54 protein-coding genes and 1 pseudogene (1 of these 55 cut by a window edge) are annotated in these 56260 nt (G+C 73.5%); 16 read left to right on the top strand and 39 right to left on the bottom strand.

Annotated features, from left to right (window positions below; genetic code table 11):
• Positions 1-154: the end of a PLP-dependent aminotransferase family protein gene (locus AB0C78_RS01095; RefSeq protein ID WP_360740354.1), read on the top strand. Its footprint begins 1259 nt before the window's first position; 154 of the gene's 1413 nt are visible here — the last part of the coding sequence; its start codon lies off the left edge, out of view; the stop codon is at positions 152-154.
• A gap of 127 nt (positions 155-281) precedes the next feature.
• Positions 282-665 (top strand): BlaI/MecI/CopY family transcriptional regulator, encoded by a 384-nt coding sequence (locus AB0C78_RS01090; RefSeq protein WP_151542997.1) that lies wholly within the window; start codon positions 282-284, stop codon positions 663-665.
• Here the strand turns inward: AB0C78_RS01090 and AB0C78_RS01085 are convergent.
• The 5 genes from AB0C78_RS01085 to AB0C78_RS01065 form a co-directional block, all read right to left on the bottom strand.
• The gene (locus AB0C78_RS01085; protein WP_360740351.1) at positions 662-1597 is read right to left on the bottom strand and encodes a M56 family metallopeptidase; all 936 of its coding nucleotides are present in this window, start codon (positions 1595-1597) and stop codon (positions 662-664) included. The two genes, AB0C78_RS01090 and AB0C78_RS01085, sit on opposite strands and share 4 nt — an antisense overlap.
• Before the next feature lie 6 nt (positions 1598-1603).
• A complete protein-coding gene (locus tag AB0C78_RS01080; protein ID WP_151543910.1) occupies positions 1604-1960 on the bottom strand; it encodes a BlaI/MecI/CopY family transcriptional regulator in 357 nt (118 codons plus the stop codon).
• Positions 1961-2021: 61 nt separating this feature from the next.
• A complete protein-coding gene (locus AB0C78_RS01075; protein WP_360740347.1) occupies positions 2022-2756 on the bottom strand; it encodes a DedA family protein in 735 nt (244 codons plus the stop codon).
• 102 nt (positions 2757-2858) lie between these two features.
• On the bottom strand, positions 2859-4565 hold the full coding sequence (locus tag AB0C78_RS01070; protein ID WP_360740345.1) for a glycosyltransferase family 2 protein: 1707 nt from the start codon (positions 4563-4565) through the stop codon (positions 2859-2861).
• Between the two features lie 170 nt (positions 4566-4735).
• Positions 4736-5551, bottom strand: coding sequence for an SAM-dependent methyltransferase (locus AB0C78_RS01065; protein WP_360740343.1), 816 nt, complete (start codon positions 5549-5551; stop codon positions 4736-4738).
• A 135-nt stretch (positions 5552-5686) separates the two neighbouring features.
• Here AB0C78_RS01065 and AB0C78_RS01060 point away from each other — a divergent pair, with 135 nt between their 5' ends.
• Positions 5687-6538 carry a DUF72 domain-containing protein gene (locus AB0C78_RS01060; protein WP_360740341.1) on the top strand — a complete coding sequence of 284 codons (852 nt, stop codon included), beginning with the start codon at positions 5687-5689 and terminating at the stop codon, positions 6536-6538.
• 11 nt (positions 6539-6549) lie between these two features.
• Positions 6550-8139, top strand: a complete 1590-nt coding sequence (locus AB0C78_RS01055) for an NAD(P)/FAD-dependent oxidoreductase (protein WP_360740338.1) — start codon at positions 6550-6552, stop codon at positions 8137-8139.
• Here AB0C78_RS01055 and AB0C78_RS01050 read toward each other — a convergent pair.
• From AB0C78_RS01050 to AB0C78_RS01030, 5 genes are all read right to left on the bottom strand, one after another.
• Positions 8136-9242 carry an acyl-CoA dehydrogenase family protein gene (locus tag AB0C78_RS01050; RefSeq protein WP_360740336.1) on the bottom strand — a complete coding sequence of 369 codons (1107 nt, stop codon included), beginning with the start codon at positions 9240-9242 and terminating at the stop codon, positions 8136-8138. The two genes, AB0C78_RS01055 and AB0C78_RS01050, sit on opposite strands and share 4 nt — an antisense overlap.
• A complete protein-coding gene (locus AB0C78_RS01045) occupies positions 9239-10444 on the bottom strand; it encodes an acyl-CoA dehydrogenase family protein (RefSeq protein ID WP_360740333.1) in 1206 nt (401 codons plus the stop codon). The genes AB0C78_RS01050 and AB0C78_RS01045 overlap by 4 nt, the downstream gene beginning before the upstream one ends.
• A 65-nt stretch (positions 10445-10509) precedes the next feature.
• Positions 10510-11565: a phosphotransferase family protein gene (locus tag AB0C78_RS01040; RefSeq protein ID WP_360740330.1), complete on the bottom strand. Its 1056-nt coding sequence runs from the start codon at positions 11563-11565 to the stop codon at positions 10510-10512.
• Positions 11566-11570: 5 nt separating this feature from the next.
• Complete coding sequence (locus AB0C78_RS01035) at positions 11571-12845, bottom strand: acyl-CoA dehydrogenase family protein (RefSeq protein ID WP_360740327.1); 1275 nt, start codon at positions 12843-12845, stop codon at positions 11571-11573.
• 146 nt (positions 12846-12991) lie between these two features.
• A complete protein-coding gene (locus tag AB0C78_RS01030) occupies positions 12992-14551 on the bottom strand; it encodes an AMP-binding protein (RefSeq protein WP_360740324.1) in 1560 nt (519 codons plus the stop codon).
• 83 nt (positions 14552-14634) lie between these two features.
• Here AB0C78_RS01030 and AB0C78_RS01025 point away from each other — a divergent pair, with 83 nt between their 5' ends.
• The gene (locus AB0C78_RS01025) at positions 14635-15333 is read left to right on the top strand and encodes a TetR/AcrR family transcriptional regulator (RefSeq protein ID WP_360740322.1); all 699 of its coding nucleotides are present in this window, start codon (positions 14635-14637) and stop codon (positions 15331-15333) included.
• A gap of 9 nt (positions 15334-15342) precedes the next feature.
• Here the strand turns inward: AB0C78_RS01025 and AB0C78_RS01020 are convergent, their stop codons facing one another.
• From AB0C78_RS01020 to AB0C78_RS00975, 10 genes are all read right to left on the bottom strand, one after another.
• Positions 15343-16614, bottom strand: coding sequence for an ABC transporter substrate-binding protein (locus AB0C78_RS01020; protein WP_360740319.1), 1272 nt, complete (start codon positions 16612-16614; stop codon positions 15343-15345).
• 2 nt (positions 16615-16616) lie between these two features.
• A complete protein-coding gene (locus AB0C78_RS01015) occupies positions 16617-17669 on the bottom strand; it encodes a hypothetical protein (protein WP_360740316.1) in 1053 nt (350 codons plus the stop codon).
• Between the two features lie 116 nt (positions 17670-17785).
• Positions 17786-21400 carry a methionine synthase gene (gene metH / locus AB0C78_RS01010; protein WP_360740314.1) on the bottom strand — a complete coding sequence of 1205 codons (3615 nt, stop codon included), beginning with the start codon at positions 21398-21400 and terminating at the stop codon, positions 17786-17788.
• Positions 21401-21585: 185 nt separating this feature from the next.
• Positions 21586-23184 carry an FAD-dependent monooxygenase gene (locus tag AB0C78_RS01005; protein WP_360740311.1) on the bottom strand — a complete coding sequence of 533 codons (1599 nt, stop codon included), beginning with the start codon at positions 23182-23184 and terminating at the stop codon, positions 21586-21588.
• Positions 23168-24124, bottom strand: a complete 957-nt coding sequence (locus AB0C78_RS01000; RefSeq protein ID WP_360740309.1) for an MBL fold metallo-hydrolase — start codon at positions 24122-24124, stop codon at positions 23168-23170. The genes AB0C78_RS01005 and AB0C78_RS01000 overlap by 17 nt, the downstream gene beginning before the upstream one ends.
• 125 nt (positions 24125-24249) lie before the next feature.
• Positions 24250-25206 carry a glycine betaine ABC transporter substrate-binding protein gene (locus tag AB0C78_RS00995; RefSeq protein ID WP_360740307.1) on the bottom strand — a complete coding sequence of 319 codons (957 nt, stop codon included), beginning with the start codon at positions 25204-25206 and terminating at the stop codon, positions 24250-24252.
• A gap of 20 nt (positions 25207-25226) precedes the next feature.
• Positions 25227-26036 (bottom strand): ABC transporter permease, encoded by an 810-nt coding sequence (locus tag AB0C78_RS00990; protein WP_360740304.1) that lies wholly within the window; start codon positions 26034-26036, stop codon positions 25227-25229.
• A complete protein-coding gene (locus AB0C78_RS00985; protein ID WP_360740301.1) occupies positions 26033-27061 on the bottom strand; it encodes an ABC transporter ATP-binding protein in 1029 nt (342 codons plus the stop codon). The genes AB0C78_RS00990 and AB0C78_RS00985 overlap by 4 nt, the downstream gene beginning before the upstream one ends.
• Positions 27058-27702 (bottom strand): ABC transporter permease, encoded by a 645-nt coding sequence (locus AB0C78_RS00980; RefSeq protein ID WP_360740298.1) that lies wholly within the window; start codon positions 27700-27702, stop codon positions 27058-27060. Before AB0C78_RS00980 ends, AB0C78_RS00985 begins: the two co-directional genes overlap by 4 nt.
• Positions 27703-27843: 141 nt before the next feature.
• Entirely contained in the window at positions 27844-28875 is a 1032-nt protein-coding gene (locus tag AB0C78_RS00975; RefSeq protein WP_360740295.1) for a helix-turn-helix domain-containing protein, read from the bottom strand.
• A gap of 122 nt (positions 28876-28997) precedes the next feature.
• Here AB0C78_RS00975 and AB0C78_RS00970 point away from each other — a divergent pair, with 122 nt between their 5' ends.
• Positions 28998-29957 carry an alpha/beta hydrolase gene (locus tag AB0C78_RS00970; RefSeq protein WP_360740293.1) on the top strand — a complete coding sequence of 320 codons (960 nt, stop codon included), beginning with the start codon at positions 28998-29000 and terminating at the stop codon, positions 29955-29957.
• 115 nt (positions 29958-30072) lie between these two features.
• On the opposite strand, the gene AB0C78_RS00965 is transcribed toward AB0C78_RS00970, so the two are convergent.
• From AB0C78_RS00965 to AB0C78_RS00910, 12 genes are read right to left on the bottom strand one after another with little or no spacing between them, the layout of a single operon-like run.
• Positions 30073-31560, bottom strand: a complete 1488-nt coding sequence (locus tag AB0C78_RS00965; protein WP_360740290.1) for an FAD-binding protein — start codon at positions 31558-31560, stop codon at positions 30073-30075.
• A gap of 40 nt (positions 31561-31600) precedes the next feature.
• Positions 31601-32335, bottom strand: a complete 735-nt coding sequence (locus AB0C78_RS00960) for a glucose 1-dehydrogenase (RefSeq protein ID WP_360740288.1) — start codon at positions 32333-32335, stop codon at positions 31601-31603.
• A gap of 47 nt (positions 32336-32382) precedes the next feature.
• On the bottom strand, positions 32383-33471 hold the full coding sequence (locus tag AB0C78_RS00955) for a dihydrodipicolinate reductase (RefSeq protein ID WP_360740286.1): 1089 nt from the start codon (positions 33469-33471) through the stop codon (positions 32383-32385).
• An 8-nt stretch (positions 33472-33479) separates the two neighbouring features.
• Entirely contained in the window at positions 33480-33896 is a 417-nt protein-coding gene (locus tag AB0C78_RS00950; RefSeq protein ID WP_360740283.1) for a carboxymuconolactone decarboxylase family protein, read from the bottom strand.
• Complete coding sequence (locus tag AB0C78_RS00945) at positions 33896-34759, bottom strand: NAD(P)-dependent oxidoreductase (protein ID WP_360740280.1); 864 nt, start codon at positions 34757-34759, stop codon at positions 33896-33898. The genes AB0C78_RS00950 and AB0C78_RS00945 overlap by 1 nt, the downstream gene beginning before the upstream one ends.
• Positions 34760-34781: 22 nt before the next feature.
• Positions 34782-36266, bottom strand: a complete 1485-nt coding sequence (locus tag AB0C78_RS00940) for an aldehyde dehydrogenase (RefSeq protein ID WP_360740278.1) — start codon at positions 36264-36266, stop codon at positions 34782-34784.
• A complete protein-coding gene (locus AB0C78_RS00935) occupies positions 36263-36910 on the bottom strand; it encodes a hypothetical protein (RefSeq protein ID WP_360740275.1) in 648 nt (215 codons plus the stop codon). Before AB0C78_RS00935 ends, AB0C78_RS00940 begins: the two co-directional genes overlap by 4 nt.
• Before the next feature lie 28 nt (positions 36911-36938).
• Entirely contained in the window at positions 36939-37136 is a 198-nt protein-coding gene (locus AB0C78_RS00930) for a ferredoxin (RefSeq protein WP_151543759.1), read from the bottom strand.
• 5 nt (positions 37137-37141) lie between these two features.
• Entirely contained in the window at positions 37142-38527 is a 1386-nt protein-coding gene (locus AB0C78_RS00925; protein ID WP_360740272.1) for a cytochrome P450, read from the bottom strand.
• On the bottom strand, positions 38524-39306 hold the full coding sequence (locus AB0C78_RS00920; RefSeq protein WP_360740269.1) for an SDR family oxidoreductase: 783 nt from the start codon (positions 39304-39306) through the stop codon (positions 38524-38526). The genes AB0C78_RS00925 and AB0C78_RS00920 overlap by 4 nt, the downstream gene beginning before the upstream one ends.
• Before the next feature lie 16 nt (positions 39307-39322).
• Positions 39323-40579, bottom strand: a complete 1257-nt coding sequence (locus AB0C78_RS00915; RefSeq protein WP_360740268.1) for a cytochrome P450 — start codon at positions 40577-40579, stop codon at positions 39323-39325.
• Entirely contained in the window at positions 40576-41211 is a 636-nt protein-coding gene (locus tag AB0C78_RS00910) for a helix-turn-helix domain-containing protein (protein ID WP_360740265.1), read from the bottom strand. The genes AB0C78_RS00915 and AB0C78_RS00910 overlap by 4 nt, the downstream gene beginning before the upstream one ends.
• A 154-nt stretch (positions 41212-41365) precedes the next feature.
• Here AB0C78_RS00910 and AB0C78_RS00905 point away from each other — a divergent pair, with 154 nt between their 5' ends.
• Genes AB0C78_RS00905 through AB0C78_RS00895 form a run of 3 tightly spaced genes read left to right on the top strand, consistent with a single transcriptional unit; the run spans position 41366 to position 44204 of the window.
• Positions 41366-42208, top strand: coding sequence for an LLM class F420-dependent oxidoreductase (locus AB0C78_RS00905; protein ID WP_360740262.1), 843 nt, complete (start codon positions 41366-41368; stop codon positions 42206-42208).
• A gap of 36 nt (positions 42209-42244) precedes the next feature.
• Positions 42245-43501 carry a hypothetical protein gene (locus AB0C78_RS00900; RefSeq protein ID WP_360740259.1) on the top strand — a complete coding sequence of 419 codons (1257 nt, stop codon included), beginning with the start codon at positions 42245-42247 and terminating at the stop codon, positions 43499-43501.
• A 55-nt stretch (positions 43502-43556) separates the two neighbouring features.
• Entirely contained in the window at positions 43557-44204 is a 648-nt protein-coding gene (locus AB0C78_RS00895; RefSeq protein ID WP_360740257.1) for a class I SAM-dependent methyltransferase, read from the top strand.
• Here AB0C78_RS00895 and AB0C78_RS00890 read toward each other — a convergent pair.
• Both AB0C78_RS00890 and AB0C78_RS00885 read right to left on the bottom strand, forming a co-directional pair.
• Complete coding sequence (locus AB0C78_RS00890; protein WP_360740254.1) at positions 44183-44875, bottom strand: AraC family transcriptional regulator; 693 nt, start codon at positions 44873-44875, stop codon at positions 44183-44185. The genes AB0C78_RS00895 and AB0C78_RS00890 overlap by 22 nt on opposite strands.
• A gap of 17 nt (positions 44876-44892) precedes the next feature.
• Positions 44893-45825, bottom strand: coding sequence for a PDR/VanB family oxidoreductase (locus tag AB0C78_RS00885; protein ID WP_360740251.1), 933 nt, complete (start codon positions 45823-45825; stop codon positions 44893-44895).
• 553 nt (positions 45826-46378) lie between these two features.
• On the opposite strand from AB0C78_RS00885, the gene AB0C78_RS00880 reads away from it, so the two are divergent.
• Positions 46379-46720 (top strand): MmcQ/YjbR family DNA-binding protein, encoded by a 342-nt coding sequence (locus AB0C78_RS00880; RefSeq protein ID WP_151543770.1) that lies wholly within the window; start codon positions 46379-46381, stop codon positions 46718-46720.
• A 644-nt stretch (positions 46721-47364) separates the two neighbouring features.
• Here AB0C78_RS00880 and AB0C78_RS00875 read toward each other — a convergent pair.
• Together AB0C78_RS00875 and AB0C78_RS00870 are read right to left on the bottom strand one after the other, a co-directional pair.
• Positions 47365-48270 (bottom strand): hypothetical protein, encoded by a 906-nt coding sequence (locus AB0C78_RS00875; RefSeq protein WP_360740248.1) that lies wholly within the window; start codon positions 48268-48270, stop codon positions 47365-47367.
• Between the two features lie 76 nt (positions 48271-48346).
• Positions 48347-49738, bottom strand: a complete 1392-nt coding sequence (locus AB0C78_RS00870) for an MFS transporter (RefSeq protein WP_360740245.1) — start codon at positions 49736-49738, stop codon at positions 48347-48349.
• Positions 49739-49826: 88 nt separating this feature from the next.
• On the opposite strand from AB0C78_RS00870, the gene AB0C78_RS00865 reads away from it, so the two are divergent.
• A complete protein-coding gene (locus tag AB0C78_RS00865; RefSeq protein WP_360740242.1) occupies positions 49827-50513 on the top strand; it encodes a TetR/AcrR family transcriptional regulator C-terminal domain-containing protein in 687 nt (228 codons plus the stop codon).
• A gap of 71 nt (positions 50514-50584) precedes the next feature.
• On the opposite strand, the gene AB0C78_RS00860 is transcribed toward AB0C78_RS00865, so the two are convergent.
• Complete coding sequence (locus tag AB0C78_RS00860; RefSeq protein WP_360740239.1) at positions 50585-51349, bottom strand: alpha/beta fold hydrolase; 765 nt, start codon at positions 51347-51349, stop codon at positions 50585-50587.
• A gap of 155 nt (positions 51350-51504) precedes the next feature.
• On the opposite strand from AB0C78_RS00860, the gene AB0C78_RS00855 reads away from it, so the two are divergent.
• From AB0C78_RS00855 to AB0C78_RS00845, 3 genes are all read left to right on the top strand, one after another.
• Entirely contained in the window at positions 51505-51870 is a 366-nt protein-coding gene (locus AB0C78_RS00855) for a hypothetical protein (RefSeq protein WP_360740236.1), read from the top strand.
• Between the two features lie 68 nt (positions 51871-51938).
• Positions 51939-52586: a hypothetical protein gene (locus AB0C78_RS00850; RefSeq protein WP_360740234.1), complete on the top strand. Its 648-nt coding sequence runs from the start codon at positions 51939-51941 to the stop codon at positions 52584-52586.
• A gap of 49 nt (positions 52587-52635) precedes the next feature.
• Positions 52636-53547 carry an LLM class F420-dependent oxidoreductase gene (locus AB0C78_RS00845; RefSeq protein ID WP_360740231.1) on the top strand — a complete coding sequence of 304 codons (912 nt, stop codon included), beginning with the start codon at positions 52636-52638 and terminating at the stop codon, positions 53545-53547.
• A 12-nt stretch (positions 53548-53559) separates the two neighbouring features.
• Here the strand turns inward: AB0C78_RS00845 and AB0C78_RS00840 are convergent, their stop codons facing one another.
• On the bottom strand, positions 53560-53937 hold the full coding sequence (locus AB0C78_RS00840) for a VOC family protein (RefSeq protein WP_360740228.1): 378 nt from the start codon (positions 53935-53937) through the stop codon (positions 53560-53562).
• Complete coding sequence (locus AB0C78_RS00835; protein ID WP_360740226.1) at positions 53934-54575, bottom strand: TetR/AcrR family transcriptional regulator; 642 nt, start codon at positions 54573-54575, stop codon at positions 53934-53936. Before AB0C78_RS00835 ends, AB0C78_RS00840 begins: the two co-directional genes overlap by 4 nt.
• Positions 54576-54851: 276 nt before the next feature.
• On the opposite strand from AB0C78_RS00835, the gene AB0C78_RS00830 reads away from it, so the two are divergent.
• Complete coding sequence (locus tag AB0C78_RS00830) at positions 54852-55769, top strand: ABC transporter substrate-binding protein (protein ID WP_360740223.1); 918 nt, start codon at positions 54852-54854, stop codon at positions 55767-55769.
• A gap of 25 nt (positions 55770-55794) precedes the next feature.
• Positions 55795-56260: pseudogene (locus AB0C78_RS00825) on the top strand (hypothetical protein); the annotation flags it as partial.

Genomic DNA, 56260 nt, shown 5'->3' with positions numbered 1-56260 from the left:
CCGCGCGCGCGGGGTCGGCCTGCACGGGATGAGCATGTGCCGCGCGGACGGCTCGGACGCCCCGCTCCAGCTCGTGCTCGGATTCGGCAACACCGGCGAGCGGGCCGTGCGCGCGGGCATCGCCGCCGTCGGCGACCTACTCACCCCCCGCTGACCCATCGGGCCCGCCGCGTCCGGGCCGTACTCGGCGTCCGCGACGTCCGCCGTGTCCGGGTCATTCGGGGCGGTCCGCCGCGTCCGTCTCGGGGTCGTTTCGGCCGTCCTGTGACAGACTTCTGTCCGTGACCTCTGCAGCGCGCCGCCCGTCGGGCGAGCTGGAATCGGCGGTGCTCGAGACGATCTGGGCCGCCGCGCGGCCGCTGACCGCGCGGGACGTCCGCGCCGCCCTCGGCGACGGCCTGGCCCGCACGACGGTCGCGACGATCCTCGGCCGCCTGCACGCCAAGGGGCTGCTGCGCCGGGTCCGCGCCGGCCGCACCTACGCCTACAGCGCCGTCGTCGAGGACCCCGCGGCCCTCACCGCGCACCGCATGCACACCGAGCTCGACCGCAGCGGCGACGAGCGCCCCGGGGTGCTGGCCCGGTTCGTCTCCGACCTGAACGAGAGCGACGAGCGGCTCCTGCGCGACCTGCTGGAGCGCCCCCGGCCGCCGGAGGCGCGCTAGCGGGTCTGCGCGTGCTCGATCACCTGGTGCAGGTCGAGCGCGCCGTCGTTGGCGGCCCACACCGACAGGACGACCAGCGCGGCCGTCGCCACGACGAGCCACCGGCGGTGCGGCGGCGGGGGCGCGAGCAGCGCGGCGACGCGGCGCGGCAGCGGCCCGGGACGGCGGCGGCCGAGCGCGGCGACCCGCCCGATGCCGAGGGCGGCGGCGTGCCCGAGGCCCGGGCGGCGGTTGTGCGCGAGGGCGGCCTTGCCGATCGCGCGGGCGGCGCGCTCGCGGTCGGCGCCGGCGGCGGCCCGCTCGTCCGCCCACCGCTCGGTCGTGAAGGTGACGGCGCCGCGCAGCGGCCACAGCATCGGGTTCGCGGCGGTCGCGACGTGGACCAGCGCGCGGAAGACGTGGTGCCGCCCGGACAGGTGGGCGCGCTCGTGCGCGAGCAGGACGCGCCGCTCCGCCTCGTCCAGGATCGCCAGCATCCCGGTGGACACGACGACGCGGCCGGGCCGGCCGGGGAGCGCGAACGCGTCCGCCGCGTCGTCCTCCACCACCGCGACGATCTCCCGGCCGGGCAGGTCACGGGCCGCCCGCGCGCCCGCCAGCAGGGCCCGGATGCGTCCCGCCGCGGCGTAGCCGGCCGCCGCGAGGCTCGCGGCCAGCGCCGGGCCCGCCACCGTCGCCACGATCGGGCTGGTCTGCGGGTCGTGGTGCAGGACGTGCTCGGACAGGTGGCCGAGCGCCGCGATCACCGGCAGCCGCAGCGTCCCGCCGAGCGCCAGCACGGCCAGCGTCGCGGTGCTCGCGAGCGCCAGCACGACGGCGGTGGCGGTGAGCAGCCAGGTCGCGGTGCGCGGCGGGAGCCGTCCCGACAGCGGTCCGGCTGCGAGGGCCATCACGGCGGGCACCACCAGGGGCAGCAGGCCGTCCAGGTCCATGGCCGCTCACCCGCTCCCGAGCAGCGTGCGGACCAGCCGCTCGTCCTGGTCGGAGAGGGACTCGACGAACCGCGCGAGGACGGCGGCGCGGTCGGGCCGCCCGTCGAGGGCCTGGTACATGCGCCGGGCGACGAGCCCCGGCTCGTCGCTGACCGGCGCGTACCGGTAGGCGCGGCCGGACTTGCCGCGGACCAGCAGCCCCTTGCCGTGCATGCGGGTCAGGATCGTCACGACCGTGGTGTAGGCGAGGTCGCCGTCGAGGCGCTGCCGCACCCCCGCCGGGCTCAGCGGCTCCCCGGCCTGCTGCAGCACGGTCATGATCTCCGACTCCAGGGCGCCCGCCGCCCTGCGTCCGCCGGTCATGGGCGCCCCCTCGTGAAACCCTCCGACCGCCCTTCGCACCCCAGTGTGGCACGCGGGGCGCTCACCTCACCCGCCGGTGCGCGCCGCGGGTGCCCGCCGGGCGGCGCGGCGGCGCCTGGACCGCGTCCCCGGGGCCCCGTCCCCGGGAGCCGGTGTTCTTGCGGCGCGCCTTGAGCAGTTCGAGGGCGACCGGGACGAGCGACAGCGCGACGATCACCCCGACGGCCGGCAGCAGGTAGTGGTCGACGTTCGGGATCGAGGAGCCGAGCAGGTAGCCGCCGAGCACCAGGCCGAGGCTCCACACCAGTCCACCGGCGATCTGCCAGACCGTGAACACCTTGGTCGGCACGTCCAGGGCGCCGGCCAGCGGGTTCAGGACGGTCCGGACGACCGGGACGAACCGGGCCAGCACGATGGCCTTGCCGTGCCCGTACCGGGCGAGGAACTCCTCCGCCCGCTGGACCCCTTCCAGCAGGTGCCGGTTGCGGGTGCGGGCGAGCAGCGCGCGCCCGCCGCGGCGCCCGATGACGAAGCCGGTCTGCGCGCCGGCCAGCGCGCCGAACGCGGCCGCGAGCATCACCCAGGGCAGCGACAGCCGGGTGTCGCCGTGCGAGCTCGCCGTGCACAGCAGCCCGGCGGTGAACAGCAGCGAGTCGCCCGGCAGGAAGAAGCCGATCAGCAGCCCGGTCTCGGCGAACATCACCACGGCGATGCCGATGGCGCCGAAGGCCGCCAGCAGCGACCCCGCGTCCAGCGGGTTCACCGCCGCGGGCAGCGCGCCGAAGGCGTCGATCATGGGATCCCCCGTGTTCAGGAGGGACCGGGCCCGCGCCCGGTCCGGCGTCCCCGAAATCTACACGCTTGTAGACGGGGGTCGCGACCGCGTCGCACCCGATGATCATCGCACGGCGGGGCGGGCCGGCGGGCCGGAAGCGGGATCCCCGAGCCGATCTCCCGGCGGCCCGGTGCGGCGGCGGGCCGCCGGGCGCAGCCGCGACCGGCGGGCCCGGCGCAGCGCGGGCAGCGCCGCCCGCGCGGGCCACCCCTCGGCCGCGACGCGCAGGGCGAGCTCGCCGGTCGGGGCGACGTAGGCCTCCAGCCGGTCGCCGGCGGCCCGGGTCAGCCGGGGCCGGACGGGCAGGACCAGCCCGCGGTGCGCGGTGCCGTCCGAGGTCAGCCGGACCTCGACGGTGCTCGCGCCCGCGCGCAGCCGCAGCCAGAGGCCCCAGGTCCGGTCGGCGAGGCCGGTCGGGCGGATCACGGCGTCCGGGACGAACACCGCGTCCCAGGTGATCTCCCCGTTGCGCGCGCCGACGGTCACCGGCACCTCGAACGCCCGGCCGTCGCGGTGCCGGTCGCGGATCTCCAGGACGCCGTCGAGGCCCGTCCCGGGCCCGAGGCGGCCGAGCGGGTTGGCGACGGTCCCGGACACGTGCAGCGCCCGGCCCACCCGGCGCATCCGGGTGACCTCGCCGCCGAGCCGCAGCGCGCCGAGCGGGGCGCTCGCGAGGCCGAGGTCGGTGATGTCGAGGACGCGGCGGCCGAGCGGGGTGCCGAGGTGGGCGCCCGGCCAGTAGACCCGCCCGTCCCGCTCCACGGGCTCGATCGCGAGGACGGGCCTTCCGGCGCCGCGGGGCGCGTAGTCGGCGGCGGCCATCGCCGCTGCGGTGTCGCCCTCCAGCACCATCAGCGCGGCGATCGCCGGGATCCGCCCGGCGTCCGCGAGGAGCGTCTCGTCCAGCTCGGCGAGGTAGCCGCGGGCCAGCTCGACGAACGCGTCCCGGTGGCCGGGCTCGCGGCCGCGCAGCTCGCGCAGGCAGCGCGGCAGCACCCGCCCGGCGAACCGGATCTCGACCCGGCGCGCGAGGGCCTCCGCGCCCCGCGCGCGGAGCAGCGCGCCGGTCCGCCGGAGGATCTCCAGCCGGTCGGCGAAGTCGCCGAGGTCGGTCGGCGGGACGCCCGCGCGGTCCGCGGACCGGTCGAGCACCCGGTCGGGGACGACGGCGATCGGCCGGGCGGCCGCGTACGCGGCGGCCGTGAACAGCAGGTCGGCGTGCCGCAGCCGGCACGCGAACCGCAGGTCCTGCCGCTCCAGGAACGCGCGGCGGTAGCACTTGTCGGCGGCCATCGCGTCGTCCAGCAGCTCCGGGGCGTCCGCGATCGAGGAATGGAGCCGCCGCTCCCCGTACAGGTGCGGGAACCGGGTCCGCTCCCCGTCGCGGGACGCCTGGACGGAGCGTCCCGCGACGAGGTCGGCGCCCGCCTGCGCCGCGGCGGTCACCATGGTCTTGCAGGCGTGCGGGTCGAGGGTGTCGCCGGCGTCGAGGAACATCACGTACCGGCCGCGCGCGTAGCGCAGCCCGAGGTTGCGGGCCCGGCCGTCGCCGCCCGACCGCTCCTGGAGCGCGAACGCCCGCACCCGGTCCCGCGCGCCCGCGACGAGCCGCGCGGTGGCGCGCGCGGCTGGCGCGCCGCCCGCCTCGTCCACGATGACGACCTCGACGCCGGGCAGCGACTGCTCCAGCGCCGAGCGGACGGAGCGGGCGAGCCCCTGCGGGCCGCCGCGCGCGACCACGACGACGGTCACGTCCGGATCCGGCAGCACCCGGCCCACCTCCTCGCCCCGAGCGGATCACCGGCAGATGAACAGGCCACTGGCCGGATGTTAGGAGGCCGAGGGTTATCGGAACGTAAGCGCCGCGACACCCCGCCGCGAACGCGGGGCGTCGGCGCGGGACGTCGGCGCGGGGCCGGTCTGGCGGGACCGCCGGGCGGTCAGCCGACGCGGCCGACGCCGCCGAGGTAGGAGGGGACGGTGAAGTCGGGCGGGACGTCGTCCTGCCGCCAGCTTTGCACCGGGACCAGCCCCGGCTCCAGCAGTTCGGTGCCGGCGAGCAGCCGCCCGACGGCGGCCCGGCCGCGCAGGGTGAACGACCGCGACGACGTCGTGGTGTAGACGTCGCCGATCTCGTCGAACGCCTCTCCCGGGCGCTCGCCCGGGAACGGGTGCGAGACGACGAGGTGGCTCCCGGCGGCGCACCGCTCCCGGAACGCGCCGACGATCGCCGCGGCCTCCGCGTCGTCCGGCACGAACTGCAGCACGGCGCAGAACACGACGGCGACCGGCTCGGCGAAGTCGATGCGGGCGGCGACCCCGGGATGCTCCAGGATGCTCGCCGGGTCGCGCAGGTCGCCGTCGACGACGGCCGTCGCCGGGTTGTCGGCGAGCAGGGCGCGCGCGTGCACGAGGACCATCGGGTCGTTGTCGACGTACACCACGCGCGAGTCGGGCGCGTGGCGCAGCGCCACCTGGTGCACGTTCTCCTGGGTCGGCAGCCCGGCGCCGATGTCGAGGAACTGGCGGACGCCGGCCTCGGCGAGCGCACGCACGGCCCGGCCGAGGAAGCCGCGGTTGTCGCGCGCCGCGACCCGGATGTCGGTGCCGCTCTCCCGGCTGGCCGCGATGACCCTCTCCGCGGCGTCCCGGTCCACCTGGTAGTTGTCCTTGCCGCTCAGGTAGTAGTCGTACATCCGCGCGACGCTCGGGACGGTGGTGTCGACCCCCGCCGGCGCCTGCTCGGGACCGCTCACCGGCCACCGCCTTCCGCTCATGTTGTGCGATCACACTAGTCGTCAGCCCCCTGACGCCGCCCGGGAGGAACGATCTTTCCCCGTTTCGTTACCGGGCGGGCCGGCGCCCGTCCCGGCTCCGATAACGTCGCGTCCATGCGGCTTCATGTGGGATGCGCGATGTGGGCGCACGCGCCGTGGCAGGGTCGGTTCCTGCCCCATCCGCTGGCCCCGGCCGAGCGCCTGCGCGCCTACGCGTCGTGGTGCAACGCCGTGGAGGGCAACACGACGTTCTACGCGACGCCCGCGCGGGCGACGGTCGAGTCGTGGGCGCGGCAGACCGCGCCGGACTTCCGCTTCCTGCTCAAGCTGCCGAAGGCGATCACGCACGAGCGGCGGCTCGCGAACCCCGGCGAGGACCTGCGGTCCTTCCTCGCCGCGATCGAGCCGCTCGGGCCCCGCGTCCACGCCCTCTGGATCCAGCTGCCCGGCGCGTTCGGCCCGAACGACCTTGGCGCGCTGGCGGCGTTCCTGCGCGGCATGCCGCCTGCGTACCGGTACGCCGCCGAGGTCCGGCACCGGGCCTTCTTCGAGGACGGCGGGGCCGCCCGCGACCTCATGCGGGTCCTCGGCGGGGCCGGGGCCGAGTGGGTGCCGTTCGACACGACCGTGCTGTTCCGGAGCCCGCCGACCAGCGACGCCGAACGGGACGCGTGGACGAAGAAGCCGCGCGTGCCGCGCCGGGCGCCCGCCCTGACCGACCGGCCCGTCGTCCGCTACCTCGGCCGGGACGACACGGACCGCACGGTCGAGGGCTGGCGGCCGTGGGCGGAGAAGGTCGCCGGCTGGCTGCGCGAGGGACGCTCGCCGACGGTGTTCGTGCACACCCCGGACAACGCCGAGGCTCTGCCGCTGGCCCGCCGCTTCCACGACGAGGTGCGCGCCCTCGTGCCCGAGCTTGAGCCGCTCTCCGAGCCCGTCCCGGCCGAGCCCCCGACGCTCTTCTGAAGGGATGACCGGTGCCCGCCCATGACACGGTGCCCTCCCACGACACCCTGCGCGCTTATGACACGGTGCCCGCCTATGACGTCGTCGTCGCCGGTGGCGGCCACAACGGCCTCGTCGCCGCCGCCTACCTCGCCCGCGCCGGGCGGCGCGTGCTCGTGCTCGAACGCCTGCCGCACCTCGGCGGGCTGGCGGTGTCGGCGCGGCCGTTCCCCGGCGTGGACGCGCGGGTCTCCCGGTACTCCTACCTGGTCAGCCTGCTGCCGACGAAGATCGTCCGGGACCTCGGGCTGCCGGTCGAGCTGCGGCGCCGCCGGTTCGCCTCTTACACCCCGTCGGGTGACACGGGCGTGCTGGTCGACGGCGCCGACGGCGCCCGCACCGCCGCGTCGTTCGCGTCCGTCACCGGGGACGACCGCGACTTCACCGCCTGGCGCCGGTTCTACGGCCTGGCCGGGCACGTCGCGCAGCGAGTCGCGCCGACCCTGCTGGAGCCGCTCCCCGACCGCGCCGCCCTGCGCACGGCGGTCGGCGACGACGAGGCATGGCGGACGTTCTTCGAGCGTCCGATCGGCGCGTCGGTGGACGAGCGGTTCCGGCACGACACGGTGCGCGGGATCGTGCTGACCGACGCTCTGATCGGCACCTTCGCCGACCCGGCGGACGGGTCCCTGCTCGCGAACCGCTGCCTGCTCTACCACGTGATCGGGAACGGCACCGGCGACTGGAACGTGCCGGTCGGCGGCATGGGCGCGGTGACGGCGGCGCTCGCCGATGCGGCGCGGGCGGCGGGCGCGGACCTGCGCACCGGCATGGAGGTGCTCGCGATCGACCCGTCGTCGGGAGAGGTGGCCTTCCGCGACGAGGACGGCGCGGAGCACGCGGTGACCGCGCACCGGGTCCTCGCCGCGCTGCCTCCGGCGGTGCTGTCCCGGCTCCTCGGCGAGCCTTCGCACGACCCGCCGGAGGGGTCGCAGCTGAAGGTGAACATGGTGCTCGCCCGCCTGCCCCGGCTGCGCGACCCGTCGGTCCGTCCCGAGGAGGCGTTCGGCGGCACCTTCCACATCAACGAGGGCCGCGATCGGCTCTCCGCCGCCTACGCGCAGGCGGCGGCCGGGACGATCCCGGACGTCCCGCCGGCGGAGGTGTACTGCCACTCCCTGACGGACCCGTCGATCCTGGGCCCGGACCTGCGCCGGTCCGGGGCGCACACGCTGACGCTGTTCGGCCTGCACATGCCCGCGCGGCTGTTCCGCTCCGATCCCGCGCGGGCGCGCGACGAGGCGCTGCGCGCGACGCTCGCCTCCTTCGACTCCGTGCTCGCCGAGCCGATCGAGGACTGCCTGCTGCGCGCGCCGGACGGCACGCCGTGCCTGGAGGTGAAGACGCCCGTCGACCTGGAACGCGACGCGGGCCTGCCCGGCGGCCACATCTTCCACCGCGATCTCGCCTGGCCCTACGCGGAGGACGAGGCCGCCGGACGGTGGGGCGTCGAGACCGCTCACCCGCGCCTGCTGCTGTGCGGCGCGGGCGCCCGCCGCGGCGGGGGCGTGAGCGGCATCCCCGGCCACAACGCCGCCCGCGCCGTCCTGGAAGGCCGCTAGATCTGGAGCTGGTCGGCGAGGCGGGCGCGGTGCGCGCTCGGACGGCCGAACAGGAGCTCGGAGCTCTTGGCGCGCTTGTAGTAGAGGTGCGCGTCGTGCTCCCAGGTGTAGCCGATGCCTCCGTGGAACTGGACCATGTCCGTCGCCGTCCGGAAGTACGCGGGCCCGATGTAGGTCTGCGCCAGCGCGGCGGCCGTGGGCAGCTCGGCGATGTCATGGTCGGCGGTCCAGGCCGCGTAGCGCAGGACGGACACAGCGAGCTCCCACGCGCTGTACATGTCGGCACAGCCGTGCTTGACGGCCTGGTACGAGCCGATGGGGCGGCCGAACTGCACCCGCGCCTTGGCATAGTCGACGGTCAGCTCCATCGCCCGCCGCATCCCGCCGACCTGTTCGGCGGCCAGCGCGACCGCGGCGAGGCCGGTGACGGTCTCCAGCGCCGCGCCCGGGTCGGCGCTGATCAGCCGGCGGGCCGGGGCGGCGGCGAAGTCGATCCGGGCGAGCCGCCGCGTGGGGTCGAGGCCGGTCAGGGCCGTCCGGGTGACGCCGGGCGCGCCGCGCTCCACCGCGAACCAGCCGGGGCCGGCGGACGTGCGCGCGTAGACGAGGATCAGGTCGGCGGCGTCGCCGGCGAGCACGGGGCTCTTGGTGCCGGTCAGCTCCCAGCGGCCGTCGCGCTCGGCCGCCGCGGTGGCGCCGCCCGCGAGGTCCCAGGCGCCGTCCTCGGCGGCGGCGACCGTCCCGACCAGCCCGCCTGCGGCCAGTTCCGGCAGGTAGTCGCCGCCGGCGCCGACGTCGTCGAGGGCGAGCAGCGCGTCGGTGGCGAGCACGGCCGAGGCGAGGAACGGGGACGGCGTCAGGGCGCCGCCGAGCTCCTCCAGGACGACGGCGCGCTCCACGTGTCCCGCGCCGGCGCCGCCGAACGACTCCGGCACGACCAGGCCGAGGACGCCGAGCTCGCCGAGGGTGCGCCACAGATCGCGGTCGAACCCGTCCGCCGAGTCCATCGCCTCGCGGACCTTCGCGCTCGGCGCCCGGTCGGCGAGCACCTTGCGGACGGTGGCCCGCAGCTCCTCCTGCTCGGGGTCCAGTACGAGCCTCATCGGGCGTCCTCCGTCCGCTGCGTGCCGACCTTCAGGTCGCGGAACGGGACGTCCCGGTCCACCTGCGGCTCCTTCGGCAGCCCGAGGACGCGCTCGCCGATGATGTTGCGCTGCACCTCGTTGGTGCCGCCCGCGATGCTGGTGGCGGGCGCGGAGTTGATGCCGAGCGCGAGGTCGTCGCCGTGCCGGTCGCCGGGTTCCCACGCGACCGCGTCCGCACCGGCGAGCTCCCCGGCGACCTCGATCGCGCGGCGCAGCTGGAGCGCGCCCGCCAGCTTGGCGACCGAGCCGCGCGCCCCCGGCGGGCGGCCGGCCTGCGCCTCCTGCCGCATCCGCGCGTTGAGCAGCTCCAGCGCGCGCTCGTGCGCGTACAGCCCGGCGAGCCGCTCGCGGTGCGCCGGGACGTCGGTGACGCCCTGCCGGCGGGCCAGGCCGAGCACCGCGTCGAACGTCAGCGCGCTGTTGCGGGACGGCCGCGACGAGCCGATCGACACCCGCTCGTGCCCGAGCATGGTGATCGCCGCGCGCCAGCCCTGCCCGACCTCGCCGATGACGGCGTCCGCGGGGACGCGCACGTCGTCGAGGTACACCTCGTTGAACGGCGCCTTGCCGGACATGTCCTTCAGCGGCCGGACGGTCACGCCCGGCGCGTGCATGTCCACGATGAACATCGTGAGGCCCGCGTGCTTCGGGACGTCGGGGTCGGTGCGGGCGAGCAGCGCGCCGAAGTCGGCCCACTGCGCGTTCGTCGTCCAGACCTTCTGCCCGTTCACCACCCAGCCGTCGCCGTCGCGGACGGCCCGCGCCTGCAGGCTCGCCACGTCCGACCCGGCCCCCGGCTCGGAGAACAGCTGGCACCAGATCTCCTCGCCGCTGAGCAGGGGCCGCACGTAGCGGCTCTTCTGCTCGGGGGTGCCGAGGTCGACCAGCGTCGGCCCGCACATGCCCATGTTGACGATGAACGGGTAGGTCGGCAGGTCGTACTCGGCGGCCTCCTCGGCGAAGACCTGCTGCTCGGCCGTGCCGAGCCCCTGCCCGCCCACCTCCTCCGGCCAGGTGATCCCGGCGAAGCCCGCCTCGTAGAGCGCCGCCTGGAACCGCTTGGCCGCGGCGAGCAGCTCGTCGGGCGGCAGGCCGACGACGGGGCCGGGGTCGTTCGCGGCCAGCCACGCGCGGACCCTCGCGCGGTAGTCCTCTGTCATCTCGTCGTCTCCACTCGTCAGCGTCCCCGCTCGTCAGGTCTCGTGCGCGTCAGATCTCGTGGGCGTCAGATCTCGTGCGCGCGCAGGCCCGCGCGGGCCTTCTCGGCCAGCTCGACGCCCAGGGCCGCGCGCTCGCGGGCCTCCGCCAGGTAGCCGTCGTCGGCCATGTGGCCGGCGAGGTAGCGGGCCTGCACCCCGGCGCCGATGCACGCCGACCGCCAGTGCGCGAACGCCACCCAGTACGGCAGGTCGGACACGTCGCGTCCGGACAGCCGCGCGTACCGGTCGGCGAGGTCCGCGCGGGACGCGAACCCCGGCACGGTCGTCGGCCCGCGCGGCGCGGCGCCGGGCGGATCGTCCGGTTCCTGCCAGGTCGAGATGAGGTAGCCGAGGTCGGCGAGGGCGTCGCCGGACGTCGCCAGCTCCCAGTCGAACACCGCGCGGACGGTCCCGTCCGGCCCGAACGCGAGGTTCCCCGCCCGGTAGTCGCCGTGGACGATGCCGGTGCCCTGCGGCGGGACGTCCGCGGCCAGCAGGTCGTGGACCTCCACGAGCAGCGGCAGGTAGTCCGCGCCCGACTGGCGCGCCTGGTGCAGCCAGCGCCGGAGCTGCCGCTCGGCGAAGCCGGTACGGCGCACCATGTCGCCGAGCCCGGCCTCGTGCGGGTCGAGGGCGTGCAGCGCGGCGAGAACCTCGACCAGGTCGTCGCACGCCTTCGCCCTCGCCTCGGGCACCAGCCTCTCGGCGGCGGCGCGGTCGGCCAGGACGATCCCGCCGACGAACCCCATCACGTAGAACGGCGCCCCGGTCACGGCGGGGTCGTCGCAGAACGCCAGCGGCGGCGCGACGGGGACGGCGGTCCCGGCCATCGCCGAGATGAACCGCCACTCCCGCCCCATGTCGTGCGCGGTCTCCAGCACGCCGCCCATCGGCGGGCGGCGCAGCGCGTAGACGGCGCCCGCCGCGTCGGTGACCCGGTAGGTGAGGTTGGACCGGCCGCCCGACACCAGCGCGAACCGGACCGGTGCGGCCAGCCCGCCGACGTGGGCCGCCAGCCACTCCCCCACCCGCTCGGCGTCGATCCCCGGCGGGCCCGGGTCGGCGGCGCGCGCGTCCGGCATCGGCGTCAGCCCTTCCCCTCGGCGCGGGCCGCCCGGTTCGGGCCGGCGAAGCCGAACAGGTAGCCGGCCACCTTGCGCATCTGGACCTCCTCGGCGCCCTCGGTGATCCGGTAGCGGCGGTGATGGCGGTAGATGTGCTCGAACGGGGTGTGCCGGGTGTAGCCGAGACCGCCGTGCACCTGCATCGCCCGGTCGGCCGCATCACAGACGAACCGGTTCGCGCGGTAGTTGCACATCGAGACCTTGTCGCTGATCTGCACGTGCGGGACCCGGTCCAGCTCCCACGCCGTCTTGCGGACGAGCCCGCGCAGCATCTCCGCCTCGGTCTGCAGCTCCACCAGCGGCCACTGGATCGCCTGCCGCGTCGCGAGCGGCCGCCCGAACGTCACCCGCTCCCGCGCGTACTCGACGCTGCGGTCGATGCAGTACTGGCCCGCGCCGACCCCGGACGCCGCCTGCCGGATCCGGTTCTCGTGCACGAACGTCTGCGCGACGTCGAGCCCCTCGCCGACGGCGCCGAACACCGCCGAGCCCGGCACCCGCACGTCCCGGATGGTGACCTCCGCGTGGTCGGTGGGCATGTTGAGCGTCCACCAGTGGAAGTCGACGGAGAACCCAGGGGCGTCGGTCGGCACGAAGAAGGCGGTGATGCCGCGCGCGTCGCCGGGCTCGCCGGACGTGCGCGCGAACACCACGTCGTGGGTGGCCGAGTGCATGCCGGAGTTGAAGCGCTTGGCGCCGTTGATGACCCAGTCGCCGCCGTCGCGGACGGCGGTGGTCTCCATCCAGGTCGCGTCGCTGCCGTGGCCGGGCTCGGTGAGGCCGAAGCCGATCCGCTTCTCGCGGGCGAGCATCGGCCGCAGGAACTCCTCCTTCTGCTCGTCCGTCCCGAACTCCAGCAGCATGTGGGCGAACGGGAAGTTCCCCACGACCGACGACTCGTTCTGCAGGTCGTTGTGCAGGCCGAGGCCCTTGTGGGCGAGGTGCTCGCGGATCACCGCCATGTCGAGGTTGGTGCCGCCGGAGCCGCCGAGTTCCTCGGGCAGGCCGTAGCGCAGCCAGCCGGCCGCGTCCGCCCGCCGGAACATCTCGCCGAGCAGCTCCTCCCACTCCCGGCGCGGCACGCCGCCGTTCTCGAAGTCGGTCCGCGCGTACTCGCGGCGGTGGTCGAAGAAGCGCTCGTTGTCGTCCTGCGCCTGCAGCGGCGCGATCTCCCGCTCGATGAACGCGTCGAGATCGGCCAGGAGCCGGGTCAGCTCCGCGGGCAGCTCGAAGTCCACGCACCCTCCCTAACGCTTGCTCAGGCCAGCTTGGCACCGGAGGCGGCTCCCGGGGAAGCCGCACCCGGTCCGGTCCCGGGGAAGCCGCGCCCGGTCCGGTCCCGGGGAAGCCGCCCCCGGTCCGGTCCCGGGGACGCCGCCCCCGGTCAGCCGATCTTGGTCTCCTGCGACTCCCAGTACGGGTCGCGCAGCTGCCGCTTGAGCGCCTTCCCCGACGGGTTGCGCGGCACCTCGGCGATCCGGTCGTACCCGCGCGGCACCTTGTAGGACGCCAGGTGCTCGCGGCAGAACGCGTCCAGCTCCGCGTCGGACGCCTCCGCGCCCGGGTGCACGACGACCGCGGCGTGCACGGACTCGCCCCACTCCTGCGACGGGATCCCGAAGACGGCCGCGTCCGCGATCGCCGGATGCGCGGTCAGCACCGCCTCGATCTCGGCCGGGTAGATGTTCACCCCGCCCGAGATGATCATGTCGGTGCGGCGGTCGCAGATGTAGTAGAAGCCCTCGTCGTCGCGGTAGGCGATGTCGCCGACCGTCAGCCACTCGCCGAGCTTCACGTCCTCGAACTTGCGGTCCGCCTTGTAGTAGGCGTCGAACGTCGCCTTGCTGCGCACGTACAGGTCGCCCGGCACCCGCGGCTCCTCGACGCGCTCGCCCTTATCGTCGAACAGCGCGATCTCGATGCCGGGGGCGGGACGCCCGCAGCTGCCCGGCTTGCGCATCTGGTCCTCCGGCCGAAGGATCGTGTCCACGCCCAGCTCCGTCGACCCGTACACCTCGAACAGCGAGCCTTCGCCGATCTTCTCGACGTAGCGGCGCTTCAGCTCGAACGGCCAGGGCGCCGCGTTGGCGATGAACCGCCGCAGCGACGACAGGTCGCGGGCCGCGATCACCTCGTCCGGCAAGTCCAGCACGCGGCGGATCGGGGTCGGCGCCGAGAACGTCGCCGTCACCTTGTGCTCCTCGACCAGCTCCAGCCAGCGCTCGGGGTCGAAGTCGCGCATCACCACGACGGTCCCGCCCATCTGCTGGACGATCAGCATGAAGCTCATCGGGCCGGAGTGGTACAGCGGCCCGGTCGTCAGGTACACGTCGCCGGGCTGGTAGCCGATCTCCGTCACCAGCCCGATGACGATCTCCGGGTCGGGCTGGCCGCGGACCACGCCCTTCGGCTTGCCGGTCGTCCCGGACGTGTAGAACATCGCGGTGCCCGCCGCCGGGTCGTCGCCCGCGGCGGCCGGTTCTGTCTCCGGGCTGCGGGCGGCCTCGGCGTCCAGGTCCGACGCCCAGTCCGGCACCTGCCCGGTCCCGCTCCGGAACGCCAGCCAGCCGCGGACGCCCTCGGCCTCGCGCGCCGCGAGCTCCAGCTGCGGCGCCTGCTCGACGTCGAACAGCACCAGCGCGCTGTCGGCGTTCGCGACGACGTAGGACGCCTCCTCGGGGCTCAGCCGGTAGTTCAGCGGGACGCCGACCGCGCCGGCCTTGCGCAGCGCGGCGATCAGGGCGACGACCTCGGTACTGTTGCGCCCGCACCAGGTGACCTTGGTGCCGGCCCGGACGCCGAGGCCGACGAGCACGTTGGCGTAGCGGTTGACCAGCGCGTTGAACGCGGCGTAGCTCAGCCGCCGGTCCCCCTCGATGATCGCGGTCTTGGACGGGTGCGCGGCGGTCAGCGCCGCCAGCGGGTCGGGGACGGGTGCGGTCACGGTGTCACACTCCCGGTAGCCGGCTGGGATGGCATTGAACGAATGTACGTTGGAATGCAGGCGGAATCCAGAGGAGGATCTTCGTGGACGACGACGCAGGGGCCGGACCGCGGCGCGCGTCCCGCGGGCGCGGGACCCCGGCCCACCGCACGACCGCCGACGTCACGCCCACGTCGAGCGACGCGCTGTCCCGGCCGACCGACACGCCCGGCACCCGGATCCTCATCTCGGCGGCCGTCGAGACGATGTCGGAGAAGGGCTACAACGGCACCTCGGTCCGCGACATCGCCGACCGCGCCGGGATGAGCCCCGCCGTGCTGTACCACTACTTCGGCTCCAAGCACGATCTGCTCGTCGCGATCATGCACCGGACCATCGACCATCTCATCGAGCGCTGCGAGGCCGTCCTGGCCGGCGCCCCGCCCGACCCCGCCCGGCGGCTGCGCCGGCTCGTCCGCGAGCACGTCCTCGTGCACACCGAGCTGCGCCGCGAGGCGGTCCTCGGCGTCGGCGAGATGCACAGTATCGAGCAGCGCGAGCGCGCCCTGCTCATCGCCAAGCGCGACAAGCACGAGCGGATGTTCCACCGCGTCGTGAACGACGGCGCCGCGTCCGGCGCGTTCGGCACGCCGTACCCGTCGGAGGCCGTCCGCGGCATCCTCACGATGGCGACGGGCGTGTCGGTGTGGTTCCGCGAGGACGGCCCGCTCACCGCCGCCGAGGTCGCCGACCGCTTCGGCCACCTCGCCCTGGCCCTGGTGGAGGCCGATCCCGGCGCGTGACGCCGCCCGTCAGCAGTTGCGCGGCGGTACGGCGCCGGTGCCGGTCGTGCAGCGGACCTGGTCCAGCGAGCGGAGGATGCGGTCGAGGCGCTGCGCGGTGGGGTCGGTGACGTACTCCAGGACGGCGTGGTCGAACGCGGCCGCCATCACGGTCGGCATCGAGTCCGAGGCGTCGAAGCGGACCGTCGCCGCGCTCGCCAGGGTCTGCGCGATCCGCCGCGACAGCGGGTCGGGGTACACGCTCGGCGGGACGGACCGGTTGAGCGAGAACGCGCCGCTGCCCGGCCGCTCGATCCACGCCTCCTGGGCCTTCGCCGTGGTCAGGTAGGCGACGAGCTTGCGGGCGGCGGGGGTGGCGCGGAACATGCCGAGCAGGTCCCCGCCGATCTCGACCGCCTGCCCGCCGGGGAACGGGACGAAGTCGTAGTCGCGTCCCGCCTGCGGGCGGCCGGGCGTCTGCCCGTAGAAGGCCGTGATGAACGACCCCGCGTGGTCGAACAGGCAGCCCGGCGGGTCCGCGAACATCGGCGCGCCGGCCTTGCCGTAGCCGGTGAGCAGGATGGCGTCGGTGCCGGTGCGGGTCCCGGCGACCACCGACCCGAACGTCCGCCACGCCTTGCGGACCGGGTCCGACGTCCACGGCAGGTTCCCCGAGACCCACTGGTCGTACACGTCCGGACCGGACTCGTGCAGGATCACGTCCTCGATCCAGTCGGTGCCCGGCCAGCCCGAGTTGGACGTGTCCTCCAGGCCGAGGCACCACGGCTTCGCCGCCACGCCGGACGCGATCTTCGCCAGGTCGTCGAAGGACGCGATGGGCTGCGCCAGCCGCGCCCGCGTCGCCGCCGGCAGCGTCCGCGGGTCGTACCAGATCAGGCCCTTCACGGCCGCTTTGACGACGATGCCGTAGGGGCGGCGGACGCCGTCCGGGCCGGCCGCGCCGGTCAGGTCGCCGCCGATGCCCTGCTGGGCGCCGCCGACCGGCCTCAGCTCGCCGGCCGCGGCGTAGGTGCGCAGGTCGCCGGGCGTGGCGAGGACGGCGGTGTCGGGCGGCGTGCCGTCGTGCAGCTCGCTGGCGAGGATCGCGCGGGCGTCGCGGGTTCCGGTGTAGTCGACGTGGATGCCGGTGCTCTTCTCGAACCCGGACAGCATCGCGCGGAACGCGTCGCCCTCGGCGCCCGTCCACGAGCCGAGCACGGTGACGCTCTGCCCGGACCCGGTGCCGCCGCAGGACACGGTCGTGAACGCGCAGAGCAGGAGCAGCGGTGCCAGCAGTCGCACGGTCATCTCCTGTACTCGCGTAGCCGGCTCCCCACGCCGAGGGCCGCGAGCACCGCCACGGCCAGCGACAGCAGCGGCAGCCCCGCGTCCAGGCCGCGGGTGTCGGTGGCGTCGGACAGCTTCGCCTCCAGCGGGCGCTGCGCCTTGTCGGCGGCGGCGACGTCCAGGCCGCCGCCCTTCGGCGCGGCGCGCCCCGCGCGGAGTTCCCCGGCGCCGGTGTCGGCGCCGCGGATCTGCGCCTGGATCGTCCGGTCGAAGGCGGGCACCCCGCGGTCGGACGCGTCCGCGAAGGCATGGTCGACGTGCAGGAACGTCATGGACGTCCAGACCAGCAGCCCGATCAAGAGCAGGCTGGCGGCGGCCAGCGGCAGGTTGATCAGCCGGCGGAACCGCCGCGCCATCGACACCTGCGCGTAGCCGAGGACGCCGAGCAGCACGACGCCGACGGCGGCGGCGCCGAGCGCGAGGCCCCCGCCGGCCCACGCCGAGTCCCGCTCGCCGTCGATGCCGCGCAGGTCCCGCCGCGCGATCTCGTCGATCCGGGACAGCAGCCCGCCGTCGCCGTGCAGCAGGTCGGAGGCGTAGCCGAGATAGGCGTACCCGAGTTTTTCGAGCCCTTCCCGATAGGTGGCGTCGGCCTGTTCCACGAGCCCCTGATAGGTGACGACCTGCGCGTTCACCGCGCGCAGCAGATCGCGTCCGGCGGCGCCGCCGAAATCGAGTTCGGCGAGGTGCGCGAGATTGTCGCTCGCGGTCGTCAGGTCGTCCCGGAACTGCTGGCCGGGGCCGATGAGCTGGGCCGCGCCGGAGCGGAAGCTCTGCCACGCGGCCCGGTCGGCGTCCGACAGCGCGGCGTGCGCGGTGCGGGCGCTGACGTAGGCGGGGGCGCCGCCGTCCTTCACCGACGACACCGCCGACCGGCTCCCGACCAGCACCGCCGTCGCCGCCAGCCAGGACAGCACCGTCAGGCCGACGGCCGCCGCCAGCACCGTCCAGAGCCAGCGCGGGGTGCTCCACTTCCTCGGGACCGCCCGGGCAGCCAGCGCAACCGACACGCGGGCCATGGTAATCCGCGACCGTTTACATATCGCTTACATTTCGGCCGGGAATGCCGCTCGCGCGCGTTATCAGGCTGGCCGGTTCAGGTCAGTTTCGCGGGTGTCGCCGCAGCTCATTCCGTTTCGTAGGCGAGATTCGGGCGCAGCCACCGCTCGATTTCGGGAAGGGCGAGCCCGCGCCGCGCCGCGTAGTCCGCGGTCTGGTCGCGGCCGATCCGCCCGACGGTGAAGTACCGGGAGGACGGATGGGCGAAGATCAGCCCGCTGACGCTGGCGGCCGGGGTCATCGCGTACGACTCGGTCAGCCCGATGCCGAGCCGGTCCGCGCCGAGCAGCTCGAACAGGTCCTTCTTCTCGCTGTGGTCGGGGCTCGCCGGGTAGCCGAGCGCCGGGCGGATGCCGCGGAACCGCTCGGCGTGCAGGTCCTCCAGCTTCGGGTCGGCGTCCGGCTCGAACCAGTCGCGCCGCGCCTGGAGGTGCGCGTACTCGGCGAACGCCTCGGCGAGCCGGTCCGCGAGCGCCTTCACCATGATCGACCGGTAGTCGTCGTTGTCGGCCTCGAACTGGGCGGCGAGCTCCTCCGCGCCGAGCACGGTGACCGCGAACCCGCCGAGGTGGTCGCCGGACGGGGCGATGTAGTCGGCCAGGCACCGGTTCGGCCGGCCCTCCGGCTTGGCGGTCTGCTGCCGCAGCATCGGGAACCGCGTCCCGTCGCCGGTGTCCAGGACGATGTCGTCGCCCTCGGAGTGCGCGGGCCAGAACGCGTAGGCGCCGCGGGCGCGCAGCAGCCCGTCCGCGATGATCTTGTCGAGGAGGCCGTTGCCGTCGTCGAACAGCTCCCGCGCGACCGGCTGGTCGAGGATCGCCGGGTACTTGCCCTTCAGCTCCCAGGCGAGGAAGAAGAACTGCCAGTCGATCATCGCGCGGAGCTCGTCCAGGTCCGGCTCGAGGACGCGCACCCCGGTGAAGGCGGGCACGGGCAGGTCGTCGAACGGCACGCTCTCGCGGTTGGCGCGGGCCTGCTCGATCGTCAGCATCGGCGCGCGCTGCTTCTTCTCGTGCTGCTCGCGGAGCCGCTGCTGCTCCTCGGCGTTGGAGATCGCGAGGGCGCCGGCGCGCTCGGGGTCGAGCAGGTCCGAGACGACGCCGACGACGCGGGAGGCGTCCAGCACGTGCACGGTGGTCTGGTCGTAGGCGGGCGCGATCCGCACCGCGGTGTGCTGGCGGGACGTGGTGGCGCCGCCGATCAGCAGCGGCAGCTTCATCCCGCGGCGCTGCATCTCGGTCGCCACCGACACCATCTCGTCCAGCGACGGGGTGATCAGCCCGGACAGCCCGATCGCGTCGGCGTTCTCCGCGACCGCGGTGTCGAGGATCTTCGCGGCGGGCACCATGACGCCGAGGTCGACGACGTCGTAGTTGTTGCAGCCGAGGACGACGCCGACGATGTTCTTGCCGATGTCGTGCACGTCGCCCTTGACGGTCGCGAGGACGATCTTGCCCTGGCCGCGGTCGGACTCGACGCGGCCCTCGGCCAGCGCCTTCTCCTTCTCCGCCTCCATGAACGGTTCCAGGTAGGCGACCGAGCGCTTCATCGCGCGGGCGCTCTTGACCACCTGCGGCAGGAACATCTTCCCGGACCCGAACAGGTCGCCGACGACCTTCATGCCGTCCATCAGCGGGCCCTCGATGACGTCGAGCGGGCGCGGGAGCTTCTGCCGGGCCTCCTCGGTGTCCTCCTCGATGAAGTCCACGATCCCGTGGACGAGGGCGTGCGACAGCCGCTCCTCCACCGGCGCCTCGCGCCAGGAAAGGTCGATCTCGCGTTTGGTGCCCTTGCCCTTGACGTTCTCGGCGAACGACACCAGCCGGTCGGTGGCGTCCGGGCGCCGGTCGAACAGCACGTCCTCGACGAGTTCGAGCAGGTCGGCGGGGATGTCCTCGTAGACGGCGAGCTGCCCGGCGTTGACGATGCCCATGTCCAGCCCGGCCTTCACCGCGTGGAACAGGAAGGCCGAGTGCATCGCCTCGCGGACGACCTCGTTGCCGCGGAACGAGAACGACAGGTTGGAGATGCCGCCGCTGGTGCGGGCGCCGGGGCAGCGCTCCTTGATCCGCGGCAGCGCGTCGATGAACGCCTTGGCGTAGCCGTTGTGCTCGGCGATGCCGGTCGCGACGGCGAGCACGTTCGGGTCGAAGATGATGTCCTCGGCCGCGAACCCGGCCTTCTGCGTGAGCAGGTCGTAGGCGCGGCCGCAGATCTCCACCTTGCGGTCGGCGGTGTCGGCCTGGCCCTGCTCGTCGAACGCCATGACGACGACGCCGGCGCCGAAGTCGCGGATGCGGCGGGCCTGCTCCAGGAACGGCCCCTCGCCCTCCTTGAGGCTGATCGAGTTGACGACGCCCTTGCCCTGGACGGTCTTCAGCCCGGCCTCCAGCACGCTCCACCGCGAGCTGTCCACCATGATCGGGATGCGGGCCACCTCGGGCTCGGTCGCGATCAGGTTGAGGAACGTCGTCATCTCCCGCTCGCTGTCGAGCAGGTCGGCGTCCATGTTGACGTCGAGGAGGTTCGCGCCGCCGCGGACCTGCTCCAGCGCCACGTCCACGGCGGCCTGGTGGTCGCCCGCCTCGATGAGGTTGCGGAACCGCTTGGAGCCGGTGACGTTGGTGCGCTCGCCGATCATGACGAAGCCGGTGTCCCGGCCGATCTCGAACGGCTCGAGGCCGCTGTAGCGGGTCGCCGGGCCGGGCGCGGCGACCGGGCGCGGCGCGGTGCCCCGCACCGCCTCGGCGATGCGGGCGATGTGCGCGGGGCCCGTCCCGCAGCAGCCGCCGACGGCGTTGACCATGCCGGCCGCGGCGAAGTCGCCGAGCTTCCCGCCCATCTCGTCGGGCGTCTGGTCGTAGCCGCCGAAGGCGTTCGGCAGGCCGGCGTTGGGGTGGCAGGCGGTGTAGGTGCCGGCGAGGCGGGCGAGCTCCTCGACGTGCGGGCGCATCTCCTCGGCGCCGAGCGAGCAGTTCACGCCGACGACCAGCGGCTCGGCGTGCTCGATCGACCGCCAGAACGCCTCGACGGTCTGCCCGGACAGCGTCCGGCCGGACAGGTCGACGATCGTCACCGAGATCCACAGCGGCAGCTCGGGGGCGACCTCGCGGGCCGCGGCGATGGCGGCCTTCGCGTTCAGCGTGTCGAAGATCGTCTCGATCAGCAGCAGGTCGACGCCGCCCTCGGCCAGGCCCGCGATCTGCTCCGCGTAGGCGGCCTTGACCTGGTCGAACGTGACGGCGCGGTAGGCCGGGTCCTCGACCCGGGGCGACAGCGACAGCGTGACGTTCAGGGGGCCGACGGAGCCGGCGACGAACCGGTTCCCGTACTCGTCGGCGGCCTGCCGGGCGAGCCGGGCGCCCTGCACGTTCATCTCGCGGACGAGGCCCTCCAGCCCGTAGTCGGCCTGGCCGATGCTCGTCGCGGTGAAGGTGTTGGTGGTGGTGATGTCGGCGCCGGCGTCGAGGTACTGCCGGTGGACGTCGAGGATCACGTCCGGCCGGGTGAGGTTCAGCAGGTCGGGGTCGCCGGTGACGTCCTTCTCGTGGTCGCCGCCGATGCGGTCGCCCCGGTAGTCCTCGGGGGTGAGCCCGGCGCCCTGGAGCATCGTGCCCCACGCCCCGTCGAGCACCACGACCCGCTCGCCCAGAAGCCCGCGCAGCTCTTCGGTCCTGCCCACCAGCCACCTCCCGTGTCGTTGGGAGGCGCCCTTGCGTGTACCGGTCTCGGGCCGAGCGTGGCGGACGCCCGCGCGTCCGTTGCAGCGCCTCTCGGCCCGACTCCGAGGTTACCGAATGGACCCGGCGCCTGTGAAACTCCCGTCCCTCTTTCCCGCACAACCCCAGGCGAGGGCGGTGAATACGGTCAGCGGCGGCCGCAGGCGCGGCGCAGCGCCGAGGCGAACGCGCCCGGATCGGGGTCCGGGAGGACGGCGGCGAGATGCCCGTCGGGCCGGACGAGGTGGACGGTGCCGGGTCCCGCCTCCAGCGCGGCACGGAGGGCGCCGGTCGTGTCGATGGCGTCCAGGGCGTGGACCATGACGGGGACGCCGCACGCCGACTCCTCGATCCGCGCAGCTCCTCCTTGGTCGGCGGCCAGGGCGACGAACTCCGTGCCGAACAGCCGCCGCAGCCTGGTCTTGCGCCCGTCCACGACGCAAGGCCCGTCGGGGCAGAGGACGCCGGGGATCGGCGGCCGGACGGCCCCGGCGGCGCGCGGGAAGTCCTCGACCGGCCCGGTGGGGGTGGTCAGCGGCGAGTCCAGGTACCAGTACGGCTCGGCGAGCTTCCCTGAGTCGATGCGTGCGCGCGCGCCGGGGTCGGTGAGCGCGGCCTCCAGCGCGGTCAGCCGCCGCGTCCTCTCCTCAGGGGTGTGCGGGACGAGGAACTCCATCGTGCGCGTGGTGACCGCCAGGTTCTCCAGCGCAGCCGCCCGGCGTTCGGCGTCGTAGCTCGCGAGCAACTCCTCGGAGCCGTGCCCGCGGCGGGCGAACGCGATCTTCCAGGCGAGGTTCTCGGCGTCCTGCACGCCGGAGTTCAGCCCGCGCGCCCCGAACGGCGCGTACAGGTGCGCCGCGTCCCCCGCCAGGAAGGCCCGGCCGCGGCGGAACGTCTCGGCGCATCGCTGGTGGAACCGGTACACCGACGCCCACACGATCTCGTAGGGGGCGTCGCCGGTGATCTCCCGGATGCGGTCGTCCAGGGCCCCAGAGGCCCGCTCGGACTCGAAGTCGTAGCCGGCGGGCATCTGCCAGTCGATCCGCCAGGTCCGGTCGGGGCACTGGTGCACCAGGACCTGCCGTCCGGGGTTCCACTCCGGGTCGAAGTAGAACCGGCGCTCGTTGGGGAACGGCAGGTCGGCGCGGACGTCGCAGATGAGGAACCGGTCGTCGAACGAGCGGCCGGGGAATCCGGCGCCGAGCAGCCGGCGGACCGCGCTGTGCGGGCCGTCCGCGCCGACCAGGTGGCTCCCGGCGACGGTGACCTCGCCGTCCGGGGCTTCCGCGCGGACCCGCACGCCGTCATCGTCCTGGTGGAGGCCGGTGACGCGGTGCCCGTACCGGACGTCCACCAGCGGCGCGGCGTCCGCCAGGTCGCGCAGGTACCGCTCGACCTCGGCCTGCGAGATGTTGATCCAGGGCGGGACGTCGCCGCTCCCGGCGTCCGGGAACGTGACCGCGAACAGTTCGGTGCCGCGGTAGTAGGTGCGGCCGGTGGTCCAGGTGACGCCGCGCGCGATCATCTTCTCGGCGCAGCCGATCCGGTCCAGGACGTCGAGGACGTCGCGCTGGAAGCAGATCGCCTTGGACCCGATCGGTTCGCAGCGGTCGGCGGCCTCCAGCACGACCGAGGGAACGCCGGAGCGCGCCAGCAGCAGCGCGGCGACCAGGCCCACCGGCCCGGCGCCGGCCACCACGACCGGTTCCGCGGGTCCGGCGGCTCCGGTGTCAGCCCTGGAGTTCATCCCAGACGGCCCGGTCGCGCTCGGCGGTCCAGATGACCGGCCGCTCGATGCCGGACAGCTCGTCCCACAACCGGGACACATCGAACGGCAGGCAGTGCTCGAAGATCGGCCACCGCCCGTACTCCGGCTCCAGCTCCGCATGGACCGCCTCGAACGCCTCCCTCAGCGTCCCGCCGCGCCCCTGCACCGCCGTCACCTCGCGGATCATCACCTGGAGGAAGTGCCGGGTCTGGCCGATCGCCGCGTCCACCGCCTCCCGGCCGGACGCCACCGCGCCCCGTCCGCCCACCAGCGCCTCAGCGCCCAGCGCCGCGACCCGATCCAGCGTCCCCGACGCCCAATCACGATGGAAGGCATCACCGGTGTACAACGCCGCCTGCGCCTCCACCAGATCACCGGCGAACAACACCCTCTGCTTCGGCAGCCAGGCCACGATGTCGCCCTCGGTGTGCCCGCGCCCGCAGTACTGCAGCACCAGCTCGCCGCGGTCGCCGCCCAGCTGGATCGTGAACCGGTCACTGAACGTCGCCGTCGGCCACGTCAGCCCCGGGATCGACTCCGGCTCCTTGAACAGGCGCGGCATCCGCCCGAACTCCGACTCCCAGTCCTGCTTCCCGCGCTCGGCGACCAGCTCCCGTGTCTTCTCATGCGCCACGATCACCTGCGCGTCGAACGCGCTCGCACCCAGCACCCGCACCGCGTGATAATGCGACAGCACCAGATACCGGACCGGCTTGTCGGTGTGCTCGCGCAGCATCGCCAGCCACTCGCGCGCCGCCACCGGCGTCGCCAGCGCCTCGAAGCACACGACGAAGTCCTCGCCCTCCACCGCCCCGACATTCGGATCGCCCTCGGCGGTCAACGCGTAAACGCCGTCCGCGAGCACCTCCAGACTCCGCTCCTTCTCCGCCAGATCAGCCGACGACGCGAACGGTTTCATCCCAGATCCCTCCCCGCGCTCCCGCGGATTCGGCACCCTCGTGTCCTGCCCGGGGAAGCCCGCGGCGGAACAACGAACCCCGACAGCCCGGCGGGCCGGTGGTTGGCAGAGTCTTCAGGCGGGCCCTACTTGCCGATGAAGCCCTTCGACTGGAGCCACTTCTGGGCGACGTCCGTGGCCTCCTGGCCCTTGATGTCGACCTCGCCGTTGAGGGTCTGCAGGACCGAATCGCTGAGCGCCGCCGCGATCGGATTCATGATCTTCTCGATGGCCGGGTGGTCCTTGTAGACCGAGTCGCGCAGCGTCAGCGCGGGGTTGTAGACGGGGAAGAACTTCTTGTCGTCGGGGATCGAGGTGAGGCCGAGCGCCTTGATCCGGCCGTCGGTCGTCGCGACCTCGCCGAAGTTGCACGGATTGCCCTTGCCGATGGCGTCGTAGATGGCGCCCTCCGCGAGGGTCGCGACCGACGACTTCGGCAGCGTGAACCCGTACGCCTTCTGCAGCCCCGGCCATCCGTCGCTGCGCCCGGCGAACTCGCTGGCCACGCACGTGGACGCCTTGGCCGGGTCGGTGTGCGCGAGCTTGGCGTAGGCGGACAGGTCCGTGATCCCGAGCTGCTGCATCGTCGTCGTCTTCACCGCGATGGCGTAGGTGTTGTTGGCGGGCGCGGCGGCCAGCCACTTCACGTGGTTCTTGGTGAGGTCCTGCTGCGCGACGGCCTGGTACTGCTCGGCGGCGTTGTTGAGCGGCTTGGTGTTCTTCAGGTAGTTGATCCAGGCCGTCCCGGTGTACTCCCAGTACATGTCGATGCTGCCGGACGTCAGCGCCGCGCGCGTGGTGTTGCTGCCCTGCAGCCCGCACTTCTCCTTGACGGTCGCGCCCGCCGACCGCAGCGCCAGCGCCGTGATCTGGCAGAGGACGAGCTGCTCGGTGAACTCCTTGCCGCCGACCGTGACGGTGGCGCCCTTGAGCGAGTTGCCCTTGGCGAGGCTGCCCGCCTTGGCGTCGGTGCTGGACGAGCTGAAGCACCCGGCGGTCAGCGTGACGGCGGCGACGGAGGCGACGATGGGGAGCGTGCGCATGGTGACTCTCCTCGGGGGGTTCAGATGCCGCGCGGGCGCAGGTAGTGCTCGACGATGCCGATGAGCCAGTCCGCCGCCATCGCGAGCACGGCGGTCAGGACGCTTCCGGTGAGCAGGATCGGGGTCCGGTTCAGCGCGATGCCGGTGTTGATGAGGTCGCCGAGGCCGCCGGCGTTGGTGAACGCGGCGAGCGTCGCGCTGCCGACGTTGAGGATGACCGCGACACGGACGCTGGCGAGGATCACCGGCACGGCGAGCGGCAGCTCCACGCGCAGCAGCACCGCCGTCCGGGACAGCCCGATGCCGCGCCCGGCGTCGATCAGCGCGCGGTCGACGCCCTGCAGCCCGACCATGGTGTTGCGCAGCACGGGCAGCGCGGACACGAGGATGAGCGCGATCACCGCCTTCTGGAAGCCGATCCCGACCGTGACGGCGAGCAGCACCAGCACCCCGATGGACGGGACGGCCTGCCCGACGTTCGCCAGCGCGAGGAACGGCGCGGACAGCGCCCGCAGCCCCGGCCGGGTCAGCAGCACGCCGAGCGGGATCGCGATCGCAAGGACGAGGGCCGTGGACACCGCCACCAGCTCGATGTGCTCGACGAACCGCTGGGTGATCACGTCCCGGTTGATGGAGCGCTTCTCGATCGCGTCGAGACGGCGTCCGTGCAGGTAGGCGAAGAGCGCGGCGGTCGCGAGGACGAGGACGACCGGGGTCGCGACCATCCCGGTGGCGGAGCGGCGGGCCTTCTCCGGGGCCGCCCGGTCCCGCGCGGTCCCGCCGCCGCGCGGGCCGTCGGGGCGGCCGTCGAGCATCGTCGTGACGCTCATCGGCGGCCGCTCTCCCCGTTCGGCGCCTCCGTCAGCGGCGGCGGTGCCGAGGGCGCCGGTTCGGCGGCGCTCGGCGTCTCCCGGACGATCGCCGACCACGAGACGGCGCCGGCGGGCCGGCCGTCCTCGTCCAGGACGACGGCGCCCTCGTCGCCGGCTCGCAGCATCGCGTCGAGCGCCTCGTACAGGCTCTGGTCCGCGCGGACGCTCGTCGACACGGCGCCGACCGCCTCGACCGGCACCAGTTCGATGGACCCGACCTCGACCAGCCGGAGCCGCCGCATCGCGGCGCCCGCGCCGACGAACGACGCGACGAACTCGTCGGCGGGCTCGGCGAGGATCGCCGCGGGCGTGTCGTACTGGACGAGCCGGGCATGCTCGCCGAGCATCGCGATCCGGTCGCCGAGCTTGAGCGCCTCCGTCAGGTCGTGCGTGACCAGCACGATCGTCTTGCCGATGCGTGCCTGCAGCTCCAGGAACGCGTCCTGCAGCCGCTCCCGCGTGATCGGGTCGATCGCGCCGAACGGCTCGTCCATCAGCATCGCGGGCGGGTCGGCGGCGAGCGCGCGGGCCACCCCGACGCGCTGCTGCTGCCCGCCCGACAGCTCCTTCGGATAGCGGCCCCGGAACGTCCCCGGGTCGAGGCCGACGAGGTCGAGCAGCTCGTCGACGCGGGCGCGGACGCGCTTCTTGTCCCAGCCGAGCGTCCGCGGGATCAGGCCGATGTTCCCGGCGATCGTCATGTGCGGGAACAGCCCGACCTGCTGGATGACGTAGCCGATGCGGCGGCGCAGCTCGTCGGGGTTCACCCGGGTGACGTCCTCGCCGTCGAGGAAGATGCGCCCGTCGGTCGGCTCGATCAGCCGGTTGATCAGCCGCAGCGTCGTCGTCTTGCCGCAGCCGGACGGCCCGAGCAGCACGACGATCTCGCCCTCCCGGACGCTCAGCGTGAGCCCGTCCACGGCCGGCGCGTCCTGCCCGGGGTAGCGCTTGGTGACGGCGTCGAGCCGGATCATCTCCTTCATCGCATGCCCCTCGGTGTGGTCAGCCGCGACACCACGGCGAACAGCAGGTCCAGGGCGAGCGCGAGCAGCGCGACGCCGAGCGTGCCGGCGAGCGTGTCGTTCAGCGCGTTCGCGCCGCCGATCCGCGACAGCCCCCCGAAGATCAGCTCGCCGAGCCCGGGGCCGGCGACGGCGGCGGCGATCGCGGCGATCGCGACCGTCATGATCGTGGCGACCCGGACACCGGTGAGCACGACCGGCCAGGCCAGCGGCAGCCGGATCCGCAGCATCCGGCTCGCGCGGCCGAGCCCCATCCCCCGCGCCGCCTCCTCGACCGCGCCCGGCACCGACTCCAGGCCGGTGATCGTGTTGCGCAGGATCGGGAACACCGCGTACAGCACCAGCGCCGTGATCGTCGGCGCGAGGCCCAGCCCGAACAGCGGGATCAGCAGCCCGAACAGCGCCAGCGACGGGACGGTCAGCATCGTGCCGGTGACGCCGAGCGCGAGCCGGCTGAGCCGCGGGCGGCCCTCCACCGCGATGCCGAGGCCGATCCCGATCACCGCGGCGATGCCGACGGCGATCAGCACCACCTCGGCGTGCTCGGCCATCTGCCGCGCGATCGTCGGCCACCGGTCGGCGAGGTAGTCGGAGAAGCTCACGCGCGCCTCCCGTCGCTCGGCGGTAAGGGCGGGGGAACCGGGGCGAGGACGGTCAGGCGGGCGTCTCCCATACCAGAAGAGGCTGCCTACGGGTGATCAATAAGGCAAGAAAAGTCAGGACACAGATCTGTTAACCGGGACTCAGCCCGGTTCGTCCCGCAGGTGGCGCAGCAGCAGCGCCAGGTCCAGCCGCAGCCGCCCGCCGGGCGCGTGGAAGGAGAACCCGAGCCGCCGTTCCGCGTGCGACAGCCGCGCCGCGATCGTGCTGTGGTGGCGGTGCACGCGGGCGGCGGCCTTGCGGGTCGAGCCGGTCGCGCAGAACGCGACCAGCACCGCGAGGACGTCGTCGCCGTGCGGTTCGGCGGCGAGCCGGTCGAGCGCCGCCACGTCCGCGACCTGGGCGATGTCCTCGGGACGCAGCCGCGCGGCGATCGCGGCGAGCGCGCCGAGCCGGTCGTGGCGCACCACCGCCGGCAGGCCGTCGCCGAGCGTCGTGAACCGCAGCGCGGACCGGGCCGAGCGCCAGGACTCCGGAGCGTCGGCGCCGGGCAGCGCGGGACCGATCCCGATCCGCGTCCCGTCCGGCGTCCGGTGCTCCAGGTCCGCCGGGACGTCCCGGGCCAGGACCGCGTGGACGGGTCCGAGCGCCGCGGCACGCGCGTCCGGGCCGAGAGCGCTGAGCACCGCTGCCGCGTCGCCGCCCGCCACGGCCAGCACGTGCAGCGGGGCGGACGGCTCGAACCGCATCGCCCGCAACGCTCGGGACCGTTCGGCCGCCGCGGCGTCCGCCGACACGACCATCTCCACCAGCGCGGCGTCGTCCCGCCGGTCGGGCTCGCGCTCCAGCAGGACCGTCGCGGCGAAGGCGAACCGTTCGAGGACGATCTCGTCCAGCGGAAGCGGCGCGCCGGGCCGCTCCAGCCACACGAGCCCGGTCTCGGCGAACTCCCGGACGGACCGCTCCCCCGCCGCCGCGCCGGGCTCCGAGCGCAGCGAGATCCCGCGCGACGGGTCGGCCAGCCCGGCGGGGCACTCGGCGAGCGTCGCGGTCGCGCGCACCAGCGCGCGCGGGCTCGCGCGTCCCGCGATCAGCCGGTCGAAGAAGCCGATCACCCGGACGGCGTTCTCCGCGTCGGCGTCCAGCCCCGACAACCGCAGGAGCAGCCCTTTCATGGACGGATCGTACGCCACCCGACGATCGGCGGATTCCGGTCCGCGATCCCCGCCGGTCGGCGGCTGGGCGGGACCGCGGATCGCGGTGAGACTGGTGGCCAGCGGCCGAGAGGAGCCGGAACGTGACGTACGCCTTCGACCCGGAGCTCGCCCCGTGGATCTCCATGATCCCCGAGATCACGCTGACCGACCCCGCCGCGATGCGGGAGGCCGACGACCGGCTGCTCGCCGCGCGTCCCCGGTACGAGCCGCCCGTCCCGGTCGACATCCGCGACGTCGCCGTCCCGGGACCCGACGGAGCCCCGGACGTACCGGTGCGGATCTTCACCCCGTCCGCCGCCGGCGGCCCGCTGCCCGGCCTGCTCTACATCCACGGCGGCGGGTTCGTCCTCGGGAACGTCGACGCCTTCCACGACGACGCGCTGTGCATCGCGGCGGAGGTCGGCGCGGTGGTGCTGTCCGTGGAATACCGGCTCGCGCCCGAGCATCCGTTCCCCGCCGGGCTCGAAGACTGCTACGCCGCGCTGACCTGGACCGCCGGCAACGCCGGCGACCTCGGCATCGACCCCGGCCGGCTCGCGGTCGGCGGCGAGAGCGCGGGCGGCGGCCTGTCCGCCGCGACCGCGCTGCTGGCGCGCGACCGCGGCGGCCCCGCGCTCTGCTTCCAGCTCCTCGGCATCCCCGAGCTCGACGACCGGCTCGACACCCCGTCGATGCGCGCGTTCACCGACACCCCGATCTGGAACCGCCCGAACGCCGAGCTGAGCTGGGACTACTACCTCGGCAAGGGCGTGCGCGGCACCGCCGGGGTCTCGCCCTACGCGGCGCCCGCCCGCGCCGAGGACCTCACCGGGCTGCCGCCCGCCTACGTCACCACCTGCGAGTTCGACCCGCTCCGCGACGAGGGCCTCGCCTACGCGCTGCGGCTCGTCCAGGCGGGCGTCGGGACGGAGGTGCACCACTACCCGGGGACGTTCCACGGCTCGGCGCTGATCCCGGACGCCGCCGTCTCCCGCCGGATGGCCGCCGACCGGCTCGGCGTGCTCCGCCGCGCACTGCGCACCGTCGAGCAACCCGCCTGACCACGACCCCCCGCGCGGGCGCGGCCCCCCCGGCGGGCGCGGCACCCCACGCGGGCGCGGCACCACGCGCGGGCGCGGCGGCCGCAGAGCCGAGGCAGCCCGGGCGGGCGTGGCCCTAGCGGGTCGCGCCGCGCGCTCGGGCCGCGGCGGCGAGGCCGGCGCGGCGGCCGAAGAACGAGCCCTCGCCGAGCTGGGTGCCCGAGCAGTATCCGGCGCCGTCCTGGGCGATGTTGGACGCGCAGGCGCCCGCCGCGTAGAGCCCGCCGATGACCGACCCGTCGGCCCGCCGCACCTCGCCGTCGACCGTCGTGGCCATGCCGCCGAGCGTGAAACCGGCGTACAGGGCGGTGCCGAGGGTCAGGTCGTAGACGCCCCACGGCCCGTTGGTCTGCGGCGCCAGCCAGTCGGGGTGCTTGTGGAAGTCGGGGTCCTCGCCGCGCGCGGCGTGCTCGTTGTAGCGCGCCATCGTCGCCGCGAGCGAGCCCGGAGGCAGCTCCAGCCCGGCCTCCATCTCCTCGATCGTCTCGTAGCCGTCCTTCAGCGGGACGAGCGGCATCCGCTGCTCCTCCATGTGGTCGCTGTCGGCGATGAGGTACGCCGCGGCGCCCGGCTGGCGGAGCACGAAGTACGAGGTGCGCGCGTGGTAGCTGTCCTCGGCCACGAACCGCTCGCCCAGCTTGTTCACGATCAGGCCCTTGACCAGCGACGACGGCGGGTAGAACGGCGCGGTGATGAACGGCTCGTCCATGTGCTCCAGCGCCGCGCCGGCGGACTGGCCGAGCCGGATCCCGAGCCCGTCGTCGTAGGTGCCGCCCAGCGTGAACAGCTTCTCGCCGAGGGCGGGCGTGTAGGCCGCGACCATGTCCGCGTTCATCACGAACCCGCCGGCCGCGATGACCACCCCGGCGGCGGCGACCACGCCCGTCTGGTCGAAGTTCCGCCAGGCGACGCCGGTGACCGCGCCGTCGGCGTCCACGACCAGGTTGGTCGCGCCGGTCTCGTAGCGGACCTCGACGCCGGCCTCCTCGACCCGGTCCCGCAGCAGGTCCATCACGATCTTGGTGCCCTCGGTGTCGCCGGGCACCGGCACCTTGTGGCCGCGCGGCGCCGGGCTGATCCGGTCGCGGAACGGCCACACCTTCTCGTTGCCGGTGAACATCAGCCCCTCGGTGCCGGGCTGGATCACCGCCTTCCCCGGGAAGTAGGACCGCTCGAACGCGAACCCCAGCGACTCCAGCCAGTCGAAGTGCGCGACCGACCCTTCGCAGTAGGCCCGGATCTTCTCCTCGTCGGGGTCCTTGGTGCTCTCCATCAGGTAGCGCACCATCGCCTCGACGCTGTCGTCGTGGCCGGTGGCCTTCTGCACGGCGGTGCCGCCGCCGAGGTAGAAGTGGCCGCCCGACATGCTCGACGTGCCGCCGTGCACGGCGGCACGCTCCAGCAGCAGGACCCGGGCTCCCGAGCGCGCGGCCTCCAGCGCGGCGCACCCTCCGGCGATCCCGAAGCCCACCACCACGACGTCGAACCGCTCGGCGTCGCCGGGCAGTTCCGCGGCGGGCACCACCGCGGGCACGGCCATTCCGGAAGAGGTCTGTGCGTTCATCGGTCCCTGTCTCGAGTCGGTGCCGGTCGTCCGGCCGGGATCACTTGTGCGGGATCTGGTTGACGGTGCCGCCGTCGATGACGAACTCCGATCCGGTGGCGTAGGAGGACTCGTCGCTGGCGAGGAAGACCACGAAGGACGCGACGTCCTCGGGGACGCCGGGCCGGCCGAGCGGCACCGGGATCATGTCGTCGGGGATGCCCTCGGTGAGCGGCGTCCGGATCAGCCCCGGGTGCAGCGAGTTGACGCGGACGCCGTGCGGCGCGAGCTCCATCGCGACCGACTTGGTCAGGCCGCGCAGGCCCCACTTCGACGCCACGTAGCCGTGCGCCCAGGACGTGCCGCGCAGGCCCTCGATGGAGGAGGTGTTGATGATCGACCCGCCGCCGGCCGCGATCAGCGCGTCGGCCGCCGCGCGGATGCCGAGGAAGGGGCCGGTGAGGTTGATGTCGATGATCTTCTGCCACTTCTCCAGCTTGAACCGGTTGATGGCGGCGCCGTTGGCGATCCCGGCGTTGTTGAACAGCACGTTCAGCCCGCCGAACTCGGCGATCGCCGCCTGCACGGCGGCGGCCCAGTCCTCGGGGTTCGTGACGTCGAGGTGGACGTAGCGGGCGGCGTCGCCCAGCCCGTCCGCGACGGCCTTGCCCTCCTCGTCGAGGATGTCGCCGAGCACGACCTTCGCGCCCTCGGCCACCAGCGCCCGCGCGCTCGCGGCGCCGATGCCGCGCGCGCCCCCGCTGATCAGCGCGATCTTCCCGTCCACCCGTCCCATCGGATTCCTTCCTGTCGTGTGCGTGCGATGCGTTGACGTGCGGCGCGTCAACGGGAAAGCGCCGTGGCGAAGACGCCGCGGGCGGTGTTGAACGGCAGGTCGAGCGGGGTCCGCAGGCCCGGCGGGGCCGCGACGACGTCGGGGATCGCGTTGACGATGCGCCCGGCCCCGGCGGCGATCGCGGCGTGGTTGTGGTCGCCCTTGGCGCTGGTCGGGCACACGTCGACGCGGTAGGACGGCTCGCCGGTGATCTCCAGCCGGTAGGAGCCGCCGTCCTGCGCGGGCCGCGGCCAGTCGGGGCGCAGGTCGTCGCGCAGCCGGGTGGTGTGGTCGATGACCAGCACCTCCTTGCCTGCGGAGACGCCGGTGATCTGGAACCGCATCGCGGCGACGCCGCCCGCCGGGATGTGCCCGGCGGCCACGTCGAACGCCTCCGGCGCCGGTTCCCGCTCGTACGACTCGGTGATCTCGTCGAGCTCGAAGCCGAACCCGCGGGCCATCATCCGGAGGCTGACGCCCCAGGACGCCGCGAGGATCCCCGGCTTGAACATGCGCGGCAGGTCGTCCAGGGGACGTCCGAAGCCCATGAAGTCGAACATGACCGGGCCGCCGTCGTAGGTCGCGTAGTCGGCGATCTCCGAGCAGCGCACCTGCTCCACCCGCTGGCAGGTGCTCGCGATCGCGAAGGGCAGCAGGTCGTTGACCCATCCGGGGTCGACGCCGCTGGCGAACAGGCTCGTCCCGCCGGCCTCGCACGCCTTCTCGATGGGGTCGATCATCCGGTCGGGCAGCAGCCCCCACGGGTAGATCAGCGGCACCGGCGAGGACGCGGCGACGTTGCTGCCGGAGGCGAGGATCCTCTCGATGTCGGCGAGCGCCTCGAACAGCCGGGTCTCGCCGAGCGCGCAGTAGACGGTGCAGTCCGGCCGCGCCGCCGCGAGGGCCGCGTCGAGGTCGGCGGTGGCGGTCACGCCGGTGACCGTGCCTAGGCCGGCGAGGTCGCCGGCGTCGCGCCCGACCTTGCCGGGGTCCGACACGACGAGGCCGGCCAGCTCGAAGCGCGGGTCCTCGATCAGCTGCGACAGGGCGATGCGGCCGACGTTGCCGGTCGCGACGTGCAGGACGCGGATGGCCATGGTGCCCCTCAGCCCTGCTTCTCGGCGGCGCGCGCGGCCTTCCGGGCCGCCTTGGCGATCGTCTCCTCGACGATCGAGTTGAGCCGGGCGCCGTTCGGCCAGCCCGCGTAGTGGCTGAGGAACACGACGGTCTCGCGGAGCGCCGCGTCGTCGAGCTCTCCGGCGGCGTGCGCGGCGGGCACCTGGATGCCGAGCACGTCGGCGGCGCCCTGCCCGGCGAGCAGCCCGATGAGCAGCAGGCGCCGGTCCCGGTCGGACAGGCCGGGCCGCTGCCAGACGTCGCCGAACAGGTGGTCGGCGGTGTAGCGGAAGAAGTCGCCGTCGCCGTCCGCCATGTCGAAGCCGTAGACCTGCTCCATCTTGCGCAGGCCGCGGGCGCGCAGCTCGGGGAGGTCGTCGAACTTCCCGGTCTTCTCGTCGCTCATCACTGCTCCTCGGGAAAGCCCAGGCCGGGCGCGAGGCGCTCGCGCGCGATCCTGGCCAGCGGTACGTCGACGCCGAGCTCCTCGGCCAGCGCGATCGCGAAGTCGAGGTCCTTCTCCGCGAGCTGGCGGAGGTGCCCGAAGGTGGTGAACCAGAACGACCCGGGCTCCATCTCGGCGGTCGTGTCGCGGTACATGATCGCTCCGGGGCCGCCGGTGAGCGCGTCGGTGTGCCGGACGACCTCGCCCAGCGCGACGATGTCGAGCCCGGCGGCCTCGGCGAGCCGCTGCGCCTCGGTCGCCGCGGTGAAGGCGGCGTAGTGCATCAGGTTGCGGGCGAGCTTGAACCGCGTGCCCGCGCCGATCGGCCCGGCGTGCACGACCTTCTTCGCCAGGACGTCGAGGACGGGCCGGACCGCGGCGAACGCCTCCTCCGTCCCGCCGACCATGATGGCCAGCTCGCCGGTGCCCGCGCCCATCACGCCGCCGGACACGGGCGCGTCGACCAGCCGGACGCCCCGCCGCGCGGCGCGCTCCTCCAGCTCGGCGGGCGTCCCGGGGGCGACGGTCGAGTGGACCGCGACGGTGAGGCCGTCGGGGGCGGCGGCCAGCACCTCGTCCAGCACCGAGCGGACCTGCTCGTCGTTGTTGACCATCACGCACAGCACGTCGCTGCCGGCGGCGAGGGCGCCGGCGCCGCCGGCCGCCTTCGCGCCGGCCGCGACCAGCTCCTCGACCGGCGCCGCGGCCAGGTCGAACACGCCGAGCACGAGCCCGGCCTCGGCCTGCTGCGCGGCCAGCCGGGTCGCCATCGGCTTGCCGATGTCGCCGAGCCCGACGAACCCGACGCGGACGATGTCGCTCATCCGATCTCCTCCTCGTCCCCGCCTAGGCCGGCTCGGCCGTGGTCTTGGTCTCGAGGTACTCCTCGAACCCGGCCACGCCCATCTCCCGGCCGATCCCGGACTGCTTGTAGCCGCCGAACGGCGCGTCCGCGCCGAACCACAGCCCGCCGTTGACGCCGATCGTGCCGGTGCGGATCCGGGCGGCGACGGCCTTGGCCCGGTCCAGGTCGCCGGAGTCGACCGAGCCGGACAGGCCGTACGGCGACTCGTTGGCGATCCGGACGGCGTCGTCGTCGCCGTCGTGCGCGATGACGGTCAGCACCGGCCCGAAGATCTCCTCCTGGGCGACCCGCGCGGTGTTGTCCAGTCCGGCGATGACGGTCGGCTGGATCCAGAACCCGCCGGCCAGCTCGCCGTCCTGCTCGGCGATCCCGCCGCCGGTCGCGAACCGCCCGCCCTCCTGGACGGCCAGGTCGAGGTAGGACTTCACCCGGTCGCGCTGCGCCGCCGAGATGACGGGGCCGCAGATGGTGCCGGGGTCGGCGGGGTCCTTCGCGCCGAGCGAGGCCATCGTGGACGCGGCGATCTCCACCGCCTCGTCGTAGCGCTCGCGGGGCACCACCAGCCGCGTGGTGATGGCGCAGCCCTGGCCCGCGTGGACGGACGCCGCGAACGCGGTGGTGCCGACGACGGCCTTGAGGTTCGCGTCGTCGAGAACGATCGCCGCGGACTTGCCGCCGAGCTCCAGGAACACGCGCTTGAGGGTCGGTGCCGCGGCCGCCGCGATCGCCCGTCCGGTGGCGGTCGAGCCGGTGAAGGACACCAGGTCGACGCGCGGGTCGGTGGTCAGCAGCGCGGCCACGTCGTTGGCGCGGGGCGTCACGACGTTGAACACACCGGCCGGGACGTCGGTGCACTCGGCGAACAGCCGGCCCAGCTCCGCCGCCAGCCACGGGGTGTCGGGCGCCGGTTTCAGCACGACGGTGTTCCCGGCGGCGAGCGCCGGCCCGATCTTGGCGAGGTTGATCTGGTTGGGGAAGTTCCACGGCGTGATCGCCGCGACCACGCCGACCGGCTCGCGGTGCACGGTGCGGCGCGACCGGATGCCCATGGTCACGCCCACGCCGAGGTCGGTCTCCCACGCGTACCCCTCGGCCAGGTCGATCGTCCACTTGAGGCTCTCGACCGGGGTGTCGAACTGCGGGCCGTTGACGAAGAACGCCGGTGCCCCCGCCTCGGCGGTGGTGAGCGCGCGGAGCGCGTCGGCGTTGTCGAGCAGCGCCTGGTGGAACTGGCGCAGCACCCGGATCCGCAGCGCGCGGTCGGTCGCCCAGCCGGACTCGTCGAACGCGCGGCGGGCGGCGCCGATCGCGGCGTCGACGTCGGCGGCGGTGCTGTCGGGGGCGCGGCCGATCTCCTGCCCGGTCGCCGGGTTGAGGATCGGGTAGGACGCCCCGCCGCCCGCCGCGCCGAGCTTGCCGTCGACGTACTGCTGCGCGGGCGGATTCGCCGGAACGCGCTCGGTCATCGCCCCGCCTCCGGTGCGCCCTTCGGAGCCTGCGTGATGTAGTCGCCGCGCTCGACGGGCGGCGGCCACAGCGTCGAGGGCATCTCGTCGTAGTGGTAGTGGCCGGGGACGCCGTGGCCCGCGACCTTCATCCGCTTCAGCAGCGTCTCCGGCGCCTTGCCGGAGTTGATGATCTCCATGAACGTGTGGACGGTCGACGGCATGTCGAACCAGTCCCGCTGCCAGGCGATCTTGATCTGGCCGGCGTCGGCGCCCGCGCTCTGCCGCTCGACGCCGAACCAGGAGCCGCCGATGCCGAGGATCTCGTACTCCCCGCCGGTCGCGTCGTTCGTGATCCCGGACTTCTGCTTCCAGAACCCGACGATCATCGACTTCTTCTCGTCGATGACCGTGACCTGGTAGTCGTAGTGCCAGCCGTCGAGGCCGTCCATCTCGATGCCGATCGCCCAGTCCCGGATCTGGTCGCGGCCGACCGCCATGAAGTGCTCGTCGGGGCTGTACATCCAGCCGTACGTCGCGTCCTCGGCGTACCACTCGGCCATCACCCGCCAGTCGCCGGTGCGCTCGGCCTCGCGGTTGATCGCCAGCCAGGAGTCCCAGAACTCCTCGATCTCGGCGCGGGTCAGCCCGCCGTCATCACTCACGTCGTCCCCTTCGTGCACTTGATGGAGCTCAGTCCTCTTCGATGGAAAGCGCGAAGGCCGGGCAGTACTTGACGGCCGTGGCCACGTCCTTGCGGCGGGACTCGTCCGGGTGCTCGTCGAGGACGACGACGACGTCCTTCTCCTCGTCGAACCCGAACACGTCGGGCGCCTCGCCCTGGCAGAGCTGGTGCCCCTGGCAGATGGTGGTGTCCGCGACGACGCGCATCGCGCTCACCTCCCGGCCCGCCGCCGGTACCTGACCCGGCACGGCTGCTTGAGCTGGATGACCATCTTGGTGAAGTCGTCCTGGTAGGAGTCGAGGGGCTGGGCGGCCTCGAACGTGTAGTCGCGCAGGACGACGGAGAAGATCGCCTTCATCTGCATCATCGCGAACGCGTTGCCGACGCAGCGGTGCTTGCCGGCGCCGAACGGGATCCACGTCCAGCGGTTCTGCAGGTCCTCCTGCCTCGGGTCGATGTAGCGGCCGGGGTCGAAGTCCGCGGCCTTCGGGAAGTCCTCCTCGATCCGGTTCGAGACGCGCGGCGACGCCGCGAGCATCGTCCCGGCCGGGATCGTCTTGCCGAGCAGCTCGAAGTCCTCGCGGACGAGCCGCATCAGGATGACCAGGGGCGGGTGCAGGCGCAGGGTCTCCTTCAGCGCCGACTCCAGCAGCGGGATCGACCGCAGCGCCTGGAACGACACCTCCGTGCCGTCGGCGTAGAGCGCGTCCAGCTCGGCGACGACCTCGGCGAGGACGTCCGGGTGCCGCAGCAGCTCGATCATCGCCCAGGACGCGGTGCCGCTGGAGGTGTGGTGCCCGGCGAACATCATCGAGATGAAGATGCCGGTGATGTGGTCGGCGCTCATGTCCAGCGAGATCAGGACGTCGAGCAGGTCGCGCTGGTCGCGGGGGACCTTCCCGCGCTCCTTGCGGCGCTCGATGATGCCCTGCACCAGCCCGACGAGCTTCTCCCGCGCCGCGTCGCGCAGCCGGAAGCTGTCGATGTCGGCGTACGGGTCGACGTAGGCGATCGCGTCGGTGCCGCGCTCCAGCTCGTGGTAGTGCTCGGCGAACGAGGCGTCGAGCTCGTCGCGGAACGGCTTGCCGATCAGGCACGCGGACGTGGTGTAGATCGTCAGCTCGGCGAAGAAGTCGAGCAGGTCGATCTCGCCCTCGTCGCCCCAGCCGGCGACCATGCGGCGGATCTCCGCCTCGATCGTCTGCGCGTGCCCGCGCATCATGTCGCCGCGCAGCGCCTGGTTCTTCAGCATCTGCTGGCGCTCCTCCGGCGAGGCGTCGAAGACGACGCCCTTGCCGAAGATCGGCGTCATGAACGGGTACGCGGCGGCCTGGTCGAGCTGCTCGTCCGGCGCCCGGAAGAACACCTCGTTCGCCTCGGCGCCGCTGACCAGCACGACGTCCTTGTCGGCGAGCCGGAACCGGCCGACGTCGCCGCATTCCTCGCGGACGCGGTGGAACAGGCCGATCGGGTCGACCCGCATCTCCGGCAGGTGCCCGGTGCCGCGGATGATCTCCGGCACCTCCGGGCTCTGGTCGTCGAGGACCGTGCTCACCTCGGGGATCGCGGCGAGCCGGTGCCTCTCGGCGGCGGTCATGGCTTCTCCTCCACGGGCGCTTCGGGATTGACGTCGAGCAGGCTGAGGTGCACGCCGCGCGGCGCGCCGACGATCGTGGCGATCGCGTCCGCGTGCGCCTTCGCCTTCAGGAAGTGGGGGTGGCGGGCGAGACCGAAGCGGACCCACTGGTTCAGCACGAACGCGGCCTCCTCGGTGTCCCAGTCGGTGCCCATGCCGCTCCACGTCGGGCCGGGGCGGATGATCGAGGCCCGCACGCCGGTGCCCTCGAGCTCCATCTGCAGCGCGGTGACCATCCCCTCCAGGCCCCACTTGCCGGCGGAGTACGCCGACATGAACGGCCGGGGCCGCACCGCGACGTCGGACGAGACGAAGACGATGTCGCCGCGCCGCCGCTCGACCATCGCGGGCACGAACGCCCGCGCGACCCGGTGCGCGCCGACGAGGTTCAGGTCGATCTCCCGCGCGAACCGCTCGGAGCTGACCTCGATCGTCGCGCCGGGCGCGACGAGCGCGGCGTTGCTGATCACGACCTCGATGTCGCCGAGGTCGGCGGTCGCCTTCGCGGCGAACTCGGCGACCGAGGCGTCGTCGGACACGTCGAGCGCGTGCGCGACCGCCTCGCCGCCGTCGGCGCGGATCGCCGCCGCGATCTCCTCCAGGACGGCGACCCGGCGCGCGCCGAGCGCCACCGGATGGCCCGCCGCCGCGAGGACCTTGGCCGTCTCCGCGCCGATGCCGGACGACGCGCCGGTGATCACCGCGGGGCGGCGTTCGGGATGCCGGTACTTCTTGGACACGATCAGTCCCTCCGCCTCAGCCCTTCCGCAGGGTGAAACTGGTCGGCAGCGCGGCGAAGCCGCGCACGCTGGTGGAGTGCACGCGCACCGCCCGGTCGGCGTGCACCTCGAAGTCGGCCACGCGCCTGACCAGCTCGTTCAGGACGACCCGGGTCTCCAGCCGGGCCAGGTTCGCGCCCAGGCAGAAGTGCTTGCCGGAGCCGAAGCTGAGGATCTGGCCGAGCTCGGCCTTGGGCCGGTGGACGTCGTACACGGTCGGGTCGGTGAAGACCCGCTCGTCCCGGTTGGCGGAGCCGAGCAGCACCAGCGCCTTCGACCCGGCCGGGATCGTCGTGCCGTGCAGCTCCACGTCCTCGACGACGTACCGGGCCAGCATCTGGCTGGAGGTGTCGTGCCGCAGCGTCTCCTCGATCCACGGCGTCACCAGCGTCTCGGGATCGCCGGGGTCCGCGAGCACCTCCGCCTTCTGGTCCGGGTGCGCGGAAAGGTGGAACAGCGCGTTGCCGAGCAGCTTGGTGGTGGTCTCGTTCCCGGCGACCACCATGAGGAAGAGGAACGCGATGATCTCGGCGTCGGCGAGCCGGTCGCCGTCGATCTCGGCGACGGTGAGCGCGGCGGTGAGGTCCCCGGCCGGCTCCGCCGCGGCCCGGCGCTCCTTCACCATCGCCCCGTAATAGGTGAGGAGCTCGCCGGCCGCCTCCATGCCGGCCGGCGGGACGTCCCGGACGCCGTCCTCGCGGTGCACGACGAGGTCGGCGAGGCGCCGCACCTCGTCCCGGTCGGCCTCCGGCACGCCCATCATCTCGGAGATGACGTCCATGGGGAGCTTCCCGGCGAAGTCGGTGATCCAGTCGGCCTCGCCGTGCTCGGCGTTGGCGGCGAAGGTCCGTTCGAGGTAGTGCTCGGTGAGCCGCTGGATCTGCGGCTGCAGCTCCTTGACCCGGCGCGGCGTGAACGCGGCGGACACGAGCCTGCGCAGCCGGGTCTGCCGCTGCCCGTCGAGGGCGAGGAAGCTCATCACCCGGTGCGCGTCGGGGCTCCACGCGCTCGCGTCGAGCGAGACGCCCATCCGGTTGGAGAACGTCGCGTCGTCGCGGAGCACGTCGAACACGTCGGCGTGGCGGGAGATCGCCCACAGGTCGTCCCGCTCGGCGTGGAAGACCGGCGCCTCGTCTCGCAGCCGCTGGTAGAGCGGGTACGGGTCCTCGTGGAAGTCGTAGTCGTAGGGGTCGAAGACCAGGGGTTCGACCACCGCGTCGCGCGAAGCGCTCATTCGTTGCCCCTCATGATCACTTCCACGGCCGCGACGAGCCGGTCGGCGATCTGGTCGTAGGTCAGCAGGCCCATGCCGGCCTGCAGCAGCGCGCCGGTGAAGGTGAGCACCAGCACCTCGAGCACGCCGGCGCCGGCCGTTCCGCCTGGTCCGGCATGCCCGCCCGGCCCGCTCGGCCCACTCCGCCGCCGCTGCGCCGCGAGGGCCGCCTCGAAGCGGGCGTAGAACTCCCCGCCGATGCGCAGCCGCAGCCGCGCGACGTCGGGGTCGCTGCCGAGCAGCGCCGGCGTCACCGCCGCCGCCAGCTCCGGTTCCGCGACGATCCGGGCCGTCAGCGCCCGGACGGTCGCCTGCAGGCGCTCGGTGGCGCTCGCCCCGGCCGGGGCGGCACCGCCGTCCTCGCTGAGGTGCCGCCAGAACAGTTCCGCGAAGAGGTGGTTCTTGGACGAGAGGTAGGTGTAGGCGGTCGCCGGGGAGACGCCCGCCCGCTGAGCCACCGTCCGGATCGTCAGCGCCTCGTGGCCGACGGCGCGCAGCTCCTCGAGCCCGGCGGCCATCAGGTTCTCCACCGTTTCGGCCTGCCGGGCGTTGAGGCCCTGCCGCAGCGCGGGACTGGTCACCTGACTGGACATGTGTCCACCGTAGTGCGGGCGGCAGATCGCCGCAATAGCCGGATCCGCATCGACTTCCCCTTTTCCCGGCGGCGGGCCGGTTCTCCGGCACTTCGGTCGGACAGCTGTCCAGTCACTATTCCAGGAAGCCTAGAACACGTTCTACTATGACGCCATGCGCAACGGAATCGTGCTCTTCACCTCCGACCGCGGCATCACGCCGGCAGCCCTCGCGAAGGCCGCGGAGGAGCGCGGCTTCGACACCTTCTACGTGCCGGAGCACACCCACATCCCGGTGCGCCGCGACGCGCTGCACCCCACCGGCGGCGAGGACCTGCCCGACGACCGCTACATGCGCACCCTCGACCCGTGGGTGTCGCTCGCGACCGCCGCCGCCGTGACCGGGCGGATCGGCCTCGCGACCGCCGTCGCGCTGCCGGTGGAGTCCGACCCGATCACCCTCGCCAAGACGCTCGCGACCCTCGACCACCTGTCCGGCGGGCGGCTCACGATCGGCGCCGGCTTCGGCTGGAACACCGACGAGCTGGCCGACCACCACGTCCCCGGCGCCAGGCGCCGCACCGTCCTGAAGGAGTACCTGGAGGCGATGCGCGCGCTCTGGACGCAGGAGGAGGCGTCCTACGACGGCGAGTTCGTCTCCTTCGGGCCGAGCTGGGCCTACCCCAAGCCACCGCAGGGCCGCATCCCGGTCATCATCGGCGCCGGCGGCGGCCCCCAGACCATGAAGTGGATCGCCCGCCACGCCGACGGCTGGATGACCACCCCGATCGAGACCGGCATCGCCGAGAAGGCCGCCCTGCTGCGCAAGGAGTGGGCCGACGCGGGCCGCGCCGGCGAGCCCGACGTGCGGATCCTGGTCGCCAAGAAGCCCTCCCCCGAGGACCTCGCCGAGTGGTCCGCCGCCGGCGCGTCCGAACTGATCTGGGGCGTCCCGGACGCCGACGAGGCCACCGTGCTCAAGTACCTGGACCGGACGGCCGCCCGGCTCGCGAGCTGACGACGAGAACCCATTTCACCTTCGAGGAGATCACCGATGACGCACCCCGGCGCGATTCCGCCCGGCCGATACTCCGCCCTGTCCCGTGAGGAACTCGCGGCCGCCGTCCCCGAGCTGCTCCTCATCGGGCAGCTGATCGACCGTTCCGGAATGGCGTGGTGCATCTCCGCATTCGGCCGCGAGGAGATGGCGCGGATCGCGATCGAGGAGTGGGCCGCCTCCAGCCCCATCTACACCCGGCGGATGCAGCGGGCCCTCGGCTACGCCCCCGAGGTCCCCGGGCGGGGCGACGTCCCGACGATCTTCAAGGGCCTGCAGCTCGACATCGGCGCCCCGCCCCAGTTCATGGACTTCCGCTACACCGTCCACGACCGCTGGCACGGCGAGTTCCACCTCGACCACTGCGGCGCCCTGATGGACGTCGAGCCGATGGGCGACGACTACGTCCGCTCCATGTGCCACGACATCGAGGACCCCACCTTCGACGCGACCGCCGTCGCCACCAACCCGAAGGCCCAGGTCCGCCCCATCCACCGGCCGCCGCGCTCGCCCGCCGGCCGGCACCCGCACTGCGCCTGGACCGTGATCATCGACGAGTCCCACCCGGACGCGCGGGGCATCCCCCTCCTCGCCGAGAACGAGCGGTCCCGCGCCGCGACCCTCGAACTCGCGCCCATCGACCCGTCCGACGACGGCCTCGCCGACTACACCGGCCCGCTGCTCTCCGACCTCGACTTCGCCGCCTTCTCCCGCTCCGCGCTCGCCCGGATCGCCGACGAGGTGTGCCTGCAGATGCACCTGCTCAACCGGGCCTTCACCCTCGCCGTGGCCGGACGCGCCGACGCCGAGGGCCTGCTCCGGATCCGCCGCAAGCAGCTCGTCGGCATCGCCGGCATCGCCGCCGAACGCCTCGCCCGCGCCCTCGGCCTGCCCGCCACCCCGGAGGGCGCCGCCCGCCTCCTCGCCGTCCACCCGCTGCTCAACCCGGCGGCCTACGTCGACGCCTCCATCGACGGCGCGACCGTCACCGTCCGCCCGTCCCCCGCGCACGAGGACGGCGCGTGGATCTCCCTGTGCGGCCCCGGCTGGACGACCGCGCTCCAGGCCGTCGTCCGCGCCGCGGACCCCCGCCTCGACACCGAGGTCACCGGCACCGACCAGGACTGGCGGCTCACCGTCGTCCGCCGCGACGAGCCGGCGCCCGAGGCCGACGAGGTGGCCGTCGTCCGGTTCAGCACCGGCTCCGACTTCGCCTTCCAGCCGCGCCGCTCCCTGCCGATCACGCCCGTCTGACCGGCAAGCGGTTCGTTCAAGACCGTCCACGGGAGGGCGGCCGACACTGGCCGTCATGACCGAGCAGACCTTCACGCCCGCGCTGGGCCGCTTCGCCCTCCCCCGCCTCTACGACGCCCTGATCGCGCTGACCAGGGAACGCCTGTGGCGCAGCATGATCGCCATGCACGCCGCCCTCAGGGCCGGTGACGTCGTCGTCGACGTCGGCTGCGGCACCGGATCGCTGGCCCTCCTCCTGCACGCCGTCGAGCCGTCCGCCCGCGTCATCGGCGTCGACCCCGACCCGAAGGTGCTCGCGGCGGCCCGGCGGAAGCCGGGAGCGGCCGGCGTCGAATGGCGCACCGGGATGGGCGACGCGCTCGCGGACATCGTGGGAGCCGGAACCGCCGACACCATCGTGTCCAGCCTCGTCCTCCACCAGTGCCCCGTCCCGGTGAAACGGGCGATCCTGGCCTCGATGCTCGACACGCTGCGGCCCGGCGGCAGGCTCGTGATCGCCGACTTCGGCCACCAGCGCACCCGTCCGATGCGCCTGGCATTCCGCCTCGTCCAGCTGGCGGACGGCCGGGAGGACACCCGGTTCAACGCCGACGGCAAGCTGCCCGGACTCATCTCCGAGGTCGGCTTCGTCCAGGTGCGGGAGGCCGCGACCGTGCCGACGGTCAACGGCTCGATCTCCCTCTACACGGCGCGCCGGGGCTGATGCCACGGCGCGCCGGGGCCGATGGCCCGGACGACCTCCGCGGGCGTCAGCCCCATCATCCGGCGCATCTCCCGGGTGAAATGCGCCTGGTCGGCGAAGCCGCCCGCCACCGCGGCGCCGCTCAGCGTCCGCCCCTCGCGCAGCGCCTCCGCCGACCGGGCCAGGCGCCGCCAGATGCGCCAGCGCGCGAGCGGCATGCCCAGCTCCTCCCGCGCCAGCGCACGGAGCCGCTGCGGGGAAAGGCCGACCCTCGCGGCCAGCGCGGTCATCGTGATCCGCTCGTCCATCAGCACGCGCATCGCGTCCAGCAACCGCCCGTCGAGCTCCTCCGACAACCGTCCACCGGCGACGTCCTCCTCACGAAGCCCGCCCATGCCGGGAGCCGGGGTGATGCCATTGCCGCAAACCAGCCGCAACCGGTCGGCGAACGCGCACTGCGGCTCCACGAAGAAGATGCGGAGCGCCTTCGCGGGGTGCAGCCGGTGCCCCACCATGGGCGGAACGATCAGCGCCGCATCGCCGAACCGGTTCCCGGCCTCATCGTCCATGACCACCACACCAGAGACCCCGGCGGCCACCTGGAAGGCGGCGTGCCGATGAACGGCCCCCTCCGCGACGGCCCCCTCATAGAGCGCGTAGCCGTCCCCGATCGCGAAGTACGCCCCCGTCATGGGGCCATCCTCGCCGATCAGAGCTCCAGCACGAGGCGCGTCCCCCGGGCGCGGGACACGCAGATCATCATGAATCCGCCGTCGGCGCGCTCGTCGTCGGTGAGCACGGAGTCGCGGTGGTCCGGCTCGCCGTCCAGGACGGGCGTCTCGCACGTCCCGCACGTCCCCTCGCGGCACGACGACAGGACCGCGACGCCCGCCTCCTCGACCGTCTCCAGAATGGACCGCCCCGCCTCGACCTTCAGCGTCCGGCCGCTCAGCGCCAGCTCGACCTCGAACGCCTCGTCCGGCCCGCTGACGGGCTTCGGCGCGAACCGCTCGGTGCGCAACTCCCCCCGGACGCACCGCTCCTCCACCGCCGCCAGCATCGGCTCCGGCCCGCAGCAGTAGACGAGCGTGCCCTTCTTCAACTCAGTCAGCACGGCATCGAGATCGGGCAGCCCGTACTCGTCCTGCGGCCGCACCTCGACCCGCTCCCCGTAACGGCCCAGATCGTCGAGGAACGCCATCGCCGCGCGCCGCCGTCCCCCGTACACGAGCCGCCAGTCCGCGCCCGCCGCGTCCGCCGCGGCCACCATCGGCAGGATCGGCGTGATGCCGATGCCCCCGGCGAGGAACAGGTAGCCGGGCGCGTCCTCCAGAGCGAAGTGGTTGCGCGGACCGCGCGTGACGAGCCTGTCGCCGACGTTCAACCGCTCATGGACGAACGTCGAGCCCGGCCCTTCCTTCAGCACGCCGAGCCGCCACGTCCGCTCGTCGGCCGGGTCGCCGCACAGCGAGTACTGCCGCACGAGCCCGTCCGGCATCACCAGGTCGACGTGCGCACCGGGCCGCCACGACGGCAACACACCCCCGTCCGCGGCACCCAACGTCAACCCCACGACGCCCTCCGCGAGGTCCGCCTTCTCCCGGACGACGACCTCAGTCTCGACGCCGCTCTCCTCAGTCACGCGCCCCCCTCTCCTAGGCGCCCCGACCATCCCCCCTCCCAACGCCCCACACCACCCCAACTTCCACCAAACGGAAGCCCTCCCCCGCCCCCCGCACAGAACCCCCACCAAACCCCACAAGCGGCCGGCGACGCGTGACGACCGGCGACGCGTGACGACTAGCGGCGCGTGGCGGCTGGCGACGCGTGACGACCGGCGAGGCGTGGTGCCCGGCGGCGGCTGGCGGCGCGTGGCGGCCGGCGACGCGTGACGACCGGCGGCGGCTGGCGGCGCGTGGCGGCTGGCGGCGTGTGGTGGCGGTGGCGTGTGGTGGCGGTGGCGTGTGGTGGCGGTGGCGTGTGGTGGCGGTGGCGTGTGGTGGCTGGCGGTTTGGGGCACCACACACTGCACGCCACCACTCGTGACGGGCCACCACTCGTTGCCCGCGCCCCTCACCCAAGAAGCCCCCGATGCACCCCGCAACCGACGACCATCATGACCAGCGCAGATTTGCTGCGTGGGGGTGAGTTGTAGGCTCCTTTCACGGTGGTTCATCGCGGGGAAGGGCGGACGGATGGACGTTCTGGAGCGGCTCCGGGAGATCTGCATGGGGATGCCGGAGGCGACCGAGAAGCCGTTCGGCGGTCACACATCTCCCTCCTTCCGTGTTCGCGACAAGTTGTTCGTGATGACCAGCGAGGACGGCTCGTCCATGATGTTCAAGGCGGGGCCGGGGGTGCAGGAGGCGCTGGTCTCTGAGGGCCCGGAGCGGTTCTTCGTTCCGAAGTACGTCGGCGTCAAAGGATGGGTCGGCGCCCGTCTGGATGTCGAGCAGGACTGGGACGAGCTCGCGGAACTCATTGAGGACAGCTACCGCCTGATCGCCCCCAAGCGTCTTTCCGCCTTGCTGGACTGAAGCACCAGCCCGCGAGCGAAGCGACCGCGAGCGAAGCGACCGCGGCCGGAGCGGACGCCCACCAGCGCGGGCGCCAAGCCGGAGCGAGCGCGGGGCCGGATCGGCCACCGTTGGTACGGGTGTAGGGCCAGTACGGCCGCCCGCAGCCGCCGCCGAGCCGCAGCGAACGCCGGCCCCAGCGGACGCCGAGCCGAAGCCGTCGCCGGACCGCAGCGGACGCCGAGCCCCAGCAGCCACGGACCAGTGCGGGCACCGGACCAGTCCGGACGCCGGGCCGAAGCGAGCGCGGGCTAGAGCCGCCGCCAGGCCAGAGCGCGTGCCAGGCCGGAGCGCGCAGGCCGGTTCGGCCACGACCGGTGCGCGCGTGAGGCGGTGCGTGCGCCAGGCCGGAGTGCGCCGGGCCGGAGCGGCCGCGGCCGGTTCAGGCGCGAGGCGGTGCGCGCGTGAGGCCGGAACGAGAGCCGAGCCGGAGCGAGCGCGGGCTGGAGCAGGCTCGTGGACCGGAGCAGGCTCGTGGACCGGAGCAGGCTCGTGGACCGGAGCAGGCTCGTGGGCCAGGGCGGGCGGGGGTCGGGGCGGACATGGGTCGGAGCGGGTGGGGGGTCGGAACGGGTGGGCCTGGTGGGGGTGGGGTCGGGGTGGGGTTAGTGGGGGTGGCGGGAGAGGGTTTTTAGGCGGGTGGTGATGCGGGTCATGGTTGGGTCGTCGGGGTTCCAGCCGCGTTGGAGGAGTGCGGTCAGGAGGGCCTCCAGGTAGGGGGCGGGGCGGGACAGGAAGAGTTTGGTGACGGGGATGATCTGCCAGCCCATCTCCTTGCGGAGCCAGCGGCGCCGGCTTTCGTCGTGGGCGCGGGCGGCGCGGCCGGTGTGGTGGCGCTCGCCGTCGTACTCGATGCCGACGCGGTACTCCTCGTAGCCGAGGTCGATGTAGAGGCAGCGGTCGTGCGGGCCGGCGACGGGCACCTGGGTGCGGGGGCGCGGGAAGCCGGCGTCGACGACGGCGGTGCGGACCCAGCTCTCGCCGGGGGAGGCCGCGCCACGGTCGCCGAGGCGCAGGAGTTCGCGAAGCCGCCTGTTGCCGTGGTAGCCGGGCAGCGTGCGGGCCATGGCCTTGAGTTCATCGGTGTCGACTCCGTTCCTGAGGAATTGGTCCAGTGCGGCGACCGCCTGGGAGCGCGGGAGCCAGCGCGTGCAGTCGAGGGCCGTCCGGGCGCGGGAGGTGACGCGTACGCCGGACTGCTCCTGGACGTGGCCGGGCAGCAGGTCCACGTGGTCGGGGACGGGCGGGCCCGTCGCGCATTCGGCCGGTGCCGGGGTGATCAGTTCGACGTCCCAGTCGGTCTCGTTCACGCCGGGCGGGAGGACGTCGATGCCCCAGATCCAGGCGGCGGTGCGGCGGGCGATGACCGCGTCCGGCGGGAGGAGGCTGCTGAGGGCCGCGGCGCGGGCGGTGAGGGAGGTGCCGGTGCCGGGGGTGAAGTAGACGCCGGGGCCGACGGGGACGGCCGGGCCGCCGGCCGTCCTTTTCCAGGTGATGCCGAATCCGTTCATGTTCACCGATGATGCCGACCCGCCGGCGCCCCGTAAGGGGCTCGCGAAAATGTGGATAACCTCCTGTCAGTGCAGGTCAGAGCCGTTTCCGGGCAAGGAGAATCGCAGTGAGGACGGCTCCGCAGAACGCGACGGCGGACGCGGTGGCGAAGAGGGCGTCCAGCCCGTCGGTGAACACCCGGTGCCGGCTCAGCACGGCCCCGTACACCGCGATCCCCACGGCGGATCCGACCTGCATGACGGTGTTGTTGACGCCGGACGCCATGCCGAGCCGGGACCGGTCCGCGACGTCCACGGCGAGGCCACCGAGGGTCGGCAGCGCGATCCCGCAGGCGAGGCCGGCGAGCGCCATGCCGGGGACGAGGTGGGTCCAGGACGAGCCGGGTGCGAGCCCGTGCATGAGCAGGATCGCGAGGGCGAGGAGCGCCAGCGAGCCGGAGACGAGCGGTCCCCTGGGGAGGCGGTCCATGACGGCGCCGGCGATCGGGCCGGCGACGAGGATGGGGACGACGAGGGGCAGGAAGCACAGCCCGGTCTTGAGCGCCGAGAAGCCGAGCTGGTCCTGGAACCACAGCGACACGTAGATGAGCAGGGCGAACACGCTCGCCTGGACGGTGAACGACCCGATCTGCGTGCCGCTGAACGCGCGGTCCCGGAAGAGCGGGAGGTCGAGCATCGGGTCGGTCAGGCGGCTCTCCACGGCGAGGAACGCCGCGAGCGCCACCGCTGAGGCGCCGAGGACGAGTCCGGTCCGGGCGCTCCCCCACCCGTGGTCCTCGACCCGCAGCAGGCCGAGGACCAGGAGGGACAGGGAGACGGCGAGCAGGCAGGGCCCGGCGAGGTCGATGCGCCGCCGTTCGGGGGCGGTCTCCTCGCGCGGCAGCGAGCGGGCGCCCACGGCCAGGGTGACGGCTCCGACCGGCACGTTCACCAGGAAGACCCAGCGCCAGCCGATCCCGGAGACGAGCGCGCCGCCGACGACGGGGCCGAGGACGACGGCGAGCCCGGCGGCGGTGCCGCGGACGCCGAACGCGACGCCGCGGGCCTGTCCCGTGTAGCACTGCGCGATGAGCGCGAGCGTGGTCGCGAACATGAGCGCGCCCGCGAGTCCTTGGACGGCGCGGGCCGCGATGAGGGTCGCGGTGGTGGGCGCGAGGCCGCAGGCGAGGGACGCCAGGGCGAACAGCGTGACGCCCGCGAGGAAGGAGCGGCGCCGTCCCCAGCGGTCGGCGAACGCTCCGGCGGTGAGCTGGGAGGCGGCCATCGCCATCGTGTACGCGTTCATGACCCATTGCAGGTCGCCGAGGCCGGCGTGCAGGTCGTGGCGCATGTCGGGGATGGCGACGGTCACCACCGTCGCGTCCAGCATGAGCATGAAGACGGCGGCGACGATCGCCGCCAGTGGCCACCATCCGGTCCTCGCGTCCTGGTGGCCGGCGATCTCCGCGGCCGGTCTCTGGTCGACCATGCGACTCCTTCCCTAGCACCGTTAGAGGGAATCTAACACTGATAGGGATAACCTTGCACTGCTAGATTGGAGCCATGGTGATGCTCTGATGGCCGGCCGGGACTACGGCTTCGCGCGCGGCGCGGAGACGTCCGCGGCACCGCGGCTGGACCGCGCGGAGATCGTGCGGGCGGCCCTGCGGCTGCTGGACGAGGACGGGTTCGACGCGTTCAGCATGCGCCGGCTCGCCACGGCGCTCGACATCAAGTCGCCGTCGCTGTACTGGCACGTCAGCGGCAAGGACGAGCTGTTCGACCTGCTCGTCGACACCGTCGTCGGCAAGTGCCCGCTACCGGACGGCGACGGCGACGGCGGTGAGCCCTGGGACGAGCGGCTCATCGAGATCGGCCTCGACCTGCGCCGCGTCCTGCTAGCGCATCCGGCGGCGACGCGCCTGCTGCCGGGCCGGCTCCCGTTCGGCCCCAACGGGCTGCGCCTCGCCGACCACGTGATCGGGCTGCTGCGCCGTGCGGGCTTCGACGACCGCATGGCGGGCTACGGGTACCTGCTGCTGATGTTCTACGTGACGGGGTTCGCCGTCCAGGAGATCGCGTTCGGCAAGGGGCCCGACAACGGGGAGCGGCTCGCGGAGGTGTCCCGCTACCTGGAGGGACTGCCCGCCGACCGCTTCCCCGACCTGGTGGCGGTCGCGGGCGAGCTCCTCGCCCCGCGCCTCACCGACCGCTTCGAGTTCGGTCTCCGGAGCCTCGTCGACGGCCTCGAGAAGAAACGCTGACCGCCACGGCGCCGCGTGGCCCGGACGTCAGAGCGGCGGGGCCGGGACGTCAGAGCGGCGCGGCCGGGTCGTCAGAGCGCCGCGTCGGGACGCATCACGGTGGCGGACGAGGCCGCCCAGGCGCCGATGCGATGGATGAGGTCCGGGGTCGCGGCGACCTCCGCGTGCCCGAAGCCCGGTTCGATCCACAGCTCCTTCGGGTCGCGCGCCGCGTCGAACAGCTGCCGCCCGTGCTCGGTGGGGAAGAACGCGTCGGCGTCCCCGTGGACGATCAGCAGCGGCACGGGGGCGATGCGCGCGGCGACCTCGTGCGGCGCCTCCGGGACGGGGTCCCAGCCCTTCGCGGCGATGCGGGTCCCGCGCGCGAGGCGGACGGCGAGGCGTCCGAGGGGCCGTTCGATGACCCAGTGGACGCGGCGCATGGGGACGGTGTCGCGGTAGTACCAGCGGGCGGGCGCGCTGACGGAGACGACGGCGTCGACGGCGCCGTGCAGCGCGGCGTGCCGGATGGCGACGGCGCCGCCCAGCGAGAAGCCCGCGACGGCGACGCGCCGGTATCCCCGGACGCGCGCCGCGGCGACGGCGGCCTGCACGTCGAGGACCTCCAGGTCGCCGACCGTGGAGTGCCCGCCGGACCGTCCGTGGCCGCGCAGGTCCAGGGCGAGGACGCCGCCGTAGCGGTGGAGGACCGCGCCGATACGGCGCAGCGCGGGCTGCCGCCAGGAGCAGGTGAAGCCGTGCGCGAGCACGAAGCAGAGGTCGCCGTCCCCGCCGAGGTGTCCTGCGTCGATCCGCACGCCGTCGGCGGCCTGGAGCGTCACGGGTTCCGGAGTCACCACCCCTCCATGATCGGTCATCGCGCTCCGCGCGGCCATCCGGCCCCCCGGTGACAAGTGCGGCGGGTGGGGCTGAACGTGCAGGTGGGTGGGTAGGTAGCCGGTGTGTCGGGGGCGCTGGGGGAGCCACGGGCTCGCGGGTCGGAATGGCCGGTATGGGCGGCGAAGACCGCGCGCTGCGCCTGACGGCGCGCGAGGGGCCGCGGCGGAAGGCGGGGGCCTGGGCGGGCGATCGGGCCCCGGAGGTCCGGGCGAGCGAGCCGCGGGCCGTCGAGGTGTCGCGTTCGCGTGCCGGGCGTTCGCCGGGGCGCGGCGCCGGCGAGTACGCGCTGCGGTCCGTGCTGTCCTCCGCGTTCGCTCATGACAGGGCGGCGGCGATGCTGGAGGACATGGCGACCGTCCATCCCGAGGAGGCGCTGGCGCATCTGGAGTCGGCGGAGCGGCATCGCCGGTGGGCCGAGATCGACCGGGACCTGGCGGAGCGCTACGGGCAGCGGCATCAGGATCCGGACGGTTTGTGACGGCCGCCGCGGGGATGCGAGGGTGGGACAACGCCACTGATGGGCGACCGCAGGCGAAGGATGGGGACATGACCGTCGATCCGGATGCTCTGGGGACGACGCGCCGCTCGCTGCACGGGGTCGCGGAGTTGCTGCTCGCGGGCCCGCAGCACCGTGCGAGCGGGACGATCCGGCTGCGCGTGGCGGAGGGCGGGTTCGGGACCGTGCAGGCGCCGGAGCTGCGGGTGGCCGGCGCCGAGCTCGTCGCGGGCGACAGGACGATCCCGCTGAACGGCGCGACGTGCGGGGAGCTTGCCGCCGCAGCGGGGATCGAGGCGGGCGCGCCGCAGGACCTCTACAAGGACGGCAGCGGGGTCGGGCTGGACGAGACGCTCGGCGTCGACGCGGGCGCCGCGACGCACCTCGAGGAGTGCTTCGCCCGCGGTCACGAGGCGCTGGTCCGTCTCGCGCCGGGCGCCGCGCCCGTGCTGTGGCCCGAGCATTTCGACCTGGGCCTCACGCTGGACGAGGTCAATTACGGCATATCCCCCGGCGACGGTTTCCTCGGCGAGCCGTACGCGTACGCGGGACCGTGGAAGCCCAGGCAAGGGGCGTTCTGGAACGCCCCGTTCGGCGCGGCGCGGCCCGTCCGGCTGCTGCCCGGCGCGACGGCGCTGCACGACTTCTTCATGGAGGCGCGGGACCGGGCCGCGCGCGACCCCGCCCGGCGGCCCTGACCACGCTCTGTGCCAAGATCGGGACAGGACGCAGACCAGGGAGGTCCTCGTGCGCATCGGTGTTTCCCTCGGCGAGCGCGGCGGTCCCGACGCGCTGGACAAGCTGGCCGACGACGTGCGGCACGCCGCCGACGACGGCTTCGCCTCGGCGTGGATGTCGAACATCTTCGGCGTGGACGCGCTGACCGCGCTCGCGGTGGCGGGAAGCCGGGTGCCGGGCATCGAGCTTGGGACCGCCGTGGTGCCGACGTATCCGCGGCATCCGGCGGCGCTGGCCCAGCAGGTGCGGACGGTGGCGCTCGCCCTCGGCGAGGGACGGCTGACCCTCGGCATCGGCCTGTCGCACAAGGTCGTCATCGAGGACATGTACGGGTACGACTTCGGGCGTCCCCTGCGGCACATGGACGAATACCTCTCGGTACTGCTGCCGCTGCTCGACCACCAGACGGCGTCGTTCACCGGCGAGACCCTGCGGGGGCAGATCGGGCTGACCGTCCCGAACGAGGGCCGGGTCCCGGTGCTGCTCGCGGCGCTCGGGCCCAAGATGCTGCGGCTCGCCGCGGAGCGCACCGACGGGACCGTCCTGTGGATGACGGGTCCCGCCACCGTCCGCGACCACATCGCGCCGACCATCACGGCGGCGGCAGAGGCGGCGGGACGTCCCGCTCCCCGGATCGTCTGCGTCCTGCCGGTGTGCGTCACCGGTGATGCCGAGCGCGCGCGCCAGCGGGCGGCGAAGGCGTTCGAGGTGTACGGGACGCTGCCGTCCTACCGGGCGATGATGGACCGGGAGGGCGCCGAAGGCCCCGCCGACCTCGCGATCATCGGCGACGAGGACGCGGTCGGCGCGCGGCTGGAGGAGCTGGCCGCGGCGGGGGTCACCGAGTTCGTGGCGGGCGAGTTCATGCCCGGCGAGGACCGGACTCGCACCCGCACGTTCCTGAAGTCGCTCGCGTCCTGACAAGGCCCGGCGTCAGGACGAGATGAGCTCGTAGAGGTTGCCGCTGGAGTCGGAGAAGTACAGGCCGCGGGCGCCGAGCGGATGCGCGGTGTCGACGCGGCCGTTGTCGGGGTGGGCGGGCTGGTCGCCGTAGGGGATCTCGCGGGCGTCGAGGCGGTCGACGACCGCGTCGAAGGTGGCGGCGTCCACGTCGAAGGCCAGGTGGTGGCCCTGCGGGTAGGCGACGGTCAGGAAGTCGAGGGTGAGGCCGTCGTTGACCTTGATCGGCACGAAGTGGCGGGCGTGCGGGTGCGGCCCGGTGTAGGTCAGGCCCATGACGCCCGCGAAGAAGCGGGCGGCCTCGTCGTTGTCGGCGGCGGTGACGATGGTGTGGTTGAGCGTGATGGTCATTCGGGGCTCCCTTCGGGGGTCGTGCCGGTGAGCGCGCCGTGCAGGAAGACGTCCAGGTACTCCTCGAGCGAGGGCGCCGGAGTCTCGGGGCCGGTGGGCGGGCGGCTCCAGGTGAAGACCAGGCCCATGAACATCCCGGCGGTCTCCTCGACCGACAGCCGGAGCCGGTCGCGGTCGGGCTCGAAGAGCTCGGCGAGCGCGCCCCGCGTGCGGGCCATGGCGGACGCGCGGTCGATCGCGGCGTCGGCCGCCTCGCCGCCGCCGTGCGAGCCGCGGTCGCGGCGGCCGGTGGCGTGCAGGGCGCCGAGGACCATGCCCATGCGGCCGAGGTAGGCCTGGATCGCGGCGGTGGCCTCGGCGAGCCGGCCGGAAAGGGGCTGGTCGAGCGGGATCTCCTGGATCTCGGCGAGGACGTGGTCGGTGCGCAGCGCCTCCATGACGCAGGCGTCGAGCAGCTCGTCCTTGTCGGCGAACACGCGGAAGATCGTCGCCTCGCCGATGCCGGCGGCGCGGGCGATCTGGCCGGTGGTGACGGCGGTGCCGTGCTCGGCGACGAGCGGCAGCGCCGTCCGGACGATCATCTCGCGGCGCTGCTCGGGACTCATCCCGGGAGCGCGCCGCCTGCTCTTGGCCTCCATGGCCGCCACTGTACGGAGTGAGTACTCACTCCGTCAAGGCCGAAGTGAGTACTCACTCCGATCCGGGAGCGAAACCGGATAAGGCGGCTGATAACGTTGCACTTCAAGCGCGCCCTGGAGCGAAGTCCGGTGCGAACCCGGCGCTGTCCCGCAACTGTGGTGCCCCTGTCGAAGAGGCCGAGCCAGGTCGCCTCCGCGCGCGCCGACGACTCTCGACCTCGTGGAAGGGCGATCCGTCATGACGGGCCGCGGCTTCCCGGCAGCCAGGAGGCTCCTGTGAGACCCGTGCGCGTCCTCGGCGCGGCCATCGTGACCGCCGCCGTGACGCTCGCCGCCGGATGCGGCGGCGACGGCAAGACCAAGTCCTCGGACGGCGGCGCGGAGACCGTCACCGTCCAGGCCGGCAACGGCGCGGTGGCCGTTCCCGCCCACCCCAAGCGGATCGTGTCGCTGTCCCCCACGCACACCGAGACCCTGTTCGCCATCGGCGCCGGCTCGCAGGTCGTGGCCGTGGACAGCCTTTCGGACTACCCGTCCGGCGCCCCCCGGACGCAGCTGTCCGCCTTCAAGCCGAACGCCGAGGCCGTCATCAAGTACCGGCCCGACCTCGTCGTGCTGTCCAACGACATGGACGGCATCGTCAAGGCGCTGGAGAAGGTCAAGGTCCCGGTGCTGCTGGAACCGGCCGCCGCCAAGCTCGACGACGCCTACGACGAGATCACCGACCTTGGACTCGCCACCGGGCACGCCGCCGAGGCCAAGAAGGTCACCGACGGGATGCGCGCCGACATCCAGAAGACCGTCGCCGCGTCCACCAAGGGCAAGGGCCTCACCTACTACCACGAGCTGGACAACCAGCTGCACACCGTGACGTCCCAGACGTTCGCCGGGCAGGTGTACGGCCTGTTCGGGCTCCGCAACGTCGCGGACCCGGCGGACAAGGGCAGCGGCGGCTACCCGCAGCTCTCCCGCGAGTACCTCGTCAAGAAGGACCCGGACCTGATCTTCCTCGCCGACACCAAGTGCTGCGGCCAGAGCGCCGCCGCGCTCGCCAAGCGGCCCGGCTTCCAGGACCTGAAGGCCGTCAAGGACGGCGGCGTGGTGCCGCTGGACGACGACCTCGCCTCCCGCTGGGGCCCCCGCCTGCCGCAGTTCGTGAAGGCCATCGGCGACGCGGTGCAGAAGACGCGTTGACCCCCGCCCCGACGAGCCCCCGCCCGTGACGCCCCCCGACCACGACCCGCCCCCGGCCACCCCCAAGGACGCCCCCGGGCACGCTCCCGCACGCCCAAAGGACGTCCCGACGGTCTCCGCAGACGCGAAGGACGTCCCAAGGAACAGGAAGGACGCCCCGACTTACGCGACGGACGTCTCGGCGGACGCGGGAGACGTCTTCGCGGACGCTGAGGACGCCCAAAGGGACGCGGAGGACGTCTCAGCGGACGCAGAGGACGCCTCAGCGGACGCGGAGAACGTCCCGGCGGACGCGACGGACGTCTCGGCGGGCGCAGAGGACGTCACGGCAGATGCGGCAGACGTCTTCGCGGGCGCAGAGGACGTCACGGCAGATGCGGCAGACGTCTTCGCGGACGCAGAGGACGTCACGGCAGATGCGGCAGACGTCTTCGCGGACGCAGAGGACGTCACGGCAGATGCGGGAGGCGTCTCCGCGGACGCTGAGGACG

This window comes from Actinomadura sp. NPDC048394 (genome assembly GCF_040651755.1).
Taxonomy (GTDB): domain Bacteria; phylum Actinomycetota; class Actinomycetes; order Streptosporangiales; family Streptosporangiaceae; genus Spirillospora; species Spirillospora montaniterrae.
The sequence above is the reverse complement of the archived record's forward strand: the minus strand, read 5'-3'. Positions and strand labels throughout refer to the sequence as shown.

Bases quoted from the DNA above. Each gene is read 5' to 3' on its own strand.
- AB0C78_RS01085 (WP_360740351.1), bottom strand. From the start codon at position 1,597: ATGGACCTGGACGGCCTGCTGCCCCTGGTGGTGCCCGCCGTGATGGCC.
- AB0C78_RS01080 (WP_151543910.1), bottom strand. From the start codon at position 1,960: ATGACCGGCGGACGCAGGGCGGCGGGCGCCCTGGAGTCGGAGATCATG.
- AB0C78_RS01075 (WP_360740347.1), bottom strand. From the start codon at position 2,756: ATGATCGACGCCTTCGGCGCGCTGCCCGCGGCGGTGAACCCGCTGGAC.
- AB0C78_RS01060 (WP_360740341.1), top strand. From the start codon at position 5,687: ATGCGGCTTCATGTGGGATGCGCGATGTGGGCGCACGCGCCGTGGCAG.
- AB0C78_RS01050 (WP_360740336.1), bottom strand. From the start codon at position 9,242: ATGAGGCTCGTACTGGACCCCGAGCAGGAGGAGCTGCGGGCCACCGTC.
- AB0C78_RS01045 (WP_360740333.1), bottom strand. From the start codon at position 10,444: ATGACAGAGGACTACCGCGCGAGGGTCCGCGCGTGGCTGGCCGCGAAC.
- AB0C78_RS01040 (WP_360740330.1), bottom strand. From the start codon at position 11,565: ATGCCGGACGCGCGCGCCGCCGACCCGGGCCCGCCGGGGATCGACGCC.
- AB0C78_RS01005 (WP_360740311.1), bottom strand. From the start codon at position 23,184: ATGAACTCCAGGGCTGACACCGGAGCCGCCGGACCCGCGGAACCGGTC.
- AB0C78_RS01000 (WP_360740309.1), bottom strand. From the start codon at position 24,124: ATGAAACCGTTCGCGTCGTCGGCTGATCTGGCGGAGAAGGAGCGGAGT.
- AB0C78_RS00995 (WP_360740307.1), bottom strand. From the start codon at position 25,206: ATGCGCACGCTCCCCATCGTCGCCTCCGTCGCCGCCGTCACGCTGACC.
- AB0C78_RS00990 (WP_360740304.1), bottom strand. From the start codon at position 26,036: ATGAGCGTCACGACGATGCTCGACGGCCGCCCCGACGGCCCGCGCGGC.
- AB0C78_RS00985 (WP_360740301.1), bottom strand. From the start codon at position 27,061: ATGAAGGAGATGATCCGGCTCGACGCCGTCACCAAGCGCTACCCCGGG.
- AB0C78_RS00975 (WP_360740295.1), bottom strand. From the start codon at position 28,875: ATGAAAGGGCTGCTCCTGCGGTTGTCGGGGCTGGACGCCGACGCGGAG.
- AB0C78_RS00965 (WP_360740290.1), bottom strand. From the start codon at position 31,560: ATGAACGCACAGACCTCTTCCGGAATGGCCGTGCCCGCGGTGGTGCCC.
- AB0C78_RS00960 (WP_360740288.1), bottom strand. From the start codon at position 32,335: ATGGGACGGGTGGACGGGAAGATCGCGCTGATCAGCGGGGGCGCGCGC.
- AB0C78_RS00955 (WP_360740286.1), bottom strand. From the start codon at position 33,471: ATGGCCATCCGCGTCCTGCACGTCGCGACCGGCAACGTCGGCCGCATC.
- AB0C78_RS00950 (WP_360740283.1), bottom strand. From the start codon at position 33,896: ATGAGCGACGAGAAGACCGGGAAGTTCGACGACCTCCCCGAGCTGCGC.
- AB0C78_RS00945 (WP_360740280.1), bottom strand. From the start codon at position 34,759: ATGAGCGACATCGTCCGCGTCGGGTTCGTCGGGCTCGGCGACATCGGC.
- AB0C78_RS00940 (WP_360740278.1), bottom strand. From the start codon at position 36,266: ATGACCGAGCGCGTTCCGGCGAATCCGCCCGCGCAGCAGTACGTCGAC.
- AB0C78_RS00930 (WP_151543759.1), bottom strand. From the start codon at position 37,136: ATGCGCGTCGTCGCGGACACCACCATCTGCCAGGGGCACCAGCTCTGC.
- AB0C78_RS00925 (WP_360740272.1), bottom strand. From the start codon at position 38,527: ATGACCGCCGCCGAGAGGCACCGGCTCGCCGCGATCCCCGAGGTGAGC.
- AB0C78_RS00915 (WP_360740268.1), bottom strand. From the start codon at position 40,579: ATGAGCGCTTCGCGCGACGCGGTGGTCGAACCCCTGGTCTTCGACCCC.
- AB0C78_RS00910 (WP_360740265.1), bottom strand. From the start codon at position 41,211: ATGTCCAGTCAGGTGACCAGTCCCGCGCTGCGGCAGGGCCTCAACGCC.
- AB0C78_RS00905 (WP_360740262.1), top strand. From the start codon at position 41,366: ATGCGCAACGGAATCGTGCTCTTCACCTCCGACCGCGGCATCACGCCG.
- AB0C78_RS00900 (WP_360740259.1), top strand. From the start codon at position 42,245: ATGACGCACCCCGGCGCGATTCCGCCCGGCCGATACTCCGCCCTGTCC.
- AB0C78_RS00895 (WP_360740257.1), top strand. From the start codon at position 43,557: ATGACCGAGCAGACCTTCACGCCCGCGCTGGGCCGCTTCGCCCTCCCC.
- AB0C78_RS00890 (WP_360740254.1), bottom strand. From the start codon at position 44,875: ATGACGGGGGCGTACTTCGCGATCGGGGACGGCTACGCGCTCTATGAG.
- AB0C78_RS00880 (WP_151543770.1), top strand. From the start codon at position 46,379: ATGGACGTTCTGGAGCGGCTCCGGGAGATCTGCATGGGGATGCCGGAG.
- AB0C78_RS00875 (WP_360740248.1), bottom strand. From the start codon at position 48,270: ATGAACGGATTCGGCATCACCTGGAAAAGGACGGCCGGCGGCCCGGCC.
- AB0C78_RS00870 (WP_360740245.1), bottom strand. From the start codon at position 49,738: ATGGTCGACCAGAGACCGGCCGCGGAGATCGCCGGCCACCAGGACGCG.
- AB0C78_RS00865 (WP_360740242.1), top strand. From the start codon at position 49,827: ATGGCCGGCCGGGACTACGGCTTCGCGCGCGGCGCGGAGACGTCCGCG.
- AB0C78_RS00855 (WP_360740236.1), top strand. From the start codon at position 51,505: ATGGGCGGCGAAGACCGCGCGCTGCGCCTGACGGCGCGCGAGGGGCCG.
- AB0C78_RS00850 (WP_360740234.1), top strand. From the start codon at position 51,939: ATGACCGTCGATCCGGATGCTCTGGGGACGACGCGCCGCTCGCTGCAC.
- AB0C78_RS00840 (WP_360740228.1), bottom strand. From the start codon at position 53,937: ATGACCATCACGCTCAACCACACCATCGTCACCGCCGCCGACAACGAC.
- AB0C78_RS00835 (WP_360740226.1), bottom strand. From the start codon at position 54,575: ATGGAGGCCAAGAGCAGGCGGCGCGCTCCCGGGATGAGTCCCGAGCAG.